Annotated in this window: 60 protein-coding genes (1 of these 60 cut by a window edge); 33 read left to right on the forward strand and 27 right to left on the reverse strand. The window is 71.5% G+C overall.

From position 1 onward, the window contains the following. The first annotated feature begins 72 nt into the window (after window positions 1-72). From BIU91_RS06935 to BIU91_RS06950, 4 genes are all read left to right on the forward strand, one after another. Complete coding sequence (locus tag BIU91_RS06935; protein WP_071404791.1) at window positions 73-960, forward strand: SDR family oxidoreductase; 888 nt, start codon at window positions 73-75, stop codon at window positions 958-960. A 57-nt stretch (window positions 961-1,017) separates the two neighbouring features. Next, window positions 1,018-1,317 (forward strand): Dabb family protein, encoded by a 300-nt coding sequence (locus BIU91_RS06940; RefSeq protein ID WP_171907793.1) that lies wholly within the window; start codon window positions 1,018-1,020, stop codon window positions 1,315-1,317. 207 nt (window positions 1,318-1,524) lie between these two features. Further along, entirely contained in the window at window positions 1,525-1,719 is a 195-nt protein-coding gene (locus BIU91_RS06945) for a hypothetical protein (protein ID WP_071404793.1), read from the forward strand. After that, window positions 1,716-2,396, forward strand: a complete 681-nt coding sequence (locus BIU91_RS06950; RefSeq protein WP_071404794.1) for a hypothetical protein — start codon at window positions 1,716-1,718, stop codon at window positions 2,394-2,396. The genes BIU91_RS06945 and BIU91_RS06950 overlap by 4 nt, the downstream gene beginning before the upstream one ends. A gap of 7 nt (window positions 2,397-2,403) precedes the next feature. On the opposite strand, the gene BIU91_RS06955 is transcribed toward BIU91_RS06950, so the two are convergent. Beyond that, window positions 2,404-3,252, reverse strand: coding sequence for a helix-turn-helix transcriptional regulator (locus tag BIU91_RS06955; RefSeq protein ID WP_071404795.1), 849 nt, complete (start codon window positions 3,250-3,252; stop codon window positions 2,404-2,406). Window positions 3,253-3,338: 86 nt separating this feature from the next. Here BIU91_RS06955 and BIU91_RS06960 point away from each other — a divergent pair, with 86 nt between their 5' ends. Both BIU91_RS06960 and BIU91_RS06965 read left to right on the forward strand, forming a co-directional pair. Continuing rightward, window positions 3,339-4,121 (forward strand): SDR family oxidoreductase, encoded by a 783-nt coding sequence (locus BIU91_RS06960; RefSeq protein WP_071404796.1) that lies wholly within the window; start codon window positions 3,339-3,341, stop codon window positions 4,119-4,121. 38 nt (window positions 4,122-4,159) lie between these two features. Then, window positions 4,160-4,579: a Rid family hydrolase gene (locus BIU91_RS06965; protein ID WP_071404797.1), complete on the forward strand. Its 420-nt coding sequence runs from the start codon at window positions 4,160-4,162 to the stop codon at window positions 4,577-4,579. Between the two features lie 52 nt (window positions 4,580-4,631). Here the strand turns inward: BIU91_RS06965 and BIU91_RS06970 are convergent, their stop codons facing one another. From BIU91_RS06970 to BIU91_RS06980, 3 genes are all read right to left on the reverse strand, one after another. Further along, window positions 4,632-5,132, reverse strand: a complete 501-nt coding sequence (locus BIU91_RS06970) for a hypothetical protein (protein WP_253183704.1) — start codon at window positions 5,130-5,132, stop codon at window positions 4,632-4,634. A gap of 20 nt (window positions 5,133-5,152) precedes the next feature. Further along, window positions 5,153-5,950, reverse strand: coding sequence for a Sua5/YciO/YrdC/YwlC family protein (locus BIU91_RS06975; protein ID WP_071404799.1), 798 nt, complete (start codon window positions 5,948-5,950; stop codon window positions 5,153-5,155). Between the two features lie 187 nt (window positions 5,951-6,137). Further along, window positions 6,138-7,670: a putative Ig domain-containing protein gene (locus tag BIU91_RS06980; protein ID WP_071404800.1), complete on the reverse strand. Its 1,533-nt coding sequence runs from the start codon at window positions 7,668-7,670 to the stop codon at window positions 6,138-6,140. Between the two features lie 211 nt (window positions 7,671-7,881). On the opposite strand from BIU91_RS06980, the gene BIU91_RS06985 reads away from it, so the two are divergent. Next, window positions 7,882-8,232, forward strand: coding sequence for a PadR family transcriptional regulator (locus tag BIU91_RS06985; protein WP_071404801.1), 351 nt, complete (start codon window positions 7,882-7,884; stop codon window positions 8,230-8,232). Beyond that, window positions 8,229-9,176 carry a hypothetical protein gene (locus BIU91_RS06990; RefSeq protein ID WP_071404802.1) on the forward strand — a complete coding sequence of 316 codons (948 nt, stop codon included), beginning with the start codon at window positions 8,229-8,231 and terminating at the stop codon, window positions 9,174-9,176. Before BIU91_RS06985 ends, BIU91_RS06990 begins: the two co-directional genes overlap by 4 nt. Before the next feature lie 45 nt (window positions 9,177-9,221). Here the strand turns inward: BIU91_RS06990 and BIU91_RS06995 are convergent, their stop codons facing one another. Further along, window positions 9,222-10,064, reverse strand: a complete 843-nt coding sequence (locus BIU91_RS06995) for a helix-turn-helix transcriptional regulator (protein ID WP_071404803.1) — start codon at window positions 10,062-10,064, stop codon at window positions 9,222-9,224. Between the two features lie 105 nt (window positions 10,065-10,169). On the opposite strand from BIU91_RS06995, the gene BIU91_RS07000 reads away from it, so the two are divergent. Continuing rightward, window positions 10,170-11,042 (forward strand): leucine-rich repeat domain-containing protein, encoded by an 873-nt coding sequence (locus BIU91_RS07000; RefSeq protein WP_071404804.1) that lies wholly within the window; start codon window positions 10,170-10,172, stop codon window positions 11,040-11,042. A 76-nt stretch (window positions 11,043-11,118) separates the two neighbouring features. Next, window positions 11,119-11,802 (forward strand): SDR family NAD(P)-dependent oxidoreductase, encoded by a 684-nt coding sequence (locus BIU91_RS07005; protein ID WP_071404805.1) that lies wholly within the window; start codon window positions 11,119-11,121, stop codon window positions 11,800-11,802. Between the two features lie 66 nt (window positions 11,803-11,868). Here BIU91_RS07005 and poxB read toward each other — a convergent pair whose 3' ends face one another. After that, on the reverse strand, window positions 11,869-13,593 hold the full coding sequence (gene poxB, locus BIU91_RS07010) for a ubiquinone-dependent pyruvate dehydrogenase (RefSeq protein WP_071404806.1): 1,725 nt from the start codon (window positions 13,591-13,593) through the stop codon (window positions 11,869-11,871). Window positions 13,594-13,691: 98 nt separating this feature from the next. Between poxB and BIU91_RS07015 the strand changes: the two genes are divergently transcribed. Next, window positions 13,692-14,399 carry a phosphatase PAP2 family protein gene (locus BIU91_RS07015; protein ID WP_071404807.1) on the forward strand — a complete coding sequence of 236 codons (708 nt, stop codon included), beginning with the start codon at window positions 13,692-13,694 and terminating at the stop codon, window positions 14,397-14,399. Between the two features lie 132 nt (window positions 14,400-14,531). On the opposite strand, the gene BIU91_RS07020 is transcribed toward BIU91_RS07015, so the two are convergent. After that, window positions 14,532-15,785, reverse strand: a complete 1,254-nt coding sequence (locus BIU91_RS07020) for a multidrug effflux MFS transporter (RefSeq protein ID WP_071404808.1) — start codon at window positions 15,783-15,785, stop codon at window positions 14,532-14,534. A gap of 46 nt (window positions 15,786-15,831) precedes the next feature. Here BIU91_RS07020 and BIU91_RS07025 point away from each other — a divergent pair, with 46 nt between their 5' ends. Continuing rightward, window positions 15,832-16,272, forward strand: coding sequence for a MarR family winged helix-turn-helix transcriptional regulator (locus BIU91_RS07025; RefSeq protein WP_216852147.1), 441 nt, complete (start codon window positions 15,832-15,834; stop codon window positions 16,270-16,272). Here the strand turns inward: BIU91_RS07025 and soxR are convergent. The 3 genes from soxR to BIU91_RS07040 form a co-directional block, all read right to left on the reverse strand. Continuing rightward, window positions 16,269-16,805 carry a redox-sensitive transcriptional activator SoxR gene (soxR, locus tag BIU91_RS07030; protein WP_071404809.1) on the reverse strand — a complete coding sequence of 179 codons (537 nt, stop codon included), beginning with the start codon at window positions 16,803-16,805 and terminating at the stop codon, window positions 16,269-16,271. The genes BIU91_RS07025 and soxR overlap by 4 nt on opposite strands. 79 nt (window positions 16,806-16,884) lie before the next feature. Beyond that, the gene (locus BIU91_RS07035) at window positions 16,885-17,931 is read right to left on the reverse strand and encodes a YdcF family protein (protein ID WP_071404810.1); all 1,047 of its coding nucleotides are present in this window, start codon (window positions 17,929-17,931) and stop codon (window positions 16,885-16,887) included. 2 nt (window positions 17,932-17,933) lie between these two features. Beyond that, window positions 17,934-18,389, reverse strand: a complete 456-nt coding sequence (locus tag BIU91_RS07040; RefSeq protein ID WP_196783353.1) for an iron chaperone — start codon at window positions 18,387-18,389, stop codon at window positions 17,934-17,936. Window positions 18,390-18,479: 90 nt separating this feature from the next. Here BIU91_RS07040 and mgrA point away from each other — a divergent pair, with 90 nt between their 5' ends. Together mgrA and BIU91_RS07050 are read left to right on the forward strand one after the other, a co-directional pair. Then, window positions 18,480-19,523 (forward strand): L-glyceraldehyde 3-phosphate reductase, encoded by a 1,044-nt coding sequence (mgrA, locus tag BIU91_RS07045; protein WP_071404812.1) that lies wholly within the window; start codon window positions 18,480-18,482, stop codon window positions 19,521-19,523. A gap of 559 nt (window positions 19,524-20,082) precedes the next feature. Continuing rightward, window positions 20,083-21,357 carry an MFS transporter gene (locus BIU91_RS07050; RefSeq protein WP_071404813.1) on the forward strand — a complete coding sequence of 425 codons (1,275 nt, stop codon included), beginning with the start codon at window positions 20,083-20,085 and terminating at the stop codon, window positions 21,355-21,357. Here the strand turns inward: BIU91_RS07050 and BIU91_RS07055 are convergent. The 8 genes from BIU91_RS07055 to BIU91_RS07090 all read right to left on the reverse strand — a co-directional run bounded on the left by BIU91_RS07055 (window position 21,311) and on the right by BIU91_RS07090 (window position 29,933). Continuing rightward, window positions 21,311-22,537: an ATP-binding protein gene (locus BIU91_RS07055; RefSeq protein ID WP_071404814.1), complete on the reverse strand. Its 1,227-nt coding sequence runs from the start codon at window positions 22,535-22,537 to the stop codon at window positions 21,311-21,313. The genes BIU91_RS07050 and BIU91_RS07055 overlap by 47 nt on opposite strands. A gap of 68 nt (window positions 22,538-22,605) precedes the next feature. Next, window positions 22,606-22,962: a monovalent cation/H(+) antiporter subunit G gene (gene mnhG, locus BIU91_RS07060; protein WP_071245814.1), complete on the reverse strand. Its 357-nt coding sequence runs from the start codon at window positions 22,960-22,962 to the stop codon at window positions 22,606-22,608. Next, the gene (locus tag BIU91_RS07065) at window positions 22,959-23,297 is read right to left on the reverse strand and encodes a hypothetical protein (protein ID WP_051597118.1); all 339 of its coding nucleotides are present in this window, start codon (window positions 23,295-23,297) and stop codon (window positions 22,959-22,961) included. The genes mnhG and BIU91_RS07065 overlap by 4 nt, the downstream gene beginning before the upstream one ends. After that, the gene (locus tag BIU91_RS07070; protein ID WP_071404815.1) at window positions 23,294-23,875 is read right to left on the reverse strand and encodes a Na+/H+ antiporter subunit E; all 582 of its coding nucleotides are present in this window, start codon (window positions 23,873-23,875) and stop codon (window positions 23,294-23,296) included. The genes BIU91_RS07065 and BIU91_RS07070 overlap by 4 nt, the downstream gene beginning before the upstream one ends. After that, on the reverse strand, window positions 23,872-25,563 hold the full coding sequence (locus BIU91_RS07075) for a Na+/H+ antiporter subunit D (RefSeq protein WP_071404816.1): 1,692 nt from the start codon (window positions 25,561-25,563) through the stop codon (window positions 23,872-23,874). Before BIU91_RS07075 ends, BIU91_RS07070 begins: the two co-directional genes overlap by 4 nt. Next, entirely contained in the window at window positions 25,560-25,970 is a 411-nt protein-coding gene (locus BIU91_RS07080; protein ID WP_017887553.1) for a Na(+)/H(+) antiporter subunit C, read from the reverse strand. The genes BIU91_RS07075 and BIU91_RS07080 overlap by 4 nt, the downstream gene beginning before the upstream one ends. Continuing rightward, window positions 25,967-28,879 (reverse strand): Na+/H+ antiporter subunit A, encoded by a 2,913-nt coding sequence (locus BIU91_RS07085; protein WP_071404817.1) that lies wholly within the window; start codon window positions 28,877-28,879, stop codon window positions 25,967-25,969. Before BIU91_RS07085 ends, BIU91_RS07080 begins: the two co-directional genes overlap by 4 nt. 109 nt (window positions 28,880-28,988) lie before the next feature. Next, the gene (locus BIU91_RS07090) at window positions 28,989-29,933 is read right to left on the reverse strand and encodes a zinc-binding alcohol dehydrogenase family protein (protein WP_071404974.1); all 945 of its coding nucleotides are present in this window, start codon (window positions 29,931-29,933) and stop codon (window positions 28,989-28,991) included. A gap of 81 nt (window positions 29,934-30,014) precedes the next feature. On the opposite strand from BIU91_RS07090, the gene BIU91_RS07095 reads away from it, so the two are divergent. Beyond that, a complete protein-coding gene (locus BIU91_RS07095; protein WP_071404818.1) occupies window positions 30,015-30,422 on the forward strand; it encodes a MarR family transcriptional regulator in 408 nt (135 codons plus the stop codon). Between the two features lie 4 nt (window positions 30,423-30,426). Here BIU91_RS07095 and BIU91_RS07100 read toward each other — a convergent pair whose 3' ends face one another. Further along, the gene (locus tag BIU91_RS07100) at window positions 30,427-31,176 is read right to left on the reverse strand and encodes an SDR family NAD(P)-dependent oxidoreductase (RefSeq protein WP_071404819.1); all 750 of its coding nucleotides are present in this window, start codon (window positions 31,174-31,176) and stop codon (window positions 30,427-30,429) included. 45 nt (window positions 31,177-31,221) lie between these two features. Between BIU91_RS07100 and BIU91_RS07105 the strand changes: the two genes are divergently transcribed. The 7 genes from BIU91_RS07105 to BIU91_RS19445 all read left to right on the forward strand — a co-directional run bounded on the left by BIU91_RS07105 (window position 31,222) and on the right by BIU91_RS19445 (window position 36,359). Continuing rightward, window positions 31,222-31,944, forward strand: coding sequence for an SDR family NAD(P)-dependent oxidoreductase (locus BIU91_RS07105; protein ID WP_071404820.1), 723 nt, complete (start codon window positions 31,222-31,224; stop codon window positions 31,942-31,944). Further along, window positions 31,941-32,600 carry an FCD domain-containing protein gene (locus BIU91_RS07110; protein WP_071404821.1) on the forward strand — a complete coding sequence of 220 codons (660 nt, stop codon included), beginning with the start codon at window positions 31,941-31,943 and terminating at the stop codon, window positions 32,598-32,600. Before BIU91_RS07105 ends, BIU91_RS07110 begins: the two co-directional genes overlap by 4 nt. Window positions 32,601-32,667: 67 nt before the next feature. Next, entirely contained in the window at window positions 32,668-33,288 is a 621-nt protein-coding gene (locus tag BIU91_RS07115; RefSeq protein WP_071404822.1) for a VTT domain-containing protein, read from the forward strand. Between the two features lie 37 nt (window positions 33,289-33,325). Next, on the forward strand, window positions 33,326-33,724 hold the full coding sequence (locus BIU91_RS19520) for an SMP-30/gluconolactonase/LRE family protein (protein WP_366556896.1): 399 nt from the start codon (window positions 33,326-33,328) through the stop codon (window positions 33,722-33,724). Next, complete coding sequence (locus BIU91_RS19525; protein ID WP_366556897.1) at window positions 33,660-34,193, forward strand: SMP-30/gluconolactonase/LRE family protein; 534 nt, start codon at window positions 33,660-33,662, stop codon at window positions 34,191-34,193. The genes BIU91_RS19520 and BIU91_RS19525 overlap by 65 nt, the downstream gene beginning before the upstream one ends. Window positions 34,194-34,200: 7 nt before the next feature. Then, on the forward strand, window positions 34,201-35,352 hold the full coding sequence (gene rlmC / locus BIU91_RS07125; RefSeq protein WP_071404823.1) for a 23S rRNA (uracil(747)-C(5))-methyltransferase RlmC: 1,152 nt from the start codon (window positions 34,201-34,203) through the stop codon (window positions 35,350-35,352). Window positions 35,353-35,654: 302 nt separating this feature from the next. Further along, window positions 35,655-36,359 (forward strand): transglycosylase family protein, encoded by a 705-nt coding sequence (locus tag BIU91_RS19445; RefSeq protein WP_071404824.1) that lies wholly within the window; start codon window positions 35,655-35,657, stop codon window positions 36,357-36,359. A gap of 74 nt (window positions 36,360-36,433) precedes the next feature. Here the strand turns inward: BIU91_RS19445 and BIU91_RS07135 are convergent, their stop codons facing one another. Both BIU91_RS07135 and BIU91_RS07140 read right to left on the reverse strand, forming a co-directional pair. Continuing rightward, entirely contained in the window at window positions 36,434-37,477 is a 1,044-nt protein-coding gene (locus tag BIU91_RS07135; protein WP_071404825.1) for an LCP family protein, read from the reverse strand. Window positions 37,478-37,552: 75 nt separating this feature from the next. Continuing rightward, on the reverse strand, window positions 37,553-37,960 hold the full coding sequence (locus BIU91_RS07140; protein ID WP_071404826.1) for a MarR family transcriptional regulator: 408 nt from the start codon (window positions 37,958-37,960) through the stop codon (window positions 37,553-37,555). 77 nt (window positions 37,961-38,037) lie between these two features. Between BIU91_RS07140 and BIU91_RS07145 the strand changes: the two genes are divergently transcribed. From BIU91_RS07145 to BIU91_RS07160, 4 genes are all read left to right on the forward strand, one after another. Then, complete coding sequence (locus BIU91_RS07145) at window positions 38,038-40,152, forward strand: efflux RND transporter permease subunit (RefSeq protein WP_071404827.1); 2,115 nt, start codon at window positions 38,038-38,040, stop codon at window positions 40,150-40,152. 12 nt (window positions 40,153-40,164) lie between these two features. After that, a complete protein-coding gene (locus BIU91_RS07150; protein ID WP_051597115.1) occupies window positions 40,165-40,815 on the forward strand; it encodes a GntR family transcriptional regulator in 651 nt (216 codons plus the stop codon). Between the two features lie 155 nt (window positions 40,816-40,970). Next, entirely contained in the window at window positions 40,971-42,473 is a 1,503-nt protein-coding gene (locus tag BIU91_RS07155; protein WP_071404828.1) for an LCP family protein, read from the forward strand. Window positions 42,474-42,511: 38 nt separating this feature from the next. Then, window positions 42,512-43,294 (forward strand): endonuclease/exonuclease/phosphatase family protein, encoded by a 783-nt coding sequence (locus BIU91_RS07160; protein WP_071404829.1) that lies wholly within the window; start codon window positions 42,512-42,514, stop codon window positions 43,292-43,294. A gap of 6 nt (window positions 43,295-43,300) precedes the next feature. On the opposite strand, the gene BIU91_RS07165 is transcribed toward BIU91_RS07160, so the two are convergent. Further along, on the reverse strand, window positions 43,301-44,041 hold the full coding sequence (locus tag BIU91_RS07165) for a hypothetical protein (protein ID WP_071404830.1): 741 nt from the start codon (window positions 44,039-44,041) through the stop codon (window positions 43,301-43,303). A gap of 198 nt (window positions 44,042-44,239) precedes the next feature. Here BIU91_RS07165 and BIU91_RS07170 point away from each other — a divergent pair, with 198 nt between their 5' ends. After that, window positions 44,240-45,166 carry an SDR family oxidoreductase gene (locus tag BIU91_RS07170; protein WP_071404831.1) on the forward strand — a complete coding sequence of 309 codons (927 nt, stop codon included), beginning with the start codon at window positions 44,240-44,242 and terminating at the stop codon, window positions 45,164-45,166. A 98-nt stretch (window positions 45,167-45,264) separates the two neighbouring features. Here the strand turns inward: BIU91_RS07170 and BIU91_RS07175 are convergent, their stop codons facing one another. Beyond that, the gene (locus tag BIU91_RS07175; protein ID WP_027467174.1) at window positions 45,265-45,582 is read right to left on the reverse strand and encodes a hypothetical protein; all 318 of its coding nucleotides are present in this window, start codon (window positions 45,580-45,582) and stop codon (window positions 45,265-45,267) included. Between the two features lie 169 nt (window positions 45,583-45,751). On the opposite strand from BIU91_RS07175, the gene BIU91_RS07180 reads away from it, so the two are divergent. Together BIU91_RS07180 and BIU91_RS07185 are read left to right on the forward strand one after the other, a co-directional pair. After that, entirely contained in the window at window positions 45,752-46,435 is a 684-nt protein-coding gene (locus BIU91_RS07180) for a TetR/AcrR family transcriptional regulator (RefSeq protein WP_027467173.1), read from the forward strand. Window positions 46,436-46,526: 91 nt separating this feature from the next. Then, window positions 46,527-46,721 (forward strand): DUF2795 domain-containing protein, encoded by a 195-nt coding sequence (locus tag BIU91_RS07185; RefSeq protein WP_027467172.1) that lies wholly within the window; start codon window positions 46,527-46,529, stop codon window positions 46,719-46,721. Between the two features lie 103 nt (window positions 46,722-46,824). Here the strand turns inward: BIU91_RS07185 and BIU91_RS07190 are convergent, their stop codons facing one another. From BIU91_RS07190 to BIU91_RS07200, 3 genes are all read right to left on the reverse strand, one after another. After that, complete coding sequence (locus BIU91_RS07190; RefSeq protein ID WP_071404833.1) at window positions 46,825-48,342, reverse strand: threonine/serine exporter family protein; 1,518 nt, start codon at window positions 48,340-48,342, stop codon at window positions 46,825-46,827. A 58-nt stretch (window positions 48,343-48,400) separates the two neighbouring features. Continuing rightward, the gene (locus BIU91_RS07195) at window positions 48,401-48,655 is read right to left on the reverse strand and encodes a hypothetical protein (RefSeq protein ID WP_084740799.1); all 255 of its coding nucleotides are present in this window, start codon (window positions 48,653-48,655) and stop codon (window positions 48,401-48,403) included. 113 nt (window positions 48,656-48,768) lie between these two features. After that, entirely contained in the window at window positions 48,769-49,209 is a 441-nt protein-coding gene (locus BIU91_RS07200) for an OsmC family peroxiredoxin (protein ID WP_027467170.1), read from the reverse strand. 123 nt (window positions 49,210-49,332) lie between these two features. On the opposite strand from BIU91_RS07200, the gene BIU91_RS07205 reads away from it, so the two are divergent. Further along, window positions 49,333-49,947 (forward strand): DUF805 domain-containing protein, encoded by a 615-nt coding sequence (locus BIU91_RS07205; RefSeq protein WP_071404835.1) that lies wholly within the window; start codon window positions 49,333-49,335, stop codon window positions 49,945-49,947. A gap of 22 nt (window positions 49,948-49,969) precedes the next feature. Continuing rightward, window positions 49,970-51,013, forward strand: a complete 1,044-nt coding sequence (locus BIU91_RS07210) for an NAD(P)-dependent alcohol dehydrogenase (RefSeq protein WP_071404836.1) — start codon at window positions 49,970-49,972, stop codon at window positions 51,011-51,013. A gap of 143 nt (window positions 51,014-51,156) precedes the next feature. Here the strand turns inward: BIU91_RS07210 and BIU91_RS07215 are convergent, their stop codons facing one another. Then, window positions 51,157-52,962, reverse strand: a complete 1,806-nt coding sequence (locus tag BIU91_RS07215; protein WP_216099656.1) for a gamma-glutamyltransferase — start codon at window positions 52,960-52,962, stop codon at window positions 51,157-51,159. A 234-nt stretch (window positions 52,963-53,196) separates the two neighbouring features. Here BIU91_RS07215 and BIU91_RS19450 point away from each other — a divergent pair, with 234 nt between their 5' ends. Together BIU91_RS19450 and BIU91_RS07225 are read left to right on the forward strand one after the other, a co-directional pair. Beyond that, complete coding sequence (locus BIU91_RS19450) at window positions 53,197-54,393, forward strand: peptidoglycan DD-metalloendopeptidase family protein (protein WP_071404838.1); 1,197 nt, start codon at window positions 53,197-53,199, stop codon at window positions 54,391-54,393. A gap of 161 nt (window positions 54,394-54,554) precedes the next feature. Beyond that, a protein-coding gene (locus BIU91_RS07225) for a sulfite exporter TauE/SafE family protein (protein WP_071404839.1) crosses the window boundary here: on the forward strand, window positions 54,555-55,078 show its 5' portion. It continues 280 nt past the right edge of the window; only the first 524 of its 804 coding nucleotides appear in the window; it begins with the start codon at window positions 54,555-54,557; its stop codon lies off the right edge, out of view.

Below are 55,078 nucleotides of genomic sequence, written 5' to 3' on the forward strand. Positions count from 1 at the left end.
CGGGGTCGCCTGCTCGGCGTCCGTCACCCACCAGCTGAGCGCCCGTGCGGGCGCTGCGACGACAGTGGGGCCATGAGCCAGTACGAGAAGCGCGATCCGAACACCCTCTACCCGGCACCGCCGTACCCGAAGCAGGAGCAGTCGCTGCCGGGCGCCGCGTGGAAGATGGACCCGAAGCCCGACCACGGCGAGGAGAGCTACGTCGGGCTCGGACGGCTGAAGGGGTACCGCGGCATCGTCACCGGTGCTGATTCCGGCATCGGCCGTGCCGCCGCCATCGCCCTGTCGCGCGAAGGCGCGGACCTGGTGCTCTCGTACCTGCCGAACGAGCAGGAGGACGCGGAACAGGTCCGCGACCTGCTCGAGTCCGAGGGTCGTCGGGCCGTGCTGTTCCCCGGGGACATCTCCGACGAGCAGTACTGCACGGACCTGGTGCAGAAGGGCGTCGACGAGTTCGGCGGCCTCGACACCCTGGTCATGGTCGCCGGGCGCATGGAGAGCAACGAGGACATCCTCACGCTCGACACCTCGATGTTCGACTCCACCTTCAAGACCAACATCTACTCGCTGTTCTGGTTGACCAAGGCCGCCGTGCCGCACCTCGAGCCCGGGTCGACCATCGTGACGACCGGTTCGATCCAGGCGTCCACGCCCTCGCCGGACAAGATCGACTACGCCGTGTCGAAGGGCGCGATCAAGCTCTTCACCGAGGCCGTCGCGCAGCAGCTCGCCCCGAAGGGCATCCGTGTGAACTCCGTCGCGCCGGGGCCGGTGTGGACGCCGCTGCAGCCGGGTTCCGACGACGCCGAGACGGTGTCGCACTTCGGTGAGAGCTCGCCGTTCGGCCGTCCCGGGCAGCCCGCCGAGCTCGGTGCCGCCTACGTGCACCTGGTCAGCCCGGAGTCGAGCTACCAGTCCGGGTCCACGATCACGATCGCGGGCGGGACGCCGGCGTTCTGATCTGCCGTTCTGGGCTTTTGGCGTTTTCGCGTTCTTGCGTTCGAGGAAGGGGACCACGTGTCCGGAGTGACGCACACCGTGCTGGTCGAGTGGGACAGGGAGGACCGGTCGTCCGAGGCCACGGCCCTGTCGCGTGGGCACCTGCCACGGATCGAGGGGGTCGAGTCGGTGCAGTCCGGCACGAGCGTGAGTACCGAGGGGCTGGAGGGCGGGTTCCACTGGATGCTCGTCGTCCGGTTCCGCGATCGTGCCGCGCTCGCCGGGTACCTGCCGCACCCGGAGCACCGGCCGGTGGCCGAGTTCATCGGTGCGGCGAGTGCGCGGGTCGTCGTGTTCGACGTCGAGGACGCCGACTGACCGCTGCGCCGGAAGCTGTGTAACGCTCTGGTTGCGATGGCGGACGAGGGGTTCCGTTTCTCGTGGAGGCTCGACGTACGGTGGATCGGCCATCGCAACGGCGCGGGGGTCATCGGCCGGCGCTGCGGCTCTCCGGAGCCCGCGCCGGTCGGGTCCCCGCCTGCGGGCGGGGACCCTTCGACATCCGCCGACGGAGGGAAACAGACGATGCCCGGCAACCCGAACCCGTTCGTCCACGACGGCGCGAAGATCCTGCTCGGCGAGGCGGGAGCGGCGCACTGCGACGAGTGCGGTGACGCCGTCCGGCTCGACCCGCGGATCGGCAGCTGGAGGACCGTGCAGCAACCCGGCCCCCAGCTCCCACCGGATCGGCAGCGGCGCAGTGCGGCGGGGGCCGCGTGAACGGCACCGCCCGGACCGCCGGGGTGGCCCTCGGGCTCATCGCAGCGATGGCGCTGACCGCCTGTTCCGGCACACCGGCCGCGACGCCGACCCGGACCGTGACCGCGACTGCCACCGCGACCCCGGAGGCGCCGGCTGACCCCGACACTCCGACCCCAATTGCGACCCCGACCGCGACGGACACGGCCTTCAGCCTGTCGGACCCCGCGACGTGGACCATCTCGACCGAGGAGGTCGGACCGATCGCCCTCGGTGGTCCGGTGCAGGGCGAGATCGACGACCTGGCAGCCGCCTACACCCGGAGTACGGATGCGTGTCCGGCCAGCCCGGAGACGACCTTCTGGGAGCGGTCCGACGCTCCCGGCCTCATCGTCATCCCCCGCGACGGCAAGGTCGCCGGGGTGACCATCGGCGGGGTGGGGTCGGACCGGGTGACGACGAACTCGCCCGAGACCGACGCCGGGATCGGCATCGGAGCGACCCTGACCGAGGTGCGCTCCGCGTACTCGGACCTGCAGTACACCGGCACCTACGGTGAGGACCAGGGGCCGTACTCGATGTGGAGCGTGCAGGCCGACGGGCGCTACATGACGTTCCAGCTGGGGACGGACGGCACCACCGTGGGGGCGATCTGGGTGGGGTCGGTCGCGATGTTGCCGTACGAGTACTGCGCCTGACGCTGCGCTACCTGCTGACGGGTTCGGCTCCGAGCACACCGAGCAGGGCCAGGGCGTCGGCGTCGGGTGAACCGACCGGGGCCGTGTAGAGCACCAGGTGCTGGTCGCGGTCGGTGAGCGCGAGGCTGTCGCAGTCGACCGTGACCGATCCGACCGACGGGTGCCGGAAGGTCTTGGTGAGCACGGGCGTCATCTGCACGTCGTGCTGGTCCCAGAGCCGCCCGAACTCGCTGTCGCCCGCACCGAGTTCCGCGATCAGGTCGCCCACGGCGGGGTCGTCCGGGTACCGGGTCCGGGCCGCTCGGAGCTGCATGACGACGTGGCGCCGGAACTCGGCGCCGTCGGAGATCCCGTACGGCGGGGGAGTCTCCGGCCCGGGGTGTGCGGGGAACGCCCGCCGGGCCAGGTTCCGCTCGGCCGGGTCGAGCACCGAGAAGTCCTCCATGAGCGCTGCGGCGAGGGGGTTCCACGCGAGCACGTCGAAGGTGGCGGACAGGACGATCGCCGCGGTCTGCGGCAGCCGGTCCACGAGCGCGAGGATGCTCGGCCGGACGTCGCGGCGCACCCGGCCCAGCTGCAGTGCGGCCGTGCCGGCCAGTGCGTGCAGGTGGTCGGACTCCGCCGAGGTGAGCAGGAGCGCCCCGGCGATGCCCGCGAGGACCTCGGCGGAGGGTCGGGGTGCGCGACCCTGCTCGAGCCGGACGTAGTACTCGGTGGAGATGTGGGCGAGGACCGCTACTTCCTCACGACGGAGCCCGGGCGTCCGGCGTCGTGGACCCGACGGCAACCCGACGTCCTCGGGGCGCAGGCGCTCGCGTCGAGAGCGGAGGAACGCGGCGAGTTCCGGCTTGTCCATGGCACGAGTCTCCACCGGTTCGGCGCCCGGATCCTGGTACCGCTCGTACCTGTATCCGGTCGGTCGTCCGGCGTGACGCTGATCCCGTGAACAACGACACCACCACCAGTCCCATCGGCCTCCTGTCCGACAAGGTCGTCCTCATCACCGGCGCGAGCCGCGGCATCGGTGCGGCGGCCGCCCGACTCTTCGCTCGGGAGGGCGCCCGGGTCGTCCTGGCCGCCCGCAGCACCGACGCACTCGACACCGTCGTCGCCGACGTCCGAGCGGCTGGAGGCACGGCCGATGCCGTCGCACTCGACCTCGCCGACCCCGCCAGCATCCGTGCAGCGGTAGCCCGCGTCGACGAGCTACACGGTCGGCTCGACGGGGCCTTCAACAACGGCGCGACCATCCAGCAGCCCGGGCCGCTCGACACCACCAGCGACGAGGACATCGACACCCAGTTCGCGGTGAACTTCCGCGGACACTGGGTGGCGATGAACGCCGAAGCCGAACTGATGCGTCGCAGCGCAGGCGGCGCCATCGTCAACACCTCGAGCATCGGCAGCCGCCGGGCCAACCCGGCGTTGCCCGCCTACGGCGCGATGAAGCGTGCGCTGAACAGCATCACCGAGACCGCGGCCGTCACCTGGGCGCCGGCGCACATCCGGGTGAACGGCATCACCCCCGGCGGCACCGCGACCGAGATGATCGACGCCTGGGAGACCGCGACACCGGGCATCATCGACCAGATCAACGCCACGGTGCCGCTCGGTCGGATGGCCGAGCCCGAGGAGGTCGCCGAGGTCGCCGCGTGGCTGCTCAGCGATCGCGCGTCGATGGTCACCGGGGCGATCGTCCCCGTGGACGGCGGCGCCGGAGCTTGACGCCGAACGCTCCGGGCCTCCCTGGCAGGATGACGGGCATGGCCAGCGCAGTCCGTCTCATCCGGTCCGACGTCCTGAGCGACGCGGCGCAGTACGCCTACGCGTCCACCGTGCCGGCCGGGACCCGGCTCGTGTTCCTCGCCGGGGCCTGCCCGCTCGAACCGGATGGGTCCACGGCGGCGGTGGGGGACTACGCGGGCCAGGCTGCCCGGTGCATCGAGACGATGCAGGAGGCGCTGCGTGCCGCAGGTGCGTCCATCGAGGACGTCGTGAGCACCCGGGTGCTCGTGGCGTCCTCGCGGCAGGCCGACCTCGTCACCGCATGGCACGTGGTGCGCAATGCCTTCGGCGCGCACGACGTGCCGAGCACCCTGCTCGGGGTCACGGTGCTCGGCTACGACGACCAGCTGGTCGAGATCGAAGCGGTCGCGGCCGTCGCCGACGGTCAGCCCACGTGACGGCGCGAGGCGTCGAGGTTCCCGCGCTCCCGCGCTCCCGCGCACGCTCGCCTCAGAAGCCGGGACCCGCTTTGACCAGCGCGATGCCGAGACCGACGAACGCGAGGACGAGACCGGCCACGAACGTCCGCGGGGACGGGTTCTCGCCGCGGAGCCTGGCCACGACGGGCCCGAGGAGGGCGAGCCGGACCACGAGGTACGCGATCGCGATGATCTCGGCCGCGAGCCCGGACGTGCCGGTCAGCCAGGCGTAGGCGAGGACGGCAGCCGGCAGGAAACCGGAGGTGAGGATGGGCAGCGAATCTCGCAGCTCGGCGCGGACGGTCTCCCCGGTGAGGCGGTGGTCGCTCCGCGCACGTCGTCCGACCGATTCGGCGAAGGTGTGTGCGAGGAAGGTCGAGAACGCGGTGGCGAGGACGTACCAGAGCCCCCGACCGCTCTCGGCGGTGTCCGGGAGCATGGGTGCGATCGTGCCGAGGATCACGATGTTGCCGTACACGAACGCGGTGATGCGGCTCGAGGCGTCCTCACGCGACAGGCGCTGCCGGCCCACGGAAGTCCTCTCGTGCGGGCTCAGTAGTACTCACCCTGCCGGTAGTCCCAGCTCGTGAACGTGTCCGCGAGCAGCCCCATGATCCGGTCGACGTCGAGCCCCTTGCGGATCAGCGTCGGTGCGGGGACGACCGATCGGCGTCCGTCCTGCAGCGGGATCAGGGTCCCCGTGCTGTCGACCATCGACACCATGACGCCCTGCTCGTAGCGGGTCTCGGCACTCTGCTCCGGCTGGATGGACGCGACGTAGTCGTCCGCCTCGACGATCACGTCGGCGCGCTCGGCGATGCGCTCGCCGATGCCGTCGACCACGCCACGGTTGCCGGTGCCCGACGGGTTTGCCGAGCTCGCGAAGGCGAACTTGCCGTGCTCAGTCCAGAGTTCGCGGGCGGCGAGCTCACCGGGGACGCCGAACTTGATGACGAAGCAGGACGTGCCACGGGTGTCCATGATGAGTTCGTCGGAGCCGTCCGCCGGCAGTGCCGCTCGGCCCTCGTCACTCCAGGGCAGGATGCACCCGAGCAGGATGTCCTCGTCCCAGCACCGCTGGTACAGGGCGTCGATCTCGGGGGTGAGCTGCGCGATGCTCCGGAGCATCTCGAGCGAGCTCACGAGCACGACGCCCGGCTTGTTGCGGTTGCGTTCCTTCGCGTCGAACTTCCGCTCCAGACCCGCGCGGTCCGAGGTCATCAGGATGTAGCCGACCTTCGTCGGGACCACCGCCAGCCCGCCGTCGTGCAGCAGCGCGTCCACCGCACTGCGCGGCACGCCACCGTCCCAGTGCACCCGGTTCATGCTGACCTGCGTGTCGTCGTTCATGCCCGTCCTCGTCCCGTTCTGGAGTCAGACGATCGTCTGACAGCGGGAGCCTATGGACGACGTCCGAGCCGGACAAGGGCGAAGGGCGCGACCTGTGGGCCTTCTCCGAAGGGTTCAGGCGGGCTCGCAGCGAACGACCGAGGGGCCCAGCACGCGCTGGGCCCCTCGGTCGTTCATCGGTGGTGGGTCAGGATCGCTTCCGACGACGGGCCTGCAGCGCGATCACGCCGACGCCGGTCAGCGCGAGTCCCGCAGCCCACGGCAGCAGGTGCATCGCGTCGCTCCCGGTGTAGGCCAGCTGGCCGGTCGGGACGGCGGCGGAGACCGCGCTCGTCGGAGCGACAGGGGTCGCCACCGTCGAAGCGGTCGGACGGACGTCCACCGTGAACGCCGTCGCAAAGCTGCTCGACGCCACGGTCAGGGCGTGGGTCGACGCGTGCGGGAACGTCACTTCGGCACCTGCCCATGGGTCGGTGTTCGGGACGATGACGTCTGAGGTGTGGTCGGACGTCACCGTGAACGGTGCCGGGTAGCCGTCGGCGCCGTCGACCTCGTTGCCGAAACGGTCGACGAGGCTCCCGCCGACCAGGAGCGTGCCGCCCTGGTCGATGGTCGGCTGCCCACCTTCGAAGCCCACGCCCAAGGTGCTGTAACCGCCGTCGGGCTCGGGCGTGGTCTCGTTCTGGAAGGTCCAGACGGTGCCGTCGCGTTCGATGACCCAGCTCGTGGAATGAGCGGTGAGGAACGTGTCCTTGTCCTCGGCCGTCACCCGCACGCCGAGCGGTGTCGAGGCGTCCGTCGTGAGGTTCACGTACTGCGATGCGGTCGTCGTGCCGCTGGTCGCGACGATGCGGAAGGCGTACGTGCCCGAGTAGTCAGAGGTGCCGGACAGCACCCCGGTGGAGTGGTCGAGCGACAGACCGTAGGGGAGGTAACCGGATTCGTCTTGATCGGCTTCGTCGGCGTACGGGTCGTCGAGCGAGAAGTACTCCACCGAGTACGTCGGCTTCGGGAACCCGTCCGCGGCGAACGTGTGGGTGAACCGTTCCCCGGCCGTCGTGGACAGCATGACCGGCTCGTCCTCGGTGGTCGCCTCGGGGAACGAGGCGGCCTGTGTCACCGCAGCGGTCGACGCCGTTGCTGTCTGGTCGTCGTCGCCCGTGATCGTGACGGCGATGACCTTGCCGGCGTCCGAAGGGAGGACGAGGTAGGACTCGGTCGTGACGGGGAGCGTGGTGCCGTCACCCGTCCACACGTAGGAGAGCGTGCCGGTGAAGCCCGTCCCCGTCGCGGTGAGGGTGCTGCCCACGGTCGCATCCCCGGCGATGGTCGCGGTGGGGTCGGCGACGGCGGGAGCAGACGTCGCCGGGGCGGCCGGAGCGCTGCTGGGCGCGGTGGTCTCGTCCGCGGGCACCTCCGTGTTCTCGGCGGCCGGAACCGGGACGACAGGAGTCGTCGCGTCGGGCGACGCTGCTGCGGTCTCCTCATCGGTGCCGGTGCCGGTGCCGGTGCCGGTGCCGGTGTCGGGGTCCGTGCCGGTTCCGGGCGCGGTGTCCTCGGTGGGGGGCGCGGTCGAACTTGCCGACGCGCTCGCCGGTGCTGCTTCCGGCAGTTCTGCCGCCGAGGCAGACAGCGCCCCGAAGCCGGTGCTCAGGCCGATGACGGCGATCGTCGCGCCGATCGCGCATGCGCGTCGGAGTGTTGCGGTGCTGTGTGGCACGGGTTGTCCCCTCGGGTGTGCCGTCCGACTACGGCCGGACGAGTGCGATCGCCGGAAGCCGGCGCCCTCGGATCGTAGCCAACCTGTGAAGCGTCTTTGAGCCCGAGGGCGGGCATCACCCGCGAAGTGGGGGAGCGGCATCGCGCCGCAGTCGTCGCAGCGCTCATCTGGAGAGGTGGAAATATTCCCATTCCGGGCATATGGTCTCCCCATGCGAACAGCAGAGTTGCGAGAGCCGGCGTTCTGGGTCATGACCACCCTCGCCCGGGGACGGCTCCACGGGTACGGCATCATCCAGGCCGTCACCGAGCTCACGGAGGGCGACGTCAGCCTGCCGGTGACGACGCTGTACAAGACACTGGAACGTCTCGAACAGGACGGACTGGTGACCGGCGCCGGAGACGAAGTCGTTGGGGGGCGTCTCCGGCGCTACTTCGCCCTCACCACCCAGGGTGAACAGCGGCTCGCGCTGGAGACCGAGCGACTCGAGGTCAGGCTGCGCGCGGTGCGTGCCCGTCTGCCGCGCACGTCGAGCATCTCCGGAAAGGTGGCCGGAGCATGAGCGCCGAACTCGAAGCTCGGTACCGGCGACTGCTCGCCTGGTACCCGGCTGCGTGGCGGTCCGCGAACGCCGACGCGCTCGTCGGGACGCTCCTCGACGTCGCCGAGGGCGAAGGCCGAGAGCGTCCGACCCGCCAGGAACGTCGGGCCATCGCCGAGCACGGCGTGGGCCTGCGGCTCGACGGGCTCGTGGTGGCCGATGTGCGGAACCCCGCGAGCACGGTGGCCCTGACCCTCGGCACCGGGCTTGCTCTCGCCGAGTTCCTGTTCTCGAGTTGGGCGCCGTGGATCACCGGCAACCCGGCTCCGGGATCGATGGTGCAGGTCGGACCCTTCCGCGACACGGGCTTCGTGTTCGCGGCGCTCTGGGTGATCGCCCTCGTCACTGCGCTCTCCGGCCGGTGGAACGTCGGGCGCGTCGTCCTGCTGGTGTCCGTGCTGCTCGGGACCGTGTCGCCGTACCTCCTGAACCGGTACCCGGGCGTCTGGAGTGTCGACCGGGCGACCTTGCTCCTGCTCAGCGCGTGTGCGGTCGTCGCGGTCCTCGGGCGCCCGCACCGCTCCCAGCACACCGCGGCAGCAGCCGTCGGATGGTTCCTGCTCGGCGCCCTCAGCTACTGCAGCGTCAGTGATCCCGGACAGTGGCAGTACAGCCGGTCCCTGTGGGACGGGAACCTCTACGCCTGGTACGGGACGGCAGTGCTCGAGATCAGCGCCGTCGTTCTCGCGATCATGCGGTGGTGGCGGACAGCGTTCACGATCGTCCTGAGTCTCGTCCCGTACGTCGGGGCGCTCGCGGTCAAGGAAGTCCGCGCGATGGACGTCGGGAGCGGGTCCGTCGAGTTGGTGGCACTCCCGGTGGCCCTCGGGCTGGTCCTGCTCGTCCTCCACAGTCGTGGTTCCCTTGCGCTCCCACCGCGGAGAACTGTGCGGCCCGCTCGCTAGTCCGGCCGCGTCGGAGTCGGGGCACACCGAAATCGAACCCCCGCCTCACTCCACCAACGACTGCGTCCCCACCACGATCGCCAGGGCCAGCCGCTCCGCGTCCACCGACCCGGGTTCGGCCGTGTACGCCAGGATCCGCAGGTCCTCCGGACCGACGACCAGGGTGTCGCAGTCGAGCGTGATCAGCCCGACGTCCGGGTGGTCGATCACCTTCCGGCGGGCGGTCTCGCCGAGCGCGGTCGAGCCCGAGTCCCACAGCTCGACGAACCGCGGGCTCGCCGCCCGCAGGTCCCGCACGAGCTGCTGCAGCTGGCGGTCGAGCGGGTAGCGCGCCGCGGTCATCCGGAGTCCAGCCACCAGGTTCGCCTCGAACGCCGCCTGCTCCTCGGGCGTGTGCACGGCGCGGCTGCCGGACCCCACCAGGTGCCGCCACGCGGTGTTCCGGTCGTTCCCGCGGAGTGCCCCGATCGGCCCCATCAGTGCGTCGTACGGGGCGTTGGCGACGAGCAGGTTCCCCGCGGCGTCGAGCACCGCGACCGGGGTGTCCGCCAGGCGGTCGAGCAGTCGCTGCACGCTCGGTGGGATCCTCGACGGCACCACGTCGGCGCCGGGGACCGCGTGCCCGGCGAGCCGGTAGAGCAGCTCGCGGTCGGCATCGGCGACCCGCAGCGCCCGCGCGAGCGCCTCGACGACCTGGGCGGACGGCGAGGTCGCCCGCCCCTGCTCGAGCCGGGTCAGGTAGTCGGCGGAGATCCCCGCCAGCCCGGCCAGCTCCTCACGCCGCAGACCCGCCGCACGCCGACGCGACCCGACGACCACTCCCGCTGCCTCGGGGGAGACGTGGTCGCGCAGTCGCCGCAGGGTGTGCCCGAAGTCCGTGTCCGCCATGTCCCCAGTCTGCGCGCCACGGGCGACCGGGTCCTGGCCCTGCTGGTCCCACCGATGGGAGGATCAGCAGCGTCTCCCGCCGCCCGAACACCCGAGGTCAGCACCGTGAAGTCGTACACGATCGGTCCGAGCCCGTTCGGGCCCGGCGAGGACGCCGTGCTGCGGGGTCCGTGGGACCCGAAGATCGGCAAGCTCGTCCGGTCCGGCAAGGTGCAGGGGCTCCGCATCGGCGCGGGGTTCCCCGACACGCACATCGAGTTCGTCCGGGACCTCCCGCTCCGGCGCTTCTTCATGATCGCTCGGCACGTGGACGACGTCTCGGCGCTCGGGACGCTGCACGACCTGGAGTTCCTCCACTTGCACGCCGGGTTGAAGGTGCGGATCGACCTCGCGGCGTTCCCGCGGCTGCGCCGTCTCGCCGTCGCCTTCTGGAAGTACCTGGACGGCGGGGTCACGAACGCGGCGCCGCTCGACGACCTGTACGCGGGGCACTACTCGGCGGACGACCTGCAGCCGCTCTCCGCGATGACGTCGCTCCGCAAGCTCCGTCTCGACGACTGGCCGAGCCTCCGGTCGTTGCACGGGGTGGAATCACTGACCGGGTTGGACGACCTGACCGTGGCCGTCGCCCGACGACTCACCGACGTCAGCGGAGTCCGCGGGCTCGCGGCGAACCTGCGGAGGTTGGACCTCGGGAGCAACCGGAAGATCCCGGACCTGGACCCCGTGGCCGGTCTGACACGGCTCCGTCATCTCAATGCTGGGAACTGCGGTGACTTCCCGACCCTGGACCCACTCCGGGGATTGACCGCTCTCGAGACGCTGCACCTGTACGAGTCGACTCGGATCGTCGACGGCGACCTGCGCGTGCTGCTCGAACTGCCCGCACTGCGGGACGTCCGGATCTCCAACCGCCGCCACTACGTCCCCACGGTCAGAGCGGTGCACGAGGCGCTCGACGCTCGGCAGTCTGCCTGACCCTGACCCTGGCCCTGCCGGTCCTACGACAACCGGTCGACTCCCTGCGGTCGTCGCCGAGCGTGACGCTGGACCCATGACAACGACACTCATCACCGGGGCCACCCGCGGCCTCGGCAAGGAAACCGCCCGCCAGCTCGTCGAGGCGGGCCACACCGTCTGGATCGGCGCCCGCGACGCCGACCAGGGCGCCGCGGTCGCCGCCGAGATCGGCGCCCGTTCCGTCCAGCTCGACGTCCGCGACGACGACTCGGTCGCCGCGGCCTTCGCCCACGTCGACGCGAACGGCGGACTCGACGTGCTGGTCAACAACGCCGGCATCGCCGTGTGGGGGCAGAGCGGCCCGGACGCACTCGCCGTCTTCGACACGAACGCCGTCGGCACGATCCGCGCGACCGAGGCCGCGCTGCCGCTCCTGCGTCGCTCCGCGAACCCGATCGTGGTGAACCTGTCGAGCGCGCTCGGCTCCTTCACCGCCACCCACGACCCGTCGAAGCCGGCGTTCAGCGTGCCGGCCGTGGTCTACGGCGCGTCGAAGGCCGCCGTCTCGATGCTGACGGTGCAGTACGCACGCGTCGTGCCCGAGGTGCACTTCGTCGCGATCGAGCCCGGCTACACGGCCACCGAGTTCGGTGGCATGCCGAACCCGCACGGTCGCCCCGTCGAGGTCAGCGCCGCGACGATCGCGGCCGCCGCGAGCGCGGGCCCGGAGGGCCCCACCGGCGTGTTCCTGGAGGACGGCCAGACGCTCGGGTGGTGACGTCGTGACGGCCTGGAGGCCCGTGGCGGCGCCGCCACGGGCCTCCAGGCCGTCGTCCGGTCGCGTCTACAGCAGCTGGCGCGCGTTGGTGGACGCGAGGTCCAGCAGCTCGTCGCCGCGACCCGACAGCACCGTGCGGATGGCGTAGAGCGTGAAGCCCTTTGCCTGCTCGAGCGTGACCGCCGGGGGCATGGAGAGCTCCTGGCGGTTCGCGCGGACCGACACGAGTGCGGGGCCGTCGTGCGCGAGCGCGGCGGCCATCGCGTCCTCGAAGTCGTCGGACACGTCGACGTGGAACCCCTTGATGCCGATCGCCTCGGCGACGGCGGCGAAGTCGGGGTTCTGCAGCTCGGTGCCGTAGTTCACGAAGCCGGCGGCCTTCATCTCGAGCTCGACGAAGTTGAGCGACGAGTTGTCGAACACGACGATCTTCACCGGCAGCTTGTTCTGCACGATCGTGATGAGCTCACCGAGGAGCATCGTCAGCCCGCCGTCACCGGCCAGGGCGATCACCTGCCGGTCCGGGAACGCGGTCTGCGCACCGATCGCCTGCGGGACGGCGTTCGCCATCGTGCCGTGCACGAACGAGCCGATCAGCCGGCGCTTGCCGTTCATGGTGAGGTAGCGCGAGGCCCAGACGACGGGGGAGCCGACGTCGGGGATGAAGACGGCGTCCTCCGCGGCGAGCCGGTCGAGCACCCGGGCGACGTACTGCGGGTGCAGCGGCTTCTTCCGGCCAGCGGGCACGGCCAGGTCGTCGAGCTTCTCGCGGGTCTTGCGGTAGTGCTTGAGCGAGTCCTCGAGGTGCTTCGTCGGGTGCGAGCCGGTCAGCAGCGGGATGAGCGCGAGGGCGGTGTCCTTGACGGTGCCGACCAGCCCGATGTCGACGGGGTGCCGCCGGCCGAGCTGTGAACCGCGGATGTCGACCTGCACGTGCTTCGCCTTGGCGGGGAAGAACTGCTGGTACGGGAAGTCCGTGCCGAGCATGAGCACGACGTCGGCGTCCTCCATCGCGCGGTACCCGGAGGCGAAGCCGAGCAGGCCCGTCATGCCGACGTCGTAGGGGTTGTCGAACTCGATGTACTCCTTGCCGCGCAGCGCGTGCACGATCGGGGCCTGCAGTCGCTCGGCCAGGGCGACGACCTCGTCGTGGGCGTCCGCGACGCCGGCTCCGGCCAGGATCGTGATCCGGTCGGCACCGTTCAGCAGGTCGGCGGTGCGCTGCAGCTCGGCCTCGCTCGGCACGATGCGCGGGGTGGCCCGCTCGATGCGGGTGGTGCGGTCGTCCTTCGCCTCGGCGAGCAGCACGTCGCCCGGGATCACGAGCACGGCGACGCCGCGCTTCTCGATCGCCTCGCGCATCGCGATCTCGAGCAGGCGGGGCATCTGGACGGGGTCGGCGACGTACTCGACGTAGACGGAGCACTCGCGGAACAGCTCCTGCGGGTGCGTCTCCTGGAAGTAACCGGAGCCGATCTCGGCCGTGGGGATGTGGGCGGCGATCGCCAGCACCGGCACCCGCGAACGGTTCGCGTCGTACAGGCCGTTGATCAGGTGCAGGTTGCCGGGCCCGCAGCTGCCGGCGCAGACGGTCAGGTCACCGGTCAGGGCGGCCTCGGCAGAGGCGGCGAACGCGGCCGCCTCCTCGTGCCGGACGTGCTCCCACCGCATCGTGCCGTCCTTGCGCAGGGCGTCGGTGAAGCCGTTCAGGGAGTCCCCGGGCAGGCCGTAGACCCGGTGGATGTCGTTGGCGCGGAGGGTGGCGACGATGTTCTCGGCAACGGTTGGCATGGGCCCTGTCTACTCGCGACCGCTGCGCTGAACGCTTTCGGAGTTTTGTGAGGCTCACTCGCCCTGGGATGCCGGGGTCGTGCTGCGACGATGGCGGGATGACCGACGACGCGCCGCTCCTCCGTCCCCGCCGACGGGAGCCCGCCGCGTACGGGATCCTCGAGCGCTCGCCGTACCCGCTCGTCTCGGTGGCGATCGCCGTCATCGCGGTCGTCGTCATCACCATCGTCGGGTTCACCCTCGGCACCGTGGACCTGGGGCTGTCCAAGGCCCTCAACGCGCTGCACACCGGGTTCATCGGTGCGTTCAGCACGGCGGTTTACCACGTGATCAGTCCGGCACCGGCGATCGGGATCACGGTCGTCGTCGTCGCCGTGATCTGGTGGCGCACGCGCGACCTGCGCCCGGCCCTGGCGTTCGGCGGCACCATCGCGATCACGTGGGTGCCGTCCGCGATCGTGAAGGAGATCGTGCACCGCGCCCGGCCCGACGTCGCCGTGCTGCCGCACCCGTTCCCCGTGCAGCCCGACCCCGGGTACCCGAGCGGGCACACGGTCTACATCACGGCGTTCGTCATCGCCCTGATCTGGCTGCTCCGCGAGACGCGGTGGCACCGGCTCGCCCTGACGCTCGGGGTCGTGGCCATCGTGATCGTGTTCTTCGCGGTGTCGATCGACGCGGTGCACTACCCGACCGACGCCGCTGCCTCGATCCTTTGGGCACTGGCCGTGGCGCCGGGGGTGCGGGTGGTGTGGGTCGACTGGCTCATGCCGCGGGTGCCGTTCCTGCGGCCGGGGCGGGGCTGACGCCGGGCGGGTTGGGGCCGGGGGCGGTCTGGTCGACGCGGAACGACACTGTCGATGTCGGGCGACGTCGACAGTGTCGTTCCACGTCAGCGGCGGGTGTCGTTCCGGATCAGCGGCCGGTGTCCTTTCGGGTCAGCTGAGCGTGCTGGTCGTGCTGGTCCGGCCCCGCGCCGCGAGCAGCGCCACGACGGCCACCACGGCGGCGGCGAGCATCACGATCGCCAGCGGCGCCGCGGTGTCCGAGCCGCCGATGCTGACGAGCGGGGACACGAGCGCCGCGAGCCCGAACTGCAGGGCACCGAGCACGGCCGAGGCGCTGCCGGCGGCCGAGGGCACGGCACCGAGGGCGAGTGCGGTGGCGTTGCCGAGCACCAGACCGAGCGAGCCGACCGCGGTGAACAGCGGCACGGCGAGCCAGATGACCGGCGCCCCGGAGACGACGAGCAGCGCGAACGCCACGGTCGACGCGAGCACCAGCACGATGCCGAGCGACAGCACGCCCGTGACCGAACGGGTCGCGGTGAGCTTGGCGGACAGGATGCTGACGCCCATCAGTGCCAGGGCGTTCAGCCCGAAGGCCAGGCCGTAGCCGACCGTGCCGAAGCCGATCATGTCCTGGTACAGGAACGGCGACGCGGAGATGTAGGCCATCATCACGGCGAACGCGAAGCCGAACACGGCGGTGTAGCCGAGGAACGTGCGGGAGCGCAGGGCACGCAGGGCCGAGCCCGAGCCACGGCGTTCCTCGCGCAGGGCGTCGCGGTGTTCCTTCAGGTGGGTCTCGCGGATCACGGCGAGGACCGCGATGAGCATGACGACCGACAGGCCGAGCACGATCGAGAGCAGGCCGCGCCAGCCGATCGGACCGGTGAGCAGGCCGCCGAGCAGCGGTGCGACGACCGGGGCGACCCCGCCGACGATCATCATGAGCGAGAACGCGCGGGCGGCGGACTTGCCGGTCGCCAGGTCGGAGATGACCGCACGGCTGATCACCATGCCGGCTGCACCGCCGAGGCCCTGCAGCAGGCGGGCAGCGATGAGCACGCCGATGTTCGGCGCGAGCACCGCGGCGATGCTCGCGAGCACGCACACCGCGGCACCGGCGATGAGCGGCGGCACGCGGCCGAACCGGTCGGACAGCGGACCGAACACGAGCTGGCCCGCGGTCACGCCCACCAGGAACGCGGTCAGGGTGAGCTGGACGGCGGTGGCGCTTGCCCCGAGCTCGGTGGTCATCTGCGGGAACGCCGGCAGGTACAGGTCGGTGGCGAAGGGGGCGACGGCACTGAGCAGGCCGAGCACCAGGAGCAGCGCGGTCGTGATGCCCTGCTGCTTGGTCGTGGGTGTCGCGATCGTCGCGCGGATGGTTCCGGTGTCCGTGGTCATTGTTATGAAAGCATAACTCATTGCCGTAGATCGGTACAGTACGGTCATGCACTCCGCCGTGTCCGACCACGTCCTCGCCGAGTTCGCGGACGTCCTGCTCCGGATCGCGCGTGACATCGATCCACACGGCTCCGAGACCCTCGACATCGTGCCGCTGACCGGCACCGAAGCGCTCGTGATGCGCTGGATCAACCGCAACCCCGGCACCTCGCCCAGTGCCACCGCCGAGGCGACCGCCCTGCAGCGCAGCAACCTCAGCGTCGCACTCCGGTCGCTCGTGGCGAAGGGCATGGTCGAGCGGCGCCAGGACCCGGCGGACGCCCGGACCGTGCAGCTGCACTCGACCGCCCTGGCCCAGGAGAGCGTGGACCGGCTCTACCGGCACTGGTCCGGCAAGCTCCGGACGGCCCTCGGCGGCGACGAACGGGGTGCGGTCGAGGCGCTGGAGCTGCTGCAGCGGATCGACGACGGACTGCGCGCGGGCTAGGCGACAGCGGCGTCGGCGGCAGCAGCTGCGTCGTCGTCGGCAGCGGCGTCGGCATCGTCGGCCGCATCGTCCTGGATCGGCAGCAGACGACGCGCACCGTGCCCCTCGTCGCCCAGGGCATCACCGGGGTTGACGACCGAACACGCCCCGAGCGAGACGCAGCCGCAGCCGATGCACTGCGTCATCTCCTGCTGCAGCCGCTCGAGCTCGAGCTGGCGGGCCCGCAGTCGTGCGCGCCACCGCTCGTTCAACCGGTTCCAGTCGCGCAGCGAGGGCATGCGGTCGGCGGGCAGGGCCTCGAACTGCTCGGCGACCTCGCTGAGCGGGATACCGAGGCGTTTGGCCACCTGGATGATCGCGATCCGTCGTTCGACGTGCCGCGGGTACATCCGCGTCCCGCCGTCGGTGCGCTCCGGGTGGATCAGCCCCTTGCGCTCGTAGAAGTGCAGGGCCGAGGCGGCCACGCCCGTGCGGCGCACGATCTCGCCGATGGGCAGCAGGTCGGTGGGACGTGGCGGCTGGATCTCGACCATGGTCGAGATCTTACGGCGGCTCGGACTGGAGGCCCGTGGCGGGCCCGCCACGGGCCTCCAGTCCGTCCGTGGGTCGCGTCTACCGCTGCTGGAACGACTCCCAGAGCAGGAACCCGGTGAACAGCACGAACGGCGTGCAGGCGACCACGTTGAGCCAGCGGTGCTCGACGATCACCGCGGCGAACTCCCGCAGGAACGCACTCGGGACGTAGTACGCCGCCGTGCGCGCGCCGACGACCTGCGCCGGCAGGTCGAGGCGACGGGCCAGGGTCGCCGCCCGCAGCACGTGGTAGTTGTTCGTGACCACGACCATCTGGCCGTCCCGACCGGCGGCCGTCTGCACGTCCCGCGAGAACCGCAGGTTCTCGCGGGTGTTCCGCGACGCGGTCTCCGCGACGACGTCGTCCGCGTCGGCACCGTGCGCCACCAGGTACTCGGCCATCGCGGTCCCCTCGGGGCGGGGTTCGTCGTCGCCCTGTCCGCCGGACGGCACGAGGAGCGGTCGGCGTCCGGCTGCCCGTTCGGCCCGGTAGACGCCGAGCGCCCGGTCCAGCCGGCTCTGCAGCAGGGGCGGGACCTCGCCGTGCACGAGCCCGGAGCCGAGGACCACGATCGTGTCGGGGACGATGCCGTGCCGCGTCCGCCCGTAGACCACGGAGTACAGGGCGAACGCGACCAGCGACAGTGCGAAGTACCCGCAGACGAACACCATCAGCACGGCGATCGCGATCTTCGTGCCGTCCCACAGTGTGAAGCCCTCGCCGCTGCCCGAGACAAGCAGGGCGATGGCGATCGCCGGCAGCACGAACACCGCCACGCCGGCGGCGAGCGACAGCAGGTTGCCGACGCTGCGCCCCTCGGCCCGGAGCATCTGCAGACCGTTCGCGACCAGGGCGACGCCGAGCACCACCACGGCGAGCGGCACGAGCAGCAGCACCACGGCGACGAGCAGGCTGAACCCGGGGACCACCCTGGTCAGCACAGCCACGACCGTCGCGAGCCCGAACAGCACGGCCGCCGTCAGGAACACCCCGTTGCGGAGCATCCGCGGGTCCCGTCGCCGCCCCAGGACGTACAGCACCAGGAACAGCAGGGCGAAGACGGGAGCGGCGCCCAGCCCGAGCACCGTCAGCCGACCGCGCGACGGATCAGGTCGGCCACCCGTGCCTCGTCGGCCTCGGAGAACTCGGGGCTGATCGCCCACGACGTCGGCCAGAACGTGCCGTCGTCGAGCGCGGCCGAGTCCTGGAACCCGAGTGTCGCGTAGCGGGCCTTGAACTTGGCGGCGTCCTGGAAGAAGAACACCGCCTTGCCGTCCCGGGCGTAGGCGGGCATGCCGTACCAGAGCTTCGGCGCGAGCTCGGGCGCGACCTCGAGCGCGATGCGGTGGATGCGCTCCGCCAGCCCGCGGTCCGGCTGGGGCATCTCGGCGATCTTCGCTTCGACCGCAGCGGCGTCGGCCGCCGCCTTCTCGGCCTTGGTGCCCTTCGTGCCACGGGCGCGCTTGACCTCCGCGGCGTGCTCCTGCATCGCCGCGCGCTCCTCGTCGGTGAAGGTGGTCTCGGTCTTCGTCGTCCGTGCCATCGTCGTCTCCTCGTGGTCTCGTGCACCCATCATGGGTCCGCGAAGCGAAGCATGCGAGGCCAGGGCTCGAACGAGTGCCAGGCTCGTCCCATGACCTACATCGCCAGTGACGACCGCTACGACTCGATGACGTACCGCCGGACCGGCCGCTCGGGCCTCGACCTGCCGCTGCTCTCCCTGGGGTACTGGCACAACTTCGGGGACGACATGCCCTTCGAGAACCAGCGCGCCATCAGCCGCCGGGCGTTCGACCTCGGGATCACCCACCACGACCTCGCGAACAACTACGGCCCGCCGTACGGTGCTGCCGAGGTGAACTTCGGCCGCCTGATGCGCGAGGACTTCCGGCCCTACCGCGACGAGATGGTCGTCTCGACGAAGGCCGGCTGGGACATGTGGCCGGGGCCGTACGGGCAGGGCGGTGGCTCGCGCAAGTACGTGCTCGCCTCGCTCGACCAGTCGCTGCAGCGCACGGGCCTGGACTACGTCGACGTCTTCTACTCGCACCGTCTCGACGCCTCGACCCCGCTCGAGGAGACGATGGGCGCCCTGCACACCGCGGTCCAGCAAGGCAAGGCGCTGTACGTCGGCATCTCGTCGTACGACGCCGAGCGCAGTCGGCAGGCAGCGGAGATCCTCCGCGACCTCGGGACCCCGCTCCTGATCCACCAGCCCTCGTACTCGATGCTCAACCGCTGGATCGAGACCGAGGGGCTGCTCGACGCCGCCGGCGAGCTCGGCTTCGGCGTGATCGGCTTCACCGCGCTGGCGCAGGGGCTGCTGACCGGCAAGTACCTGAACGGCGTGCCCGAGGACTCCCGCGCGGCAGCGGGCAAGTCCCTCGACGCGTCGAGCATCACGCCCGAGGTCGTCGAGCACCTCCGTGCCCTGGACGACGTCGCGGCCGCCCGCGGACAGTCCCTCGCGCAGCTCGCCCTCGCCTGGGCGCTCCGCGACGAGCGGGTGACCTCGCTCGTCATCGGTGCGTCGCGGGTGTCGCAGCTCGAGGACAACGTCGCCGCGCTGTCGAACACCTCGTTCACCGACGAGGAGCTCCGCGTCATCGACGAGCACTCGGTCGGCATCACGGATGTCGACCTGTGGGCGGGAGCCCGCGCGGGCGAGGTCTCCTGACCCGAGCGCCACGCCGCAGCAGTCCCTCGGCCGGTCGCATCTCGTCGCTCGGCGGATCCCGCCGGCTGGTCACGACACGTCGCGGGTCGCCCGCCGAGCGGTCACGATCTGTCGGCTGGCGGCGCCGCAGGCTACGGTCTGCGACCGCACCGCGGACGACCGACGGGGTGTCGTGACCGCTGCGGTGCCCTGGGCGCGCGGCGCGGCGGCCGGGAGGCGCTGGGCACCCCGCCACGCGCCTCCCGGCCGTCGTCCGGTCGCGTCGCGTCGCGTGGCCGGCCCCGCCGGCTGGTCACGACACGTCGCGGGTCGCCCGCCGACTGGTCACGAACTGTCGGCTGGCGGCGCCGCAGGCGACGGTCTGCGACCGCACCGCGGCTGACCGCCGGGACGGCGCCCGGAGCGAACTCCTCCGGGGCGCGGCGGCCGGTTGGTACCATCGACAGCGTTCGACAACACGCAGTGTGTATCTACCGGCCGCCGGCATCCCGGCGGACAACGGCGGCACCCGATGGGTCCGCCGCCACCGAACCGGGCGGGCCGAGAAGGCACAACCCCGATGCTCCAGACCCGTTCCACCGACGCCCCGCCCGCTCCGGACCGCTCACTCGTCTCCCTCGCCGGACGCTGGTACTTCCCCGTGGCGTTCATCGCCCGGCTCCCGTTCGCGATGATGGTGGTCGGCGTCCTGACCCTCGTCGTCGCCGCCCGTGACTCCGTCGCCCTCGGCGGCATCAACTCCGCCGCCGTCGGCATCGGCTCCGCGATCTTCGGCCCGATGGTCGGCGCCGCCGCAGACCGCTACGGCCAGCGGGCGGTGCTCGTCCCCGTCGGCCTGGTGAACGCGGCGCTGCTCGGGTTCTTCCCGTTCGTCGTCAGCGGCACCGCGCCCGACCTCGCCGTCCTCGCGGTCGCGTTCTGCATCGGTGCCTCGGCCCCGCAGGTCGCCCCGATGTCCCGCACCCGGCTCGTCGCGATCATCCGGCAGCGCATGGCCCCGGCGCGGCGCGAGAAGACCCTCAGCGGCACGATGGCCTACGAGTCCGCCGCCGACGAGACCGTGTTCATCATCGGTCCGTTCCTGGTCGGCATCCTCGCCAGCGCGATCGCCCCGTGGGTGGCCGTCGCCGGCGCCTCGGTCCTGACGTTCGTGTTCGTCACGGCGTTCGCGCTGCACCCGACCGGCAAGCTCGTGGTCGGCCAGCACGCGGAGTCGACGCAGGCACCCGCCCGGCAGCTCCTGCGCCCGCGGCTCGTCGTCGTGGTCGTCGGCATCCTCGGCATCGGCCTGTTCTTCGGCTCGACGCTCACCTCGCTGACGGCCTTCATGGAGACCCACGGCGAAGCCTCGCAGGCCGGCCTGCTCTACGGCCTGATGGGCATCGGTTCCGCCGGGTTGGCGCTCGGGTCGGCAGCGTTCCCCCGGGCCTTCGGCCTCGGCTGGCGCTGGCTCGTGTTCGGCGTCGTGCTCCTCGCCGGTGCGATCGCGTTCGCCAGCGCCGACTCCGTCGTCGCCGCGGGCGTCATCCTCGCGATCATGGGCATCGGGATCGGGCCGACCCTGGTCGCCCAGTACAGCCTCGGTTCCGACCGCTCACCGGTCGGCCGGTCCGCGACCACGATGACGATCCTCGGGTCCGCCGTCATCGTCGGCCAGTCGATCGCCTCCGCGATCACCGGGGACGTCGCCGAGCACCACGGCACCGCCGCAGCGATGCTGCTGCCGGCGGTCTCCGCCGCGATCGTCGTGGTCGCCGCGGTCGGCAACCTGCTGCTCCCGCGCCGGGTCAAGCACCGGCCCCGCGGCGGGGGCGCCGCCGCACTTCCGGGATGACGAGCTCCGGTACCGCCCGCAGCATGAACTGGTCGAAGTCCGGCACAGTGAAGGCGGCGAACCCGTGTTCCGGTGTGTACAGCAGGCCCATGTCGATGAGTTCTGCGCGCGTCGGCCCGAGCTGGGTGGATTCTCGGTGCAGCACCCTTGCGACGTCAGAAGCCTTGTGGGCATCCGGTCCGAGTTCGGCCATCGCGCGGAGGTACGCGGTCTGCAGCCCCGTGGCCCGATCGAGTCGCACACGGAAGAACGACCTATCGAGCTTCGTGAGGTAGCCCTCGCGGGCTGCATCGATGTCGTCGAGGGTGATGACCGGCCCGGCCGCGATCTCCCAGGCCTGGTACCCGAGCTCCTGGATGAAGTAGGGGTAGCCCTTGGTGATCTCCAGTGCGAGATCGACCGCGTCGGGATCGTAGGACGCGTCCTCGAGCTCCGCGGGGCGGATGAGCGCCTCTCGTGCGTCGTCTTCGCCGAGCGAATCGATCTCGGGGAACCGGAAGAGCCGCTCTGCGTAGGACTTCGCATCCCCGGCGAGTTCTGCGATCTGGGGGAGTCCAGCCCCGACGAAGGTGATCGGGAGCTTCCGCTGCACGGTCTTGTGCAGGGCTTGGATCAGCGCTTCGAGTTGCGCGGACCGCAGGAACTGCACCTCGTCGACGAGGATCGCGACACCGCGTCCGTGCTCCTGTGCGGCTTCGCCCAGCGCGACGAGGACGTCGGTCAGGTCCAAGGCGAGATCGCCGTGGTCAGCGAGCCCTTCAGCTGGCTCGACGTCCCAGGTCATGGACCAGGTGCCGTCCGGGGCGACGGACATCCCGAACGCGGTGAGGACTTCGGCTGCTCGACGTGCGCGGTCCGTCCACCGTTTCCGTGGAGAGATCTGGAGCAGGGCTGATCGGAGCAGTGAGGCGATCGTCTGCCGGAACTGGCCGTCGTCGTGTTTGCTCGCTTCCAGCTCCACGACCTCCCACTTCGCGGTCCGAGCAAGGTCGGCGAACTCGTTGAGGAGCACCGTCTTGCCGACGCCGCGGAGACCGGTCATGATGAGCGACTGGTCGGTGCGTCCTCGGGAGAGGCGTTGCAGGAGTACCTCGAAGGCCCGCGTGTGCTCGACGCGGCCGGCCACGATCTCCGGAGTGGCGCCTGCATTGGGCGTGTAGGGATTCCTGACGCTGTCCACGGCGGGAGCTTATCGAGTTTATCCTGCTTTAGTCATCGCACATAAAATGAGATAACGCTCGTAAAGGATCAGGACTCCGTGTCGTCGACCAGCAGGTCCTCGTGCCGGTAGTCGTCGGCACGCAGGCCGGCGCGCGCGATCATGTGCGTCGACACCGGCACCAGGAACAGCTGGAACACCATGATCGGCAGCACGACCCAGAACGCCGTCCACGTCCACACCGCGACCACGATGGCGGCCAGGGCGAGTGCGAGCCCGAGCACCTGGGGCTTCGCCATCGCGTGCAGGCGGACGAGCGGGTCCGGGAACCGGACGATGCCGACCCCGGCGCCGAGCGACAGCAGCGACCCGACGAGCAGCAGCCCGATGGCGATCCAGGCCCGGATGCCGGCGTCGTCGACGAACGACTCGATGATCTCGATCACGACTGGTCCTCCTCGGCGCGCTCGGGGGTGGTGACGGTCAGCCCCTCGTCGGACGGGTCGGCCGAGGGCGTGACCGCCCGGGCCACGGCGACCGTGGCGAAGACGCTCGTCGCCGAGATCACCACGAGCACGGGGATGCCGGTCAGGTCCTGGCGGATGACCATCGCGGCGGCGATCACCACGAGCACGGTGGTCAGCACCATGTCGGAGCCGATCATGCGGTCGAGGATGGTCGGGCCGCGCACGATGCGGAACACCGCGAGGGCGAACGTCGCCCCGAGGAGCGCGAGCACGAGCGCGACGGCGATGCCCATCACGACGACGGCGGGGCTCATCGGGTCACCTCCGGCAGGGGCTCGGACAGCTCAGAGACGTCCTGCTTGGACCCCAGTGCGCGGATGACCATGGCCTCGATCCGGAGTGCGACGCGGCGTTCGTCCTCGACCTGCTCGAGGCGCTCGGTGTCGAGCACGTGGAGCAGCAGGCGACGGCGCCGCAGGTCCACGTCGGCGACGTACGAGCCGGGCACGAGCGAGATCGCGAGGGTGGCCAGGGTGAAGGTCATCTCTGACGTCGAGTGCAGCTGCACGAGCGTGATCGAGCTCCGCCGCACACCGCGGGGTCGGAACGCGACCCAGGCGACCCGGAAGGACGCCACGACGACGAGCCCGGACCACACCACCAGGAACCGCAGCACGTGCACGATCGAGAACCGTGCGGACAGGGGGACCGGCGGGAGCGGCAACGCCTGGGTGACGATGAGCGCCACGACGATGCCGCACAGCAGCGTCAGCGGGGTCCACGACCCCCAGAGCAGCGCCCACAGCACGGTGAGTCCCGCGACGAGGGGCACGTCGTAGCGCCACGCCAGCGCGATCCGCCTGGCGTTGGAGATGCGGCGGACGTCGGTCATCGCTCACCTCCGAGCACGGCCTGCACGTAGCGGTCGGGCGACTCCAGCGACTCCGCTGCGCGGGTCGCGTAGCCGTAGAGCGGGCCGGCGACGACGGTCAGCGCGACGGACCCGAGCACCGCGATCGTCGTCACCCCGACGAGCATGCGCGGCAGGCGCACCTTCTCGGGAGCCTCGCCGACCGCCTCGGTCGCGCCGGTGGTCGGACTGGAGGCGGTGGCTGCGTGCGGTGCGTCGGTGACCGTCACCGAGCCTCCCGGGCGGTAGGTCTCGCCCGTCTCCTCGGAGACGGTGAGCGGCGCCGGTTCCGGCGACCGCAGGTGGGCGTGCGGTTCGGCACTCGTCGCGTGCGGGGCGGCGGCCTCGGCCGCCGGCTTCGGCCGCCAGAAGGCGGCGTCCCAGACCCGCATGAGCGCGTACAGGGTGAGCAGCGAGGTGACGACGCCGGCGCCGATGGTGACGTACGCCATCGGGGAACCGTCCTCGGCGGCGGCGCGGAACAGGCCGAGCTTGCCGATGAAGCCGGAGAACGGCGGGATCCCGCCCAGGTTGAACGCGGGGATCAGGTACAGGGCGGCCAGCAGCGGTGCGGCCTTCAGCAGTCCGCCGAGCGACCGGGTCGAGGTCGTCCCGCCGACGCGCTCCATCAGACCGGACACCAGGAACAGCGTGGTCTGCACGACGATGTGGTGCACCGTGTAGAACACCGCTGCCGCCGTCCCCGCGACGGTGCCGAGTCCGACGCCCATCACCATGAAGCCGATGTGGCTGATCAGCGTGAAGGACAGCAGCCGTTTCACGTCGGTCTGCGACACCGCGCCGAGCACCCCGACCACCATCGTCAGTGCGGCGACGACGAGCAGCACCTCGTTGAGTTGTGGTCGCGGGAAGATCACCGTCTCGAGCCGGATGATCGCGTAGATACCGACCTTGGTCAGCAGGCCCGCGAACACCGCGGTGACCGGCGCCGGGGCGGTTGGGTACGAGTCCGGCAGCCAGAACGCCAGCGGGAACACGGCCGCCTTGATGCCGAACCCGATCAGCAGCATCGTGTGCAGGAGCAGCTGGACGTGCTCCGGCAGGTCGGCGACGCGCTCGCTGATCTGGGCGATGTTCACCGTGCCGGTGGCGCCGTAGACCAGCCCGATGGCGGCGAGGAAGATCGCTGACGCGATCAGGCTCGTGACGATGTACGTCGTGCCGGCCCGGACGCGCTGTTCGCTGCCGCCCAGCGTGATGAGCACGTAGCTCGCCACCAGCAGCATCTCGAACGCGACGTACAGGTTGAACAGGTCACCGGCGATGAACGAGTCGAGCACACCGGCGGCGAGCACCAGGTACGTCGGGTAGAAGATCGTGACCGGGGCGTCCTCGTCGTCGGCGGCCAGACCCTGCCCGATCGAGAAGAGCAGGACGAGCAGCAGGACGCTCGCACTGACGGTGAGCAGCAGGGCGCTCAGCCGGTCGACGACGAGCGAGATGCCGTACGGGGCGTCCCACCCGCCGACCTGCACCACGATCGTGCCGTGCCGGTCGACCAGGACCATGAGCGTGGCGGCGACGGCCAGGGCGACGACGAGCACCACGACGGTGATCGCACGCTGGAGCTTCTGGTGCCGGAGGAGTCCGAGCGCGACCGCGGCACCGAGCAGCGGGACGAGGACGAGGAGCGGGACGAGCCAGGTCATCGGGTCGCCTCCTGTTCTGCGTCGGTGGTGGTCTCCGGGTCCTCGTCGGCCGGCTCGTCGCGGTCACGGCCGATCGCGGCGTCGGCCTCGTCGACCTCGACCTCGTCGGCGCGGGACAGCTGCCACGACCGGTGGATCAGGGCCAGCAGGAACGCGCTCACGGCGAAGGTGATCACGATCGCGGTCAGTGCGAACGCCTGGGGGAGCGGGTCGGTGATGCCCTCGGCGCTCTTGCCGATCGGCGGGTCGCCCGCGGCGCCGGACATCACCAGCAGCAGCAGGTTGAGCGAGTTGCCGAGCAGCAGGAAGCCGAGGAGCATCCGGGTCAGGGAGCGTTCGAGCAGCAGGTAGACGCCGCACGAGAACAGCACCGCCATGGCGATCACGAGGACGAGGGTGACGGTCACGTGGCGCTCCCTTCCGGGGTGGGGGCATCGAGGGCGTCGCTGACGGACCCCTCGGTGGTGTCGCGGGTCGGGGTCGAGGCGTCCTCGAGGCGCTGCCGGTCGACCTCGGCACCGAGGCTGCGGAGGACGTCGAGCACCAGGCCGACGACGACCAGGTAGACGCCGATGTCGAAGAACGTGGCGGTGACGAACTCGACGTGCCCGAGGATCGGGACGGTGGCCTCGAAGAACTCGGAGTACAGGGCTTCACGGCCGAAGAACAGCGGCACGATCGCGGTGATCGCTGCCGTCGCGACACCGAGCCCGAGCAGTCGACCGGCACGCACCGGGGCCGCTGCACCGAGTTCGGCCGGGCCGCCGGCTAGGTAGCGGGCCGCGAGGGCGATACCGGCGACCAGCCCACCGGCGAACCCGCCACCGGCCGAGTTGTGCCCGGCGAACAGCAGGTACACCGACAGCACGATGAGGCCGTGGAACAGCAGGCGGACGACCACGTCGAGCAGTGCCGAACGGCCGGTCGGGATCGCGGCGCTCGTCGGCAGCCAGGCGCGGGGCTCGCCGTCGGTGCGCTCGCCGTTCGCGGTCAGGGTCTCCGGCAGGTCGCGCAGCCGGGGCAGGGTGTCCTCACGCGAGTTCACGAAGATCAGGCTCGCGACGCCGGTGGCCGCGGCGACCACGACGGTGAGCTCACCGAGCGTGTCCCAGCCGCGCAGGTCGACGAGGGCGACGTTCACGACGTTCAGACCGTGCCCGAACGAGCTCGTCAGCGCGGGCAGGTCGGGCCAGAGGGGGCGTGCCGTCCGGGCCGAGGCAGCAACGACGACGACGATCGCCAGCGTCAGCCCCGCCAGCCCGGCGAAGAGCGCCCGCACGACCCGGAACCGCGACGGGTTGGTCGTGGCGATGCGCGGGGGCAGCCGTCGGAGCACCAGGACGAAGGCGATCAGGGTGACCGTCTCGACCACGAGCTGCGTCAGGGCGAGGTCGACGGCGCCGTGCAGGACGAACAGCACCGAGAGGCCGTAGCCGGTGACGCCGACCAGGACCGCGGCGGCGAACCGGGTCTTCGCCGTGAGCACCGCGATGCCCGCGATCGACATCACGATCATCACCGGGATCTGGCCCCACGAGTCGGCGAACCGGACGTGGAACTCCCACGGCCCGCCGAGCACCAGGTTGGCGAGCGCCCCGGCGACGAAGACCGACAGGATCACCGTCAGGTAGTAGGGGAGCGAGCCGCGCTGCAGGCTCGCGGTGAGTCCGGTCGCCCCACGGTCGAGCAGTCGCATGCCGTGCCGGTACGTGCCCGCAGCGCTCGGGAACCCCGCGAGCCGGTGCTGGAGCGCTTCGACCGGACGGCGCAGGGCGAACAGTGCGAGGCCGCCGACCAGGGTGATCGCGGACAGGCCGAGTGCGGGTTCGAGGCCGTGCCAGAGCGCGAGGTGCGGGACCTCCTCGCCGCCGAGTGCGGCGGTCGTGGCAGCGGGCTCGATGCCGTGCGCGACCAACGGGGTGAGCAGGCCGAGTGCGAGCCCGGCCAGCGCGAGCACCGAGGGCACGACGGCGAGGCCGTGCAGGGCGTGCGGCTCGGTGGTCGCGACGCCGGGCTTGCGGGCGAAGGCGCCCCACAGGAACCGCAGCGAGTAGGCCACGGTGAGCACCGAACCGACGGTCACGCCGATCAGGGCGAACCAGGCCCAGCCGGCGTCGGGGCCGTGCAGGGACTCGGTGAACCCGGTCAGCACGGCTTCCTTCGCGACGAAGCCGATCGTCGGCGGGATGCCGGCCATCGACAGCAGCGCGAGCACCGCGACGACTGCCAGCCACGGGCGGGCGCGGCCGAGCCCGCTGAGTCGACCGAGGTCACGCGTGCCGGTGACGTGGTCGATCGCGCCGACGACCAGGAAGAGCGTCGACTTGAAGGCAGCGTGGGCCACGAGGAGCGCGACCCCGCCCAGGGCGACCGCGGGGGCACCCCAGCCGGCGGCGAGCACGAGGAACCCGAGCTGGGCCACAGTGCCGTAGGCGAGCAGGAGCTTGAGGTCGGTCTGCCGCAGGGCCCGGTACCCGCCGACGAGCATCCCGGCGACGCCGAGCAGCGTGATCGTCTCGCGCCAGCCGTCGAGCAGCGCGAACGCGGGGGCGAGCCGGGCTACCAGGTAGATGCCGGCCTTCACCATCGCCGCGGCGTGCAGGTACGCGCTGACCGGGGTGGGTGCGGCCATCGCGGCGGGGAGCCAGAAGTGGAACGGCACGATCGCCGACTTCGTGAGCGCCCCGAGCAGCACGAGGACCACCGACACCGAGACGACCGTGCCGCTCGGGGGATCGGCGACGATCGCGGACAGCGAGGTCGTGCCCGCCGTGACCGAGAGCATCACGAGGCCCGCGAGCATCGCCAGACCACCCGCGGTGGTGACCACGAGGGCCTGCATGGCGGCGGCGCGACTGGCACGCTTCGCGGCGTCGTGCCCGATGAGCAGGTAGGAGAAGACCGTCGTGGCCTCCCACAGGACGAACAGCACGATGACGTCGTCGGCGATCACGAGCCCGTACATCGAGCCGGCGAAGGCGGTCAGGACCCCGGCGAACCGACCGAGCCCGGGTTCGTCCCGCGCGAAGTACGAGGCGCAGTAGACCAGCACCAACGCGCCGACGACCGACACCACGAGGGCGAGCACCCACGACAGGGCGTCCATCCGCAGCGTGATCTCGAGGTCGAGCTGCGGGACCCACCGGTGCCGTTCGACGACGCTGCCGTGCAGGGCCGCGTCCGTCTGCAGCACCGTCAGCACGGCGGCGGCTGCGGGCGCGAGGGCGGCCACGGTGAACACGCGGCGGCCGAGGACGGGGGTCAGGGCGGGGACGATCAGGGCGACGATCGCGAACGCGACGAGGACGAGGACCATCGGGCACCTCCTCGGGGTCGGGCTGCAGTCCGGCTCACTGGGCCCTCACAGCCTACGAAGAGTGGGATGTGGAAAACCTGTGCGACCGGACAGCCTGCCCGCGCTCGGTTCACACTGTGAACACCACTCTGCCCGTGCTCCCGGCGGGCTGTCCGGCCCACGTCGCCTCGACGTCCGCCAACCGCACGGCCGTCGCGTCCACCCGGACGGTGCCGTCCGCGATCGCACCGACGATGCCTGGGAGCTCGGCGACGAACCCGGCGCGGCCGACCGAGCCCTGCCCACTGCCGACGATCGTCAGGCCCGAGGCGCGCAGAGCAGCGGACGGGATCGTCGCCTCGTGTCCCGCGGTGGAGCCGATCGCGATCCAGTCGAATCGTCGGCCCGGGTCGGTGCGGGCGGTGACGACGGCGCGCATCACGTCCGCCGCGGGCTGGCCCCAGACGTAGTCGATGACGACGTCCACGTCGGCTGCCGCTGCACCGAGGGCGTCGACGTCGGCCAACGGCAGCACGACGTCGGCGCCGAGGGCGGTGAGCGCCGCCAGCCGCTCCGGGTTGCGCCCGCTCGCGACGACGTGTGCGGCACCGAGGTGCTTCGCCACCTGCACCGCCGCGGTACCCGAGGCCCCGGTCGCGCCGAGCACGAGGACGCGGCTGCCCGGGGCGAAGTCGATCCGCCGGCGCAGGGCCGCCCATGACGACAGCACCGGGTTCACGCCGGCGGCCACGGTGACCGGGTCGGCACCGTCGGGCAGGACGACGCTCGCCCGCGGGTCGACCGCGACGCGCTCGGCCATGGTGCCGCGGGTGTCGCTCGCGACGGCGACGTAGCGGAGCGTGCCGTCGGGGAACCGGGCGACGCCGTCGACGCCGGGGACCAGGGGGAGCGCGCCCTCGCTGGTGTAGTGCGAACCGTCGGCCTGCGAGCGGACCCGAGGGTGGAGACCGGCCGCGACGACGTCGACGACGACCTCGCCGGGTCCGGGAGTCGGTTCGTCGAACTCCTGCCAGGTCGGGACGTGGCCGAACTCGGTGACGACTGCTGCGTGCATGGTGTCCTCCATTTGCTTCGTGTTACGAACAACGTAGTTCGCATCACGAAGTTCGTCAACTAGGCTGGAGCGGTGCAGGAGATGACCGAGGACCAGCAGCTCGTCGATGCCCTGGGCGAGGCTGCGTTCCGGACGATGGGCCCGCTGACCGGGCTCGCGGCCGATGCGGGGCTGTCGCTGACGCAGCTGCGGGTCCTCGCGATCCTGCGGGACCGTCGTCTGCGGATCGGTGACCTGGCGCAGTACCTGGGGCTCGAGAAGTCGACGATGACCGGGTTGGTGGCGCGCGCGGAGAAGAAGGGGTTGCTCGCACGGCAGCCGAACGCGGACGACGCCCGGGCGGTGGACGTCGTGATCACCGACGCCGGTCTCGAGGTGGCGCGCTCGCTCGAGGGCGCGATCCGCGATGCACTGCTGCCGCTCACCGCTCGGTTGCCGGAGCGGGACCGGCGGCAGCTGCGCGCGCTCCTGGAGCGGATGCTCCGCTGAACCCTCAGCGGCCGTGTGCGCGTGCCGGGATCTGCGTCGCGAGCTTGCCGCCGGAGACGTCGAGCAGGGTGCCGGTGATGTAGCCCGAGGCGTCGCTCGCCACGAAGACGAGCAGGTCGGCGACGTCGTCCGGCGTCTCCCACCGGCGGAGCGACAGCGTGTCGAGCAGGCGGTCCTGCGCCTCGGCCGGCATCGTCGCGAAGCCGTTCATCGCCGTCGGCACCATCCCCGGTGCGTAGGCGTTCACGGTGATCCCCCACGGGCCGAGCTCCGACGCCAGGACCCGGGTGAACGAGACGACGGCTGCCTTCGACGCCGCGTAGGCCGCGCTCCCGACGCTGGGCACGATCGCCGCGAACGATGCGGCGTTGATGATCCGACCGCGCCCGGCCGCCTGCATCACCGGAGCCACGGCCTGGCTCATCAGGAACGTGCCGCCGAGGTTGACGTCCATGCAGCGGCGCCAGGCGTCCCACTCCAGCTCGGCGACCGTGCCCGTGACGTTGATGCCGGCGTTGTTGACCAGCACGTCGATCGTGCCGTGCCGCCGGACGACCTCGTCCACGGCGTCGCGCACCGACTGCGGGTCGGCGACGTTGCACACGACGTGGTCGAGCGGGAAGTCCGGCTCGAAGGCCAGGTCGAGGGCGACGACACGGCACCCCTCGCTGACGAAGCGGTCGGCGAGCGTGCGGCCGATCCCGCGCGCTGCGCCGGTCACGACCACCACGCGGTCGGTCAGGTCGAGGTGCATCGTTGCTCCCGTCGTCGGTGCCTTGAATAGGCATACTATTCGAGCATGACGGATCAGCGTGTGCTCTGGGTCACGGGTGGGGGCAGCGGCATGGGGGCCGCGAGCGCCGAGGCGGCGGCGCGGGACGGCTGGACCGTGGTCCTCAGCGGGCGCCGTGCCGAGCGGCTCGAGCAGGTCGCACGCACCATCCGCGACGCCGGGGGAACCGCGGACGTCCTGCCCCTCGACGCGAACGAGCCCGACGCCGTCGCAGCCGCGCGCGACACCGTGCTCGAGCGGCACGGGCGGCTCGACGGGCTCGTGCTGGCGGCCGGGCTCAACGCCCCGAGGCGCCGGTGGGACGACCAGTCGCTGACCGACTTCCGCGCGATCGTGGACACGAACCTCACCGCCGTCGTCTCGCTGGTGGACGCCGCGCTGCCGGCACTCCGCGCGGCCGGCGGCGTGGTCGTCGTCGTGTCGTCGTACGCCGGGTGGTCCTTCCAGCCCGGGGCGGGTGTCGCGTACTCGGCGAGCAAGTCCGCGCTCGCGTCGGTCGTCCGGACGCTCAACCAGCAGGAGGCCGAGCACGGCGTGCGTGCCACCCACCTGTGCCCGGGTGACGTCGCGACGGACTTCCTCGACCAACGGCCGGAGGTCCCCGACGCGGCCGCGCGGCAGCGCATGCTCCAACCGGAGGACATCGGGCGGACGGTCGCCTTCGTGCTCGGGTCGCCGGCACACGTGCGCATCGACGAGCTCGTGCTGTCGCCGGTCTCGCAGCGGTGACGAGCACCTTCGAACGGGTCCTCGACCAGGTCGGTGCCGCTGTCGTCTCCGGTGCGGTCGCCGTGGGCAGCCGCCGGAGCGTCGACGACCTGGTGACCTGGACGGGCGCCAGTCGCAGCATCGTCCGCGAGGCCGTCCGCGTCCTCGTCGCGCTCGGCCTGCTGACCGCGCGGCGCCGGGTCGGCGTGACCGTCCTCGACCTGCGGGAGTGGGACGTCCTGGACCCGCGCGTGGTGCGGTGGCGTCTGCGGGGCCCGGACGGCGACCGGGTCGCGGTCGAGCTCCGCGAGCTGCGCGCGGCGGTCGAACCCGCCGCCGCTGCCGCAGCAGCCCGGCGAGCGGCGCTCGACGCGTGCGCGGACCGACGGGAGGCCCTCCGCACCACCGCGGACGAGCTCGCCGCCGCCGCGACCCGCGACGACCGCCTCGACTTCGTGGCCGCGGACGTTCGGTTCCACGCGCTCGTGCTCGACCTGTCCGGCAACGCCCTGTACCGACGCCTGCACCAGGTCGTCGGCCAGGTGCTGCGCGAACGCGGGAGCATCCGCCCGGACCGGCACGACGTCGGCCTCCACCTGGCACTCGCCGACGCCGTCCTCGACGGCCGGCCGGACGACGCGGCCGCGACGATGCGGGCGATCGTCGACCGCACGTGAGCGGAGCGCGCCGGACCTGCGAGGATGGACCCCGGCGCGCCCCTCCGGTGCCCGTGGAGGGTGAGTCGTGGACGCAGCACAGGACCTGGTCGTCCAGCTCGTCGGCACCCCGTGGGCGTTCTTCGTGGTCGGCCTCGTGCTCGCCGTGGGCAGCGTCGCCGTCTTCCTGCCCAGCCAGGCACTCGTCGTCGCGATCGGCACGCTCCTGGTGGGCGGTGACGGCGGTCTCCTGCCGGTCCTCTTCCTCGTCGTCGCGGCGTCGATCGGGATGGTCCTCGGCGACCTCGGGCTCTACCACCTGGCGCGGTCGGTCGACCTCGGCTCGAGGTCGTGGTTCGCGCGTCCGAAGGTCCGCGCGGCCCGGGACGCCATCGACGGCCGCTACCGTGCCGCTCCCGGACGCATCGCGGTGCTCGGACGCTTCATCCCGATGGGCCGGTTGACGACGAACCTGGTCGGCGCGGACAGCGGGCTCGACCTCCGGCGGTTCCTGCTCAGCTGCGTGCTCGCCGACGTCGTGTGGGCCGCGTACTGCGTCGGCATCGCCTCGGCCACCGGGCGCTGGAGCCGCGAGCAGCCCTTCCTCGTCACGACCCTCGCGGTCGTGGCGTCGATCCTGCTCGGCCTCGCGATCTCCGCGATCGAGAAGGCCGTGCGACGACGGAGCGAGGCTGCGGCCGCGGCCTGACGAACGTAGGCTGAGCACCCCGTTCGAAGGAGAACCCGTGCTGCTCGACGACCTCGTACCGGACCCCGACGCGCTCGAGCGCATCGCCACCGGCAGCACCTGGGCCGAGGGGCCCTGCTGGATCCCGTCGACGCGCACGCTGCGGTGGTCCGACATCCCGGGCGACCGGATCCTGCAGTGGCACGCGGACTCGGGGGAGACCTCGGTGTACGCGGATGCTGTCGAGTTCACCAACGGCCGCACGCTCGACCGGGATGGCAGCGTCGTGCAGTGCTCGCACGGGCTGCGTCGGGTCGAGCGGGACCGCGACGGCGTTGTCACGCTGATCGTCGACGTGGGACGGCGGTCGGTTCAACTCCCCGAACGACGTGGTGGTCGCGCGGGACGGCGGCGTCTGGTTCACCGACCCCGCCTACGGCATCACCCAGCCGCGTGAGGGACACCCGGGCGTGCGTGAGTACGGCGACCACTGGGTGTTCCGGTGCGGGCCGGCGGGCGAGGACCTGCGACCAGTGGCGACCGACCTGGACGAGCCGAACGGCCTGGCCTTCGACCCGGACGAGCGGGTGCTGTACATCGCGAGTTCGTCGGGCGACGAGCCGGTCATCCGCGCCTACGACCGACGTGGCGACCTGCTGAAGAACGGTCGGGTGTTCGCGCGGCTCGAGCCCGGAGAGGGTGCGCCGGACGGCATCCGGGTCGACGTGCACGGCAACGTCTGGTCGTCCTCGCACCGCGGCGTCGTCGTGTTCGACCCGACGGGTGCCCGGATCGGTGCGGTCGCCGTGCCGGAGGTCACGTCGAACCTGTGCTTCGGCGGCGACGACGGCACGACGCTCTTCCTGACCGCGACGACGTCGGTGTACCGGATCGCCACGACGACGCGGGACGCTGCCGTATCCTGACTCGGCCATGCAGTGCGACTACTTCGACCGCGGGGTGTGCCGGTCGTGCACGCTCATGGGCCAGCCCTACGCCGACCAGGTCCTCGACAAGGAACTCCGCACGCGCGAGCTCCTGCACGACGCGGTCGAGGCTGCCGGAGGCCCCGGAGCGGTCTCCTGGTCGCCCGCGATCACGAGCCCGGAGTCGGGGTACCGGAACAAGGCGAAGATGGTCGTGGGCGGGACCGTCCAGCACCCCACCGTCGGCATCCTCGACCACCGGCAGCGCGGGGTCGACCTGCGGCACTGCGGGATCTGCACGCCCGGCATCCGGCACGCGTTGCCCGTGCTGGCCGAGTTCGTCTCGACCGCCGGGCTGATCCCGTACGACGTCGCGGCGCGCCGGGGTGAGCTCAAGTACGTCCTGGTCACCGAGTCGCCCGACGGCGAGTTGATGATCCGGTTCGTGCTGCGTTCCGAGGGGCAGCTCCCGCGGCTCCGCCAGCACCTCGACGCCCTGCGTGCCGCACTGCCGAACGCGGTCGTGGTGACCGCCAACCTGCTGCCCGAGCACAAGGCCGTCACCGAGGGCGACCGCGAGATCGTGCTGACCGCGCAGGAGACCCTGCCGATGCGGCTCGGCGGGATCACGATGCACCTGCGGCCGCAGAGCTTCTTCCAGACGAACACCGGCGTCGCGACCGAGCTGTACGCGCAGGCGACGGCCTGGATCGACGAGCTCGACCCCGCGTCGATGTGGGACCTGTACTGCGGCGTCGGCGGGTTCGCGCTGCATGCTGCCCGTCCAGGCCGCGTGGTGACCGGTATCGAGACGAGCGCCGAGGCGATCCGCTCCGCGAAGCAGTCCGCTCGTGAGGCCTGCCTCGAAGGCCTCCGGTTCGCTGCCGACGACGCGACCGAGCACGCCCTCCGGGCTCGTCCGGACGCGGTGCCCGAGCTCGTCGTCGTGAACCCTCCGCGTCGCGGGATCGGGGAGCGGTTGTCGACCTGGCTCGAGGAGTCGGACGTCCAGCACGTCGTCTACTCGAGCTGCAACCCGGTGACGCTGGCGAAGGACCTGGCACGCATGCCGTCGTTCCGGCTGCGTCGGGCCAGGGTGCTCGACATGTTCCCGCAGACCGGTCACCTCGAGGCCGTGACCCTGCTCACGCGCGCCTGATCCCGACCGCCGATCGGCATTGCCAGGGAATTGCCAAGGACACGTACCCGGGTACGCCTCGATCACCATGGCCATGGGCATCGAGCCGTTCAGGTTCTGGGGCGGGGTACATAGCATGCACGGGTAGAACCGTTTGTCTCGGTTTGATAACGGTCAAGAGTTTCCTATGGTTGCCGACCGAGGTGCCGCCGGCCCGATGACCACTGCCCCCGGTGGCGCACCCCCACAACTGACCGCGATCGGTCGGGGTGGGCAGTGGATCCCGCAACAGTTGCGGCTCGTGACCCCGGTGGAGCAATCACATGAAGAAGCTTTCCCGTACCCGCACCATCGTCGGCGGCCTGGCGTTCGCCGGCATCGCCGCGACCGGTGTCGGCCTCGCGGCAGCCCCCGCGAACGCAGCGTCCGGTTCGACCTGGGACCAGCTCGCGCAGTGCGAGTCCGGCGGCAACTGGGCCATCAACACCGGCAACGGCTACTACGGCGGCCTGCAGTTCAACCTCGGTACCTGGCAGGCGAACGGTGGCGCGGGCAACCCCGCCTCCGCCAGCCGCGAAGCCCAGATCGCCGTCGCCGAGCGTGTCCTCGCCTCGCAGGGCTGGGGTGCATGGCCCGCCTGCTCCGCCCAGCTCGGGCTGAGCGGCACCAGCGGCGCAGCCCCGGCCGCGGCCGCTCCGGCCCCCGCACCGGCTCCGGCGCCCGCACAGCAGGCCGCCCCGCAGCCCGCTGCTCCGGCACCGGCTCCCGCCGAGCAGGCCGCCCCGCAGCCGGCCGCGCCGAGCACGACCGAGTCGACGCCCGCCCCGGCAGCGACGACGCCGAGCAAGCCGGCCCCGGTCAAGACGAGCGGCAAGACCTACACGATCGCCTCGGGTGACACGCTCGACACGATCTCGACGAAGCTCGGGATCGACGGCGGCTGGAAGCAGCTCTGGGCCGCGAACACGTCGACCATCGACGACGCGAACCTGATCTACGCCGGCCAGGAGCTCCAGCTCCCCGCCTGATCTCTCCGCAGACCGAACACGACGACGCCCCACGACTTCGAGTCGTGGGGCGTCGTCGTGCGTGCGGTGCCGGGCTACTGCGGGTTGTCGGCGAGCCAACCGGCGACGTCGTCGGACCGGAGCGCCTGGGACAGCGAGGTGACCTCGAGTCCGTTCAACGTGACGATCGACTGCCCGTCCGGTGACGTCCCGGAGCCCGCCGTCGGGACGGTGAAGGTCACCAGGTCGTCGGCCCGTGCGGCCCGGAGCGACCAACCCAGCTCGACGAGCCGTGAGAACGACAGCCCCGCGTCGACCGCTAGGTGATCGCTCGTCGCGGAGACGAAGTCCTGGATGCGCGCGGGGTTGGTGACGGTGCCGCGGGACAGCAGCCCGTCCACGACACCGCGCATGAACGCCTGCTGGTTGCGGACCCGCGTGTGGTCGGCGTCGGCGAAGGCGTAGCGCTCCCGGACGAAGGCGAGCGCGGCGGCGCCGTCGAGCCGGTTCGCCCCCGCCGTGAAGTCGTGGCCCCGTGCCGAGAACGCCCGGGGGGAGTCGACCGTGACCCCGCCCAGGGCGTCGGTCATGTCCGCGAACCCCGCGAAGTCGATCTCGGCGACGTGGTCGACCCGGACGTCCAGGAGCTGCTCGACGGTCTGCGTGGTGAGGGCCACCCCACCCCAAGAGTAGGCGGCGTTGATCTTCGCGCGACCGTGTCCGGGCACCTCGACCCACGAGTCCCGCATGATCGACATGAGGTAGACGTGCTGCCGGTCGGCGGGCACGTGCACGAGCATCAGGGTGTCCGAGCGCCCGCCGAGCTCGGGCCGCGCACCTTCCGGTCCCCCCTGCGCGCGGGCGTCGGACCCGATGAGCAGGATGTTCTCACCGCCGGAGGCACTCGGCCGCGCACCGTTCGGGAACGGGTCGGCGATGGTGTCGCGCCCGGCGTCGAAGCTCCGGGCGAGCCCGCCGACGAACACACTCGCCACGACGGCGACGACCAGGGCGACACCGACGAGCGAGCCGAGCGTCGCGATGAGGGCGACCAGGAACGGTCGCCGTCGCCGGGTGCTGCGACGGGGTGCGCGGCGGGTGTGGGTTGCGGCCGCCCGGGCGGCTCGGCGTTCGGACATGCGGGGCTCCTGTGGTCAGGTCGGCACGGACCGACCACAGGATCTTATCGCATGTGGTATTTCATGAACAGTGTTTCACTCGGACTGCGGCTTGGCGAGCAGTTCGCCCAGCGCCGTCCGGAGTGCGGGGTCCTCCGGCAGGACCTCGCGCTCGATGTGCCGCGCGGTCTCCCAGGCGGACCGGCCGGCGGACGTCACGCTCACCACGCGGCGCCGACGATCGGCGGGGTGCGGGGTGCGCTCGACCAGGCCGTCCCGCTCCATCCGCTCGAGCGTGCGGGACATCGTCTGCGGCTGGACCCGAGCGGTGCGGGCGATGGTGTCCGCTCCGGTCGGACCGGTCCGGATGAGGATGTCGATCGCGACGACCGCGGCGTGCGAGAGCCCGATGGCGCGGAGTCGTTCGTCCCAGTCCCGTTCGACGGACCGTGCAGCCGCGGACAGCAGGCGCCCGAGGGGCCACTGCTCGCTCGTGTCCTGCATGCCGTGATTCTATGGTCGTCAGGAGCGCTCGACGGTCAAGTAATCAGCATGCTGATGATCGGTGTACGCTCACCGACGTGTCCCGCTTCCTCCGCATCGTCCTCCCCGCGCTCGTCATCGTGGTCTGGCTCGGCATCGCCTCGGTCGGCGGTCCCTTCTTCGGCAAGATCTCCGAGGTCTCCACCAACGACCAGACCTCGTTCCTGCCCGCCTCGGCCGACGCCACGAAGGTGCAGGAGCGGTCCTCCGAGTTCCGCGACGAGTCCGGAGCGCCCGCGATCATCGTCCTCGAGCGCGACGGCGGCCTGACGTCGACCGACCTCGCCGACGCGAAGGCACTCGCCACGACGCTGTCGGACCGCGCCGACGTCGATGCCGTCAGCCCGGTGATCCCGAGCGAGGACGGTGACGCGGTCGAGATCGTCGCCACGCTCACGCAGGACGCCGAGACCGGGGATGCGGTCGAAGCCATCCGGGCCGACGTCGACGACGCACTGCCGTCCGGTGTCAGCGGCTACGTCACCGGCCCGGCCGGGTTCACCGCGGACCTGACCGAGGCCTTCGCCGGCATCGACGGGCTGCTGCTCGGGGTGGCGCTCGCCGCGGTGTTCGTGATCCTGATCATCGTCTACCGATCACCCCTGCTGCCCGTCCTCGTGCTCGGGACCGCCACGTTCGCCCTGTGCGCCTCGATCCTCGTGGTCTGGTGGCTCGCCAAGGCCGACGTCGTGACGGTCAACGGGCAGGTGCAGGGCATCCTGTCGATCCTGGTGATCGGCGCGGCGACGGACTACGCGCTCCTGTACACCTCGCGCTTCCGGGAGGCGCTGCGCGACCACCGCACCGGCTGGGACGCGACGAAGGCCGCCCTGCGGGGGAGCCTCGAGCCGATCCTGGCCTCGGGCGGCACCGTGATCGTCGGGGTGCTCTGCCTGCTGCTCTCCGACCTCAACTCGAACAAGGCGCTCGGCCCCGTCGCGGCCATCGGCATCGCGTTCAGCCTGCTCGCCGCCCTGACGCTGCTGCCCGCGCTGCTGCTCGCGTTCCGCCGCGCGGCGTTCTGGCCGCTGCGTCCCGCGTTCGGCAGCGCCCACCCCGTGCTCACCGGTCCGGACGCCCGCGGCATCTGGGCGCGCGTCGGCCGGCTCGTCGCCCGGCGGTCGCGGGTGGTGTGGATCGTCTGCACGGTCGGCCTGCTCGCGATGGGTGCCGGCCTGTTCGGACTCAAGGCGGACGGGGTGCCGCAGAGCGACCTGATCATCGGGTCGTCGCAGGCCCGTGACGGCCAGGACGTGCTGGCCGACCACTTCCCGGGCGGCTCGGGCAGCCCCGCGCAGGTCATCGGAGCGGAGCGCGACCTCGACCAGCTCGTCGACGCGATCACCGCGGTGGACGGGGTCGACGGTGTCGTCGCCGCAGCGAAGGACAATCCCGCCGGGACCGTCCCGGTGACCGGGGACGCCGCCGGCAGCGGCACGCCGACGGTCTCCCGCGGTGACGTCCTGCTCGAGGCGACGCTGTCCGACGCCGCCGACTCGGACGCCGCCGAGCAGACCGTCCGCGACCTCCGCACCGCCGTCGAACGGGTCGACCCGGGAGCGATCGTCGGTGGCGTCACCGCGACGGCGGTCGACACGAACGACACCGGCATCCGTGACCGCACGTTGATCATCCCCGTGGTGCTCGTCGTGATCCTGCTGATCCTGATGCTCCTGCTCCGCAGCATCGTCGCGCCGCTCGTGCTGATCGGCAGCGTGATCGTGTCCTTCGCGGCGGCCCTGGGTGTCGGAGCGCTCGTGTTCGACCACGTGTTCCACTTCCCGGGCGCGGACCCGAGCGTGCCGCTGTACTCGTTCGTGTTCCTGGTGGCACTCGGCGTCGACTACAACATCTTCCTCATGACACGAGTGCGTGAGGAGGCGCTGCGGCACGGTCCACGCGAGGGCGTCCTGCGCGGACTCGGCGTGACCGGCGGGGTGATCACGTCGGCGGGCGTCGTGCTCGCCGCCACGTTCGCCGCCCTCGGCGTGATCCCGATCCTGTTCCTCGTGCAGATCGCGTTCGTCGTCGCGTTCGGTGTCCTGCTCGACACGATCGTGGTCCGCTCGCTGCTCGTGCCGGCGCTGGCCTACGACCTCGGGCACCGGGCCTGGTGGCCGTCGCGCCTCTCGCGCACGAACCCTGACATGTGACACGCTGGACCCATGCCAGTTCCCTCGACGCAGCCCGCTGCCGAGCGCAAGCTCCTCCGTGACACGGTGCAGGACAAGATCCGCGACGCCATCATGGACGGCACGCTCGAGCCCGGGGAACGACTCAACGACGACGACCTGATCGCCTGGCTCGGGGTCTCCCGCACCCCGATCCGTGAGGCCCTCGCCGAGCTCGCCCGGGCCGGGCTGATCGAGATGGCGCCGAACCGCTACACCCGCGTCGCGGCGCCGACGAAGGAGGAACTCCTCGACGCGTACCGCACCCTCGGCGTGATCTACGGCGGCGTCGTGCGGCTCGCGGTACCCCGGTTCACGGACGCGCAGCGCAAGAAGATCGTGAAGATGCTCGACGACGTGCACGCGCGGGTGAGCGCTGACGAGCAGGACCAGGTCGCGCGCGACGGAGCCGGCATCTACTCGATGTGGGCGGACGCGTGCGGCAACCCGTCGCTCGTGCAGCTCTGCAACTCGACCACGGACGGGCTCTCCTTCAAGCTCCGCGTACCGGAGCTCGCCGAGCTCCTGCCGGCCGACGTGATCCTGCCCGAGCTGACGAAGCTCAAGGACGCCGTCGTCGCGAAGGACCCCATCGCTGCCGAACTCGCCATGGAGGCGATCCACCTGCTCCCGTCGCGCGACTAGCGCGCCGAGCGCGCCGAGCGCGACCAGGAGACGGACTGGAGGCCCGTGGGGACGCCGCCACGGGCCTCCAGTCCGTCACGGGGTGACGGCGAGTACGGGGTGACCTTCCAGGCGCATCCCATGTCCGTTCCCCGCGTGGCGGTTATGGTTTCCCGGTGAGCAACGAACCCGAGCAGACGACCGAGCCCGCACACCGCGGTGCTGCGACGCCGCGCCACGGGCGCCAGAAGCGACGCGCCGGCGTCGTGTTCCCGGCCGTCGCGGGGGTGCTCACGATGGCCCTCCTGCTGGGCGTCGGGTACGCCGGGTACGCGTACAACCAGCTGTCCGACGGCGTCACGATCGTCAACGCGATCACCGGCAAGAAGGACACGAAGGACGACGTCGACGGCAAGGCGCAGAACATCCTGCTCGTCGGCGACGACCACCGGCCGGAGAACGCCACCCCCGAGCAGATGGCGGAACTCAGCACGACGTCGGACGGTGGTGCGACGAACACCGACACGATGATCGTGCTGCACATCAACGCCGACGGCAGCCAGGCGACGATGATCTCGTTCCCCCGTGACTCGTACGTCGACATCCCGGACGTCGGCAAGGGCAAGCTCAACAGCGCCTTCTACTACGGCACGCTCAACGGCGGTGGTGACACCGGCGGTGCGAAGATGCTCATCAAGACGATCGAGAACCTGAGCGGCCTGCAGATCGACCACTACGTCCGCGTCTCGCTGCTCGGCTTCTACCAGGTCGTCAAGGAACTCGGCCCGGTGCAGGTCTGCCTCAACCAGGCGACCAGCGACCCGTACTCCGGCGTCGACCTGCCGGCGGGCAAGTCCTCGCTCAATGCGAAGGAGGCGCTGTCCTTCGTGCGACAGCGCCACGGCCTGCCGAACGGCGACCTCGACCGTAACGTCCGCCAGCAGTACTTCCTGTCGCAGGAGGCCCGGAAGGTCACGTCGGCGGGGACGCTGCTCAACCCGGTGAAGATGGGGAACATCCTCAAGGCCGTCGGCGGATCGATCCAGACCGACACCGACCTCATCGACCTGGCGTCACAGATGCGCAACCTGCGGCCCGGCAACATCCAGTCCGCCACGATCCCGACGCTCGGCACGCCGACCATCTACGTGAACGGGTCCGCCCTGTCGATCGTCGAGGTCGACACCGTCGGCCTGCCCGCGTTCGTGCAGGGCCTGGTCGGCGAACCCGAGGCCTACACGAAAGCCGGCCGCGCACAGCCGGCGAACACCTCGGTCACGGTGCTGAACGGCAGCGGGGTCGAGGGTGCCGCGACGGCTGCGGGGCAGGTCCTGACCGCCCGCGGCTTCCAGGTCGCCCCGGCCGGTTCGTCCGCGACGACGAAGACCACCCAGGTGCAGTACCCCGCCGGTCAGGAGTCGCAGGCCAAGGCCATCGCGTCCGTGGTGCCCGGTGCCGTCGCCGTCCGCACCAGTGCGGTCACCGGTGTCACGCTCGTGCTCGGCACCGACGGCAAGACCGCGAAGCCGATCGCGACCGAGCCGAGCGCCGGGGCCTCGACGCCGTCGACCGGCGGTTCGAGCACCGGCTCGAAGCCGACGAAGAAGCCCGCGAAGGAGCCGACGGCCAAGTCGACCGACGTGCACAACTACGGCACCGAGGGCACCTGCATCAACTGATGGGAACCCGCCGGGCAACCGGTCGGTAGGTTCTCGGTGTGACCAGCGCCGCACGCCCGATCGTCCTGATGACCTACAACATCAAGAACCCGGACCCCGCGCACGACTGGCCGGCCCGCCTGCCGGTCGTGCTCGACCTGATCCGCCGGCACGACCCCGACCTGCTGTGCGTGCAGGAGGCCTTCGCGCACCAGATGGACGACCTGCGTGCCGGCCTGCCGGACCACGCCGACGTCGGACAGGGGCGCGAGGGCGGTGACGCCGGCGAACACGCGTCCGTCTTCTACCGCCGCGACCGGTTCCGGCCGTCCGACGAGGGGTCGTTCTGGCTGTCGGACACCCCGGACGAGCCCGTCTCGAACACCTGGGGCAGCCTGTACCCGCGGATCGCGAACCACGCCCGGTTCCTCGACGCCGAGGGGCCCGCGTTCACGCTGCTCACCACGCACCTGGACCACGAGCCCGGTGCGCACGGTGACGAGGTCCGCGGCCGGAGTGCCGCGCTCATCGCCGAACGACTGGCGGGCACCACCGGCCCGGTCGTGTTCGCGGGGGACTGCAACGAACCCGCGGGCAGCGGGACGGCCTCGCGGGTGTTCGCCGAGGCCGGGTTCGCCGACGCCTGGCTCGCCGCGGGGGACCCCGCCGACCGCACCGCCACGTTCAACGACTGGCAACCGCCGGTCGACTCGGGCGAGCGGATCGACTGGGTGCTGACCCGCGACGTCAGCGCCGTGGACCGCGTCGTGATCGACCACGACGGTCCCGAGACCTGGTTCGCCAGCGACCACTTCCCGGTGGTCGCGACACTGCGGGTCTGAGTCGCTTCAGCAGCTGCGCTGCGCGTGGACGGGCATCGGTGAACCGAGCACCGTGACGGTCGTCTCGTTCGTCAGGGCGGAGACCCCGTTCGTGCCGGCGTCGCCGGAGTGCTCGCTCGACTCGTCGTCGTCGTCGTGCCGGTCCGCCCAGCCCTCGCGGAGCAGGAGCTGCCAGGCGCGCGAGTCGTCCGAGCCGTAGGACACCCGCTCCGAACCGGGAGCGTCGGCGATCTCGTCCGCGATGTCGTCGCCCACCTGGACACCGCCGGGGCCGGTCAGCTCGATCTGCCGGCCGAGCACGCTGCGGACCGAGTCGCGCAGCACCCGGATCTCGACGGCGTTGCCGGCCGCCGCGTCGGTCGTCAGGGCTGCGACGCGGATGGCGCCGCCCCAGGTGTAGGTGGTGCCCGCGGGGAAGCACGCCCCGCCGTCACCCTCGGCCGTCTGCGTGCGGGACGGTGTGCCGAGCAGACGGTTCAGGACGCTCACGGTCAGACCGGAGTCGCGCATCGAGGACTCGACCACGGTGTCGTCGCCGTCCCGGAGCACCAGGGCCTCGGCGTCGAGCTCGATCGAGTCGACCCGTCGGAGTTCCGCCTTCGTCACGTGCACCGGAGCGGCGTCGTGCGAGGTCTCGGCGGCCACGGCCACGTCTGCCCCGAGCCCGGCGGTGCCGTCGAACGCGAGCGCACCGGCCGAGAAGGCCAGCACGGCGGCGCCGAGCGCCAGCAGGGTTCGAGGAGTCACCGTTCGACGGTAGGGCCTCGATCGGAACAGAACGACAGGTGTTACCGAATCGGAGCCTGCCCGTCACCGGACCGTGACAAACGAGGATCACGCACCTGCGGCCCTGGAGCGGCGCGGTCGACGGCCGCAGGCCGCTCCGCGCAACGGGGGACAGCCTCCTGGACGGCCCGCAGCGACCCCCTGCGTACCGTCGGCGGCATGACGGACCAGCAGAACGACCAGACCGGGCCTGACCAGTACGTGATGCAGGACCCCACGAAGATGTACGCCGACAAGAAGCCCGACGAGCAGTACCTCGAGGGTGCCGGCACCGACGCAGAGATGGCGCAGAACGTCCCCGCCGACCACGGTGAGGACACCTACCGCGGCTCGGGTCGTCTGACCGGCCGCAAGGCGCTCGTCACCGGCGGCGACTCCGGCATCGGCGCCGCGGTGGCCATCGCTTACGCCCGCGAGGGTGCGGACGTCGCGATCTCGTACCTGCCCGAGGAGCAGGAGGACGCCGACCGCATCGTCGGGCTCATCGAGGCCGCCGGACGCAAGGCCGTCGCACTGCCGGGCGACATCACCTCGCTCGAGGTCTGCGAGCAGCTCGTCGCCGACGCGGTCGAGCAGCTCGGTGGCCTCGACATCCTGGTGAACAACGCCGGGAAGCAGCAGAACATCGACGACATCACCAAGATCTCCGACGAGGAGTTCGACGAGACCTTCAAGACGAACGCCTACGCGACGTTCCGGATCACGAAGGCCGCCGTGCCGCACCTGCAGCCCGGCTCCACGATCATCAACACGACGTCGATCCAGGCGTACGCCCCGTCGCCGCACCTGGTGCACTACGCGGCCACGAAGGCGACCGTGAACAACATGGCGAAGGGCCTGGCCGCGCAGCTCGCGCCGAAGGGGATCCGCGTCAACGCGGTCGCTCCTGGCCCGATCTGGACGCCGCTGCAGCCGGCCGGCGGTCAGCCGCCGGAGGCGCTGCCGAGCGCGGGCGAGCAGACCTACCTGGGCCGCTGGGGCCAGCCGGCCGAGCTCGCGCCGGCCTACGTGTTCCTGGCGAGCGGTGAGTCGTCGTACGTCGTGGGCGAGACGCTGCACGTCGACGGTGGGATGCCGACGCCGTAGGGCGCCTGCTCCTGACGGGGCTCTGACGGGAGGCGCGGTGCCGGTGGGCACCGCGCCTCCCGTCGTCCGTGTGGTCGGGTCCAGGGCGCCTGGTCGCGTCAGCAGCTGACGGAGCGCGCCATCCGCTCGAGGAGCTCGCGCGCCGACATCGCGGCGGCCAGCTCGACCTCGACGGGGTTGATGCCGATCGCCTGCTCGAACGCGCGACGGCGGGCCTGGTCGGCGATCGGCACCTCGGGGCGCTGGGGCAGCACGGCGATGGCTCGAGCCGCCGCCTCGAACGCACCGGCAGGGCGTCCGAGCTGTTCCCACATGGCCCGGACGTCGTGCGCCACCTGGTCGGGGTCGCCGCCGAACTCGAAGCCGGTCGAGGCCATGGTCGCGAGTCCCTGGGCAGTGGGGTCGTTCGGGGTCATGCCCGCATGGTCGCACGGACGGCCGCGAACCGGCTCGACGTCGGGGTCTGTCCCCCCTTGTGCCGACACCCGTACCGGGGATTCTGGTGTCCCCCGTTCTGCGTTTGGATGGAGGTACCCCGGATCCGGGGTGACACGGACAGGACGTCCGGGGACGACGGAGGGCACGATGCTCGAACACACCAGCGCCGACACGCAGGCCGCTGCGGCCGCGGCGGCCACGCTGCACCTGCGGATCACGATCGTGGGTGCCACCGTCGACCTGCTCCGGGACGTCCCCTTCCACGAAGCCCGGCCCGTGCAGGTCGCCGAGCGGATGGGCATCAGCGTCGCCGAGCTGGAGCAGCACTTCCCGTCGTGGGACGGCCTGGTCCTCGCCGCACTGGACCGCTGGAACGGTGCCCGGATGGACGAGGTCACGCACGAGGTCGGTGACGGCTCGACCGTGGACCTGCTCCGCGCCATCGTCGCCTCGAACGCCGAGGACCCGGCCCTGATGCGCCTGCTCGTCGCCCTGCTGTCCGTCGCGGGCAACCCTGCGCACCCGATGGCGACCTACCTGCGGTCGCGGTACCAGCTCTTCTTCGCGCAGATCAAGCGCGGCCTGGAGCACGACGTCGCGATCGGCCGTGCCCCGCACACGATGGACCCGCGCCGCGGTGCCGAGCAGCTCATCGCCCTGTACGAGGGGCTGCAGCTGCAGGCCCTGCTGCGCGCCGAGCTCGACCTGGTGGCGGCGTTCGACCGCGCGGTCGCCCGGCTCGAGCGCGGCTGGATGGAGCGGTACGAGCCGCAGGCCGCCCGCCGTCTGGCGATGTGGGACGACGACGACTCGGGCAGCTGGGAGATCTGACCGGCGGTTCGTCCGCGGAGCGCGTTCCTTGCGCCGTCGTGCAGCGCCCCGCGGGTACTCCGGGAGTCGCAACCTGACGGAAGGAACCGACATGGCAGCACCGAACCCCATCCAGGTCCAGAAGTACCTGAGCGGCATCGACTACCCGGCGTCCAAGGACGACGTGGTCTCGACGGCCGAGCAGGAGGGCGCCCCGGACGACGTCCTCGAGGCACTCCGCGCGATCCCGGACGGCGAGTACGACGCCCCGACCGCGGTGTCGAGCGCGGTGTCCGACGCCGGCTGAGCGCGGCGGACTCACTCGGTGAGCAGAAGAGGTCGGGTGCGTGCGTCGTACCCGACCTCTTCTGCTCACGAAGCGCCTGACGGAGCGGTGCCGGCCGCGCAGCTCACGAAGCGCCGTTCGAGCGCGACCCGCGCGGCACCGACCCGTCGCCGGGGTCGTAGCCGCTGTCACGGATGACGCGCAGCGCCGTGGTGTCGTTGTGGACCGAGTGCACGACGACCCGACGCGTCCGGCGCAGCGCTCGACGGGCACCGGGCGTCGCGAAGAGCCCGCCGAGCACCAGGCCCGCGCCGATCCCGAGTGCCACGGAGACAGCCGCCACGAAGTCGAGCGCGGCGCTCGACGACCCGGACATGAAGTTCAGCAGGGCGTTCGACACGGCGACACCGGGCAGCAGCGCCCCGCAGAACGCCGGCACCGCGATCGCCGCCACGGCCGTGCGCATCCGGACGGCCGCGTAGGTCGAGAGCACCCCGAGCAGCACCGCCGCCAGGAACGTCGCCCCGAGGAGCGGCAGCCCGGCCTGCCGCAGCGCCCACAGCGCGGCACCGGCGGCGACCGAGAACACCACGGCGACCGGGATCACCCGGGCGCTGGCCTGCTGCACGAAGCAGTTCGCGCCCGCCGACACCACGGTCAGTGACAGCGACGCCCAGAGCGGCAGGGTCTGCGTCACGATGCCGGACGGGTCGACCTCGATCCGCAGCCAGTGCGTCATCGCGATCCCGGCCGGCACCCCGACCACGATCGCCGCGATGACCAGCCCGATGTAGAACGCCCGGGCCACGGCCATCGCCCGGAACCCCGAGATGGCGTCCTGCGCCCAGGTCACTAGGGACGGGTGCGGCAGCAGGAGCACCACGAGCGCCGCCACCATCGTCGCGGCGCCGTTCGCGTTGAGCACGCCGGCCCAGATGGCCAGCGTGCCGATCGCCGACGCCACCGCGCCCTGCGCCCCGGACACGAAGAACTGCGGGTACCCCCGGTCGGTCAGCCAGCGCCCGGAGACGATGATCCCGAGCATCAGCACGAACGCCCCGAGTCCCGCACGCCACCCGCCGCCGGCCTGCACGGCGATCGAGATGCCGAGGATCGACAGGCCGACGTCGGACAGCCACATCGGCCACCGCGGCGGGAGTCGCAGGACGGCGACCAGGGCGCTCACCGCCGAGGTCATGTCGCGGTCGTCGTGGACCAGGTCGTCGACGATCTGGTTCGCCCGCGCGAGCTTGTCGAGGTCGGAGCCGTCCGACCGCACGGTACGGACCTTGACGAGCGGCGGGACGTCCGCCGGGGCGTACTGGATCGTCACCGAGCTGCCCGAGAAGTCGAGGTCGAGCGGCGCGAGGTTCCACTTCGTCGAGACGGCGACGACGGCCGTCTCGACGCTGCGGGTGTCGGCACCGGAGGCGAGCATGACCTCGGCCAGGTCGAGGCAGAAGTCGACGATCTGGGTCGCCGTGTACTGGTCGCGCCCCTTGGCGTCGGGCTCGACGTGCTCGTAGATCGTCCCGCGCAGGCGGGCTCGTGCGTCGCGCAGGTCGTGCTGCGCGAGGCTGCGGCGGCGTGGCCGGGGCGGGCGGCCCGGCTTGTGCGGGCCCGGGGGGTGCTGCTCGGCCATCACGCCATGGTGCCAGTCGACGGCGGCCGAGTCCGGACGTCCGCTGGACGCCTTCGGATCAGCCCCGGCGGCGCGTGCTCAGACGACCGAGGGCGAACGCCGCGACGACCGCGCCCACCAGCACGAGGACCGGTCCGGCGGTCAGCTGCCACGGTCGGCCATTGGCGACGAACGCGTAGTCGGACAGCGGGGCGAAGGCGACGAAGCCGAACGTGAACGTCGGAGCCGTCAGCACGAACACGATCCCGACGACGACGGCCAGCAGGCCGAGCCAGAGGGCGACGAGGGTCGGGGTGGCGAGGAAGCGGGGCACGGCACCCAGCGTAGGTGGACGACGGACGGGAGGCCCGTGGCGGGGGTCGCCACGGGCCTCCCGTCCGTCAGGTGGTGACGCTCCTACGTCCCGCGCCTACTGCGCTGCGTTCGCTACTGCTCGAAGGTCGCGTGCAGCGTGATCTCGACGCCGGTCAGTGCCTTGCTGACGGGGCAGGTCGCCTTGGCGTCCTCGGCGGCCTTGAGGAAGGCCGCCTCGTCGATGCCGGAGACCTCGCCGCTGACGGTCAGGACGATGCCGGTGAGGCGGAAGCCGCCGGCCGGGTCCGGGCCGAGCGAGACGTCGGCCTTGACGTCGAGGGCCTCGACCGTGCCGCCGGCCTCGCCGAGGACCGCGGAGAACTGCATGGCGTAGCAGGCCGAGTGTGCGGCGGCGATGAGCTCCTCGGGGCTCGTGGTGCCGCCGGCGTCCTCGGCGGTGCGCTTCGGGAACGAGACGTCGTACGTGCCGACCTTCGAGCTCGAGAGTTCGACCTGGCCGGAACCGTCCTCGAGGCCGCCGTTCCAGGCGGTGCGTGCGGTGCGAGTGGGCATGCCCGCTCCTTTCGTGTGGGGGAGCGGCCCCGAACGGGACCACCGCTCCTGAGTCAATCGGAGAACGAGCGTTCTCGCAACGGGCTCACGGCGAAGACGCAGGTCTGCCCTACGATCTGGCACATGGGGGACAGCGACATGAGAGGTTTCCGCGAGTCCGTGCTCGAGAAGGGTCCGGCCGACGTGACGAACCCGGTGGTCGCCTGGCTCCGGTTCTGGACGCAGGGGTGGCGGTTCCACGGGCGGGCGAGTCGCTCGGAGTTCTGGTGGGTGATCGCGCTCGAGCTCGCGCTGGTCGGGGTCGCGCTCTGGGTCGTCGGCGTGCACGGGACCGGAGGGCGGTGGGAGATGTACGTCGACCCGTTCGGGGTCGTCCCGTCACCGCGGGTCTCGTTCCACCTGATCGACCGTGGGCAGGGGGCGTGGTTCGGCTGGGGCAGCGGCGAGCGGGACGTCTGGCCGGACGCGTGGGACCTGGCGATCCTCGTCCCGACGATCCTGACCATCGTGCCCCGGTGGTCGCTGCTCGTGCGGCGACTGCACGACCGGGACCACAGCGGCCTGTGGATCCTGCTCCTCGTGTTCACGGGACCGCTCGGTGCGGTCGTGCTGGGTGTCATGGTGGCGCGGTCGTCGCGTCCTGGTGGGGCACGGTTCGACCGCGGACTGTTCGCGGGAGGGTGTGGTCCCGAGGCAACTGGGCGACACATGTCGGCCTCGACGACAGGTGTAGCGTGAAGGGCGATCAAAGGAGAACCCCATGCGCGCCGTCGTGTTCGAGCAGTACCAGACCTTCCCGTCCCTGACCGAGGTCCCGAAGCCCACACCCGGGCCCGGTGAGGTCCTGCTCAAGGTCGCCGGCGCCGGTGCCTGCCACTCGGACGTCGCCGTGTACCGCGAGTTCCAGCAGGGGCAGCCGGGAGCCCAGGCGCCCGCGTTCGTGCTCGGCCACGAGAACTCCGGCTGGGTCGAGGCCGTCGGTGACGGGGTCACCGGCTTCGCCGAGGGCGACGCCTACCTGGTCTACGGGCCGGTCGGCTGTGGGCACTGCTCGTACTGCTCGAAGGGGCAGGACACCTACTGCGAGAACGCCGCGACGAACCCGTACATGGGGATCGGCCTCGGGCGCGACGGCGGCATGGCGGAGTACGTGAGCGTCCCGGCGCGGAACCTCGTGCCGCTCGGCGACGCCGACCCGGTCGCCGCCGCACCGCTGAGCGACGCCGCGCTCACGCCGTACCACGCGATCAAGAACTCCCTGCCGAACCTGGCTGGTGGCGGTCGCTTCGCGCTCGTCGTCGGGCTCGGTGGCCTCGGGCAGATCGCCGTGCAGATCCTCACGGCGCTCACCGGTGCCACGGTCATCGCGACCGACATGAAGCAGGACGCGATGGACCGCGCCGCCGCCCGGGGCGCGATCACCGTCCCCGGCGGCCCGGACCAGGCCGAGCGCATCCGCGAGATCACCGGCGGACGCGGCGTCGACGCTGCCTTCGACTTCGTCGGTGCCACCCCCACGATCAAGGTCGCGCAGGCCTCGATGGCGGTCGGCGGGCGGTTCACCGTCGTCGGGATCGGCGGCGGCACCACCGAGTGGAACTTCTTCGCGACGCCGTACGAGTCGACGATCACGAACACCTACTGGGGCACCATCGAGGACCTGCACGAGGTCGTCGCGATGTACCGCGCCGGGCAGATCGTCCCCGACGTCGAGCGCTACGCGCTGTCCGACGCACTCGAGGCGTACCGGAAGCTCGAGGCCGGGGAGCTCTCGGGTCGCGCAGTGGTCGTCCCGACGCTCTGAACCGGGCGTGCCCGGTCGAATCGGGCGTACCTGGTGGAATCGGGCGTACCTGGTCGATTCGGGCGTACCTGGTCGGAAGTTCTGACCAGGTACGCCCGATTCCACTTTCCAGTGCGGGTGTTCTGGGAAGGAACGGGCGTCGGTCAGCGTCCCGCGGCGTAGCCCTGCGCGCCGCGGGGGTTCGCGGCGGCACCGAGGATCCCGGTGTCCGGGTCACGGGTGACGCACGACAGTCGGCCCAGGCTCCAGTCACCGCCGCGGGTCACGACGTGTCCGCGGGCCTCGAGCGCCGCGATGACCTCGTCCCCCAGGCGGTCCTCGACGACCAGTCCGGCGGGCTCCCACGTGCGCGGCCAGAACGACCCCGGGAACGACGTGGTGTGCAGCGCCGGTGCGTCGATGGCCTGCTGCGGGGAGTAGCCGCCGACGATCCAGCGCAGCAGGAACAGCAGCTGCCACTGGTCCTGCTGGTCACCGCCGGGGGAACCGAGCGCGGCGACCGGCTGCCCGTCGCGGAGCACCAGGGTCGGGGTCAGCGTCGTGCGGGGGCGCTCGCCGGGCCGCAGTGTCGAGGCCGTGCCCGGTTCGAGCCACGTCATCTGCAGGCGGGTGCCGAGGCAGAACCCGAGCTCGGGGATCGTCGGCGACGACTGCAGCCACCCGCCGGACGGGGTCGCGCTGACGATGTTGCCCCAGCGGTCCACGACGTCGATGTGGCACGTGTCGCCGCGAGTCTCGCCGTCGGGGGTGACGAACGGCTCGCCGCGGTCCTCGAGCGGAGCGGCGGGCGGGAGCTCGGTGTCGGCTTCGGCCGCGCGGGCGACCTGCACGGTCGGTTCGCCCACCCCGACCGAACCCGCGGAGTCGTACGAGGTCCGGACCGGCGGCAGCGCGTGCTCGACCCCGGCGATCGTGCCGGGTCGAAGCTCCGCCGAGGCCCGCTCGCCGATCAGTGCGCGACGCTCGTCGGCGTAGGCGTCGGAGAGCAGGACGTCCATCGGGACCTCGCCGTCGCCGTAGAACGCCTCGCGGTCGGCGAGGGCGAGCTTCTGCGCCTCGACGATCGTGTGCGCGCCGAGCTCGGTCGACGGGTCGAGCAGGGCGTCGTCGAGCGGTTCGAGCAGCCGCAGCGTCTGGAGGAGCGCCGGACCCTGGCCCCACGGTCCGGTCTTGGCGATCGTGCAGCCACGGAACTCGGCGGTCGTCGCGGGTTCGTACGACGCCCTGAACGCCGCCAGGTCGGACGCCCGGATGACCCCGGCGTGGTCGGTGCCCGACGCGTGCCGGTGCGGTTCGCGGACGAACCGGTCGATCGCCTCGGCGACGAACCCCTCCGCCCACTCGGACCGAGCCGCATCGATGCGGCCGGTCCGGCTGCCGGCACCGGCGCCGGCCTCGACCAGCCGGTCGAGCACTGCAGCGAGTGCCTCGTTGCGCACCAGGTCCCCGGGGACCGGCACCGCGCCTCCCGGCAGCCACTGCGAGGCGGAGGTGGGCCAGTGCTGCTCGAACAGGCCGCGCACGGCGGTGATCGTCCGGACCACCGCAGGTGCGACCGGGTGGCCGTCGCGGGCGTACCCGACCGCGGGGGCGAGGACGTCGGCCAGTTCCCACGTGCCGTGGTCGCGGAGCAGGAGCAGCCAGGCGTCGACCGCGCCGGGGACGGTCGCGGCCAGCGCGCCGGAGCCGGGGACCAGGTCGAGGCCCTCGGCGCGGTAGTGCTCCGGGGTCGCGCCCTCGGGCGCGGGACCCTGACCGACCAGCACCGTCGGCACGGGGTTGGCCGCCGTCGCAAAGACCGCCGTCAGGTCGCCCCCGGGGCCGTTCAGGTGGGGCTCCACGACCTGCAGGACGAAGGCCCCGGCCACGGCCGCGTCGAACGCGTTGCCGCCGCGCTCGAGCACCGACTGGGCGGTCGCCGTCGCGATCCAGTGCGTCGACGCCGCCATCCCGAACGTGCCCCGCAGGTCCGGACGGGTGGTCTGCGCAGCGGGCGGGACGAAGGCGGGGTTCGGCGTCGACATGGTCCCATCCTGTCCCGCGGCGATCGGCTCCGTGCTGTACACCCCCCGTCCAAGGGGTTGTGCACCCCGCGCAGAAAAGCGAACATCGTTCGGCGACTCGTGCAGGGCGAGCGCCGAACGACCGCGCGCTCGCACGGTCGGTTCCAGGGCAGGGGATCCATGACCACCACTCCGTCGACCGTCGCACGTGCGCGCCGACTCCCACGCATCGCCGGCGCCGTGACGGCACTGGCCCTGGCGGCGGGGGCGCTCGTGGCGACAGCCGAACCGGCAGCGGCCTCTGCGGTCTGGGTCGGGTCGGCCCCGGCCGGCACCAAGATCCTGCCCGGCGACCAGGTCACGTCGCCGAACGGCCAGTTCAAGCTCATCATGCAGGGCGACGGCAACCTGGTCGAGTACGGCATCGGCAACCGTGTGCTGTGGGCGTCGAACACCGCCGGCAACTCCGGCGCGATCGCCGTGGTCGGCAAGAACCGCGCCCTCGACATCACCAAGAACGGCAAGCGTGTGGCCCGTTGGGCCTCGGCCGGCACCGTGAACTCGACCGCACTGAAGGTGCGAGCCGACGGCACGATGGCGCTGCTCGCCGGCAACACCGTCGTCGTGAGCTGGAACGGCTACCAGGACCGGGTCCCGTCGGGGAACACCATCCTGGGCGGCACCGTGCTGCGATCCGACACCTCGAACACGCGCATCCTCAACATGCGCACCGACGGCAACCTGGTGCAGAAGGTCAGCGGTCGGGTCGTCTGGCAGTCGCGCACCGGCGGACACCCGGGCGCCTGGGCGGAGCTGCAGGCCAAGGGCAACTTCGTCATCTGGACCCGTGACGCCTCGCGCAAGAAGGTCGCGCTCTGGAGCTCGCGCACCAGCACCGCCGGGTCCGGCAACCTGCTCGTCCAGGTCGACGGCAACGTCGTGCTCTACGGCGCGAAGGACACCCGGGTCTGGTCGAGCCGACCGGTCACCGGCCTGGCCTGGCCCGTCAACGGCACGAAGATCACCGGCCGGTACGGCGACGACCGCGGCGCCGGGCACGTCCCGCGCTACCACCAGGGCACCGACGCCCCGGTGCCGGTGGGGACGGCCGTGTACGGCTCCGGGACCGGGACGGTCACCAAGACCATCGCGAACGACGCGGCCTACGGCAACTACATCGTCGTCACGTACGGCATGACGGCGGTGCTGACGGCGCACCTCAGCAAGATCGAGGTGAAGCAGGGGCAGATCGTGAAGCTCGGCACCGAGATCGCGAAGTCCGGCAACACCGGGCAGTCGACGGGGCCGCACGTGCACGTCGAGACGCGGCGGAACGGCACCCTCGTCGACCCGCTGAAGAACATGCACTTCCGCTGAGGCAGGGCGGGGTCGCGGGGCGGTTCGTCGTTCGCTTCGTGAGCAGAAATGGTCGGGTCGCCTTCGGGCACCCGACCATTTCTGCACTCCAAGTGCGGGCCACCTCGCACGCACCTCGCACGGTGCGAGAGCTCGCCCGCGGCGCGGATAGCCTGGGCGGGATGAGGAAGCGCGGCGGAACGGTGCTCGTGTTGGTGGCGATCGGGGTCCTGACGGGCGTCCTTTCCGGGCTGTTCGGCGTCGGCGGTGGGGTCATCGTGGTGCCGGCGCTCATGGCCTTCGCGCAGATGGACCAGCGTCGGGCCTCGGCGACCTCGCTCGTGGCGATCGCCCCCGCAGCCGTCGTCGGTGCGGTCACCTACGCCGTGCAGGGCGAGGTGCACTGGCTCGCGGCCCTGACCCTGGCGGTCGGCAGCGTCATCGGCGCCCCGATCGGTGCCCGGCTCCTCCGTGCCCTGCCCCTCCGCGCGCTGCCGTGGATCTTCGTCGGGTTCATCGCCGTCGTGCTCGTGTCGCTGTTCACGACGGTGCCGACCCGCGGTGGCGAGGTGCGCTTCGGGATCGTCGAGGCGATCGTCCTGCTGCTGCTCGGGCTGCTGTCGGGGGTGCTGTCCGGGCTCGTCGGCGTCGGAGGCGGGGTCGTCATCGTGCCGGGGCTCGAGGTCGTGCTCGGTGCCGGCGACCT

This window comes from Curtobacterium sp. MMLR14_002, from assembly GCF_001864975.1.
GTDB classification, from domain to species: Bacteria; Actinomycetota; Actinomycetes; order Actinomycetales; family Microbacteriaceae; genus Curtobacterium; species Curtobacterium flaccumfaciens.

Coding starts and splice junctions, on each gene's coding strand:
- BIU91_RS06935 (WP_071404791.1), top strand. CDS start 73: ATGAGCCAGTACGAGAAGCGCGATCCGAACACCCTCTACCCGGCACCG.
- BIU91_RS06945 (WP_071404793.1), top strand. CDS start 1,525: ATGCCCGGCAACCCGAACCCGTTCGTCCACGACGGCGCGAAGATCCTG.
- BIU91_RS06955 (WP_071404795.1), bottom strand. CDS start 3,252: ATGGACAAGCCGGAACTCGCCGCGTTCCTCCGCTCTCGACGCGAGCGC.
- BIU91_RS06965 (WP_071404797.1), top strand. CDS start 4,160: ATGGCCAGCGCAGTCCGTCTCATCCGGTCCGACGTCCTGAGCGACGCG.
- BIU91_RS06975 (WP_071404799.1), bottom strand. CDS start 5,950: ATGAACGACGACACGCAGGTCAGCATGAACCGGGTGCACTGGGACGGT.
- BIU91_RS06985 (WP_071404801.1), top strand. CDS start 7,882: ATGCGAACAGCAGAGTTGCGAGAGCCGGCGTTCTGGGTCATGACCACC.
- BIU91_RS06990 (WP_071404802.1), top strand. CDS start 8,229: ATGAGCGCCGAACTCGAAGCTCGGTACCGGCGACTGCTCGCCTGGTAC.
- BIU91_RS06995 (WP_071404803.1), bottom strand. CDS start 10,064: ATGGCGGACACGGACTTCGGGCACACCCTGCGGCGACTGCGCGACCAC.
- BIU91_RS07005 (WP_071404805.1), top strand. CDS start 11,119: ATGACAACGACACTCATCACCGGGGCCACCCGCGGCCTCGGCAAGGAA.
- poxB (WP_071404806.1), bottom strand. CDS start 13,593: ATGCCAACCGTTGCCGAGAACATCGTCGCCACCCTCCGCGCCAACGAC.
- BIU91_RS07015 (WP_071404807.1), top strand. CDS start 13,692: ATGACCGACGACGCGCCGCTCCTCCGTCCCCGCCGACGGGAGCCCGCC.
- BIU91_RS07020 (WP_071404808.1), bottom strand. CDS start 15,785: ATGACCACGGACACCGGAACCATCCGCGCGACGATCGCGACACCCACG.
- BIU91_RS07025 (WP_216852147.1), top strand. CDS start 15,832: ATGCACTCCGCCGTGTCCGACCACGTCCTCGCCGAGTTCGCGGACGTC.
- soxR (WP_071404809.1), bottom strand. CDS start 16,805: ATGGTCGAGATCCAGCCGCCACGTCCCACCGACCTGCTGCCCATCGGC.
- BIU91_RS07040 (WP_196783353.1), bottom strand. CDS start 18,389: ATGGCACGGACGACGAAGACCGAGACCACCTTCACCGACGAGGAGCGC.
- mgrA (WP_071404812.1), top strand. CDS start 18,480: ATGACCTACATCGCCAGTGACGACCGCTACGACTCGATGACGTACCGC.
- BIU91_RS07050 (WP_071404813.1), top strand. CDS start 20,083: ATGCTCCAGACCCGTTCCACCGACGCCCCGCCCGCTCCGGACCGCTCA.
- BIU91_RS07065 (WP_051597118.1), bottom strand. CDS start 23,297: ATGAGCCCCGCCGTCGTCGTGATGGGCATCGCCGTCGCGCTCGTGCTC.
- BIU91_RS07070 (WP_071404815.1), bottom strand. CDS start 23,875: ATGACCGACGTCCGCCGCATCTCCAACGCCAGGCGGATCGCGCTGGCG.
- BIU91_RS07075 (WP_071404816.1), bottom strand. CDS start 25,563: ATGACCTGGCTCGTCCCGCTCCTCGTCCTCGTCCCGCTGCTCGGTGCC.
- BIU91_RS07085 (WP_071404817.1), bottom strand. CDS start 28,879: ATGGTCCTCGTCCTCGTCGCGTTCGCGATCGTCGCCCTGATCGTCCCC.
- BIU91_RS07090 (WP_071404974.1), bottom strand. CDS start 29,933: ATGCACGCAGCAGTCGTCACCGAGTTCGGCCACGTCCCGACCTGGCAG.
- BIU91_RS07095 (WP_071404818.1), top strand. CDS start 30,015: ATGACCGAGGACCAGCAGCTCGTCGATGCCCTGGGCGAGGCTGCGTTC.
- BIU91_RS07100 (WP_071404819.1), bottom strand. CDS start 31,176: ATGCACCTCGACCTGACCGACCGCGTGGTGGTCGTGACCGGCGCAGCG.
- BIU91_RS07105 (WP_071404820.1), top strand. CDS start 31,222: ATGACGGATCAGCGTGTGCTCTGGGTCACGGGTGGGGGCAGCGGCATG.
- rlmC (WP_071404823.1), top strand. CDS start 34,201: ATGCAGTGCGACTACTTCGACCGCGGGGTGTGCCGGTCGTGCACGCTC.
- BIU91_RS19445 (WP_071404824.1), top strand. CDS start 35,655: ATGAAGAAGCTTTCCCGTACCCGCACCATCGTCGGCGGCCTGGCGTTC.
- BIU91_RS07135 (WP_071404825.1), bottom strand. CDS start 37,477: ATGTCCGAACGCCGAGCCGCCCGGGCGGCCGCAACCCACACCCGCCGC.
- BIU91_RS07140 (WP_071404826.1), bottom strand. CDS start 37,960: ATGCAGGACACGAGCGAGCAGTGGCCCCTCGGGCGCCTGCTGTCCGCG.
- BIU91_RS07150 (WP_051597115.1), top strand. CDS start 40,165: ATGCCAGTTCCCTCGACGCAGCCCGCTGCCGAGCGCAAGCTCCTCCGT.
- BIU91_RS07170 (WP_071404831.1), top strand. CDS start 44,240: ATGACGGACCAGCAGAACGACCAGACCGGGCCTGACCAGTACGTGATG.
- BIU91_RS07175 (WP_027467174.1), bottom strand. CDS start 45,582: ATGACCCCGAACGACCCCACTGCCCAGGGACTCGCGACCATGGCCTCG.
- BIU91_RS07180 (WP_027467173.1), top strand. CDS start 45,752: ATGCTCGAACACACCAGCGCCGACACGCAGGCCGCTGCGGCCGCGGCG.
- BIU91_RS07185 (WP_027467172.1), top strand. CDS start 46,527: ATGGCAGCACCGAACCCCATCCAGGTCCAGAAGTACCTGAGCGGCATC.
- BIU91_RS07190 (WP_071404833.1), bottom strand. CDS start 48,342: ATGGCCGAGCAGCACCCCCCGGGCCCGCACAAGCCGGGCCGCCCGCCC.
- BIU91_RS07200 (WP_027467170.1), bottom strand. CDS start 49,209: ATGCCCACTCGCACCGCACGCACCGCCTGGAACGGCGGCCTCGAGGAC.
- BIU91_RS07205 (WP_071404835.1), top strand. CDS start 49,333: ATGGGGGACAGCGACATGAGAGGTTTCCGCGAGTCCGTGCTCGAGAAG.
- BIU91_RS07210 (WP_071404836.1), top strand. CDS start 49,970: ATGCGCGCCGTCGTGTTCGAGCAGTACCAGACCTTCCCGTCCCTGACC.
- BIU91_RS07215 (WP_216099656.1), bottom strand. CDS start 52,962: ATGGCGGCGTCGACGCACTGGATCGCGACGGCGACCGCCCAGTCGGTG.
- BIU91_RS19450 (WP_071404838.1), top strand. CDS start 53,197: ATGACCACCACTCCGTCGACCGTCGCACGTGCGCGCCGACTCCCACGC.